Source organism: Oceanobacter sp. ABM4_470 (assembly GCF_056158645.1).
Map to the genome: position 1 here is coordinate 1074360 of NZ_JBSWTR010000001.1, position 57090 is coordinate 1131449.

At 54.8% G+C, this 57090-nt stretch carries 51 protein-coding genes and 1 pseudogene (2 of these 52 running past the window's edge); 23 read left to right on the top strand and 29 right to left on the bottom strand.

Features of this window, described 5'->3' with window-relative positions; translation table 11 throughout:
- Both ACXADJ_RS04675 and ACXADJ_RS04680 read left to right on the top strand, forming a co-directional pair.
- Positions 1-238 carry the 3' end of a Bax inhibitor-1/YccA family protein gene (locus tag ACXADJ_RS04675; protein ID WP_475063611.1) on the top strand. 476 nt of this gene lie to the left of the window's left edge, so only the last 238 of its 714 coding nucleotides appear in the window; the start codon falls outside the window, past its left edge; it ends in the stop codon at positions 236-238.
- A gap of 537 nt (positions 239-775) precedes the next feature.
- A complete protein-coding gene (locus ACXADJ_RS04680; RefSeq protein ID WP_475063613.1) occupies positions 776-1387 on the top strand; it encodes a DUF3833 domain-containing protein in 612 nt (203 codons plus the stop codon).
- Positions 1388-1780: 393 nt separating this feature from the next.
- Here the strand turns inward: ACXADJ_RS04680 and ACXADJ_RS04685 are convergent, their stop codons facing one another.
- From ACXADJ_RS04685 to ACXADJ_RS04700, 4 genes are all read right to left on the bottom strand, one after another.
- A complete protein-coding gene (locus tag ACXADJ_RS04685; RefSeq protein ID WP_475063615.1) occupies positions 1781-2293 on the bottom strand; it encodes a hypothetical protein in 513 nt (170 codons plus the stop codon).
- A gap of 136 nt (positions 2294-2429) precedes the next feature.
- Positions 2430-2684 carry a DUF2789 family protein gene (locus ACXADJ_RS04690; protein ID WP_028294169.1) on the bottom strand — a complete coding sequence of 85 codons (255 nt, stop codon included), beginning with the start codon at positions 2682-2684 and terminating at the stop codon, positions 2430-2432.
- 84 nt (positions 2685-2768) lie between these two features.
- Positions 2769-3671 (bottom strand): helix-turn-helix transcriptional regulator, encoded by a 903-nt coding sequence (locus ACXADJ_RS04695; protein WP_475063618.1) that lies wholly within the window; start codon positions 3669-3671, stop codon positions 2769-2771.
- A 5-nt stretch (positions 3672-3676) separates the two neighbouring features.
- Positions 3677-5476 carry a hypothetical protein gene (locus ACXADJ_RS04700; RefSeq protein ID WP_475063620.1) on the bottom strand — a complete coding sequence of 600 codons (1800 nt, stop codon included), beginning with the start codon at positions 5474-5476 and terminating at the stop codon, positions 3677-3679.
- A gap of 267 nt (positions 5477-5743) precedes the next feature.
- Between ACXADJ_RS04700 and ACXADJ_RS04705 the strand changes: the two genes are divergently transcribed.
- A complete protein-coding gene (locus ACXADJ_RS04705; RefSeq protein ID WP_475063622.1) occupies positions 5744-6376 on the top strand; it encodes an OmpW/AlkL family protein in 633 nt (210 codons plus the stop codon).
- Between the two features lie 151 nt (positions 6377-6527).
- Here the strand turns inward: ACXADJ_RS04705 and ACXADJ_RS04710 are convergent, their stop codons facing one another.
- From ACXADJ_RS04710 to ylqF, 6 genes are all read right to left on the bottom strand, one after another.
- Positions 6528-7163, bottom strand: coding sequence for a hypothetical protein (locus tag ACXADJ_RS04710; protein ID WP_475063624.1), 636 nt, complete (start codon positions 7161-7163; stop codon positions 6528-6530).
- A gap of 266 nt (positions 7164-7429) precedes the next feature.
- The gene (folE, locus tag ACXADJ_RS04715; protein ID WP_475063626.1) at positions 7430-7981 is read right to left on the bottom strand and encodes a GTP cyclohydrolase I FolE; all 552 of its coding nucleotides are present in this window, start codon (positions 7979-7981) and stop codon (positions 7430-7432) included.
- 130 nt (positions 7982-8111) lie between these two features.
- Positions 8112-8966, bottom strand: coding sequence for a glutamate racemase (gene murI / locus ACXADJ_RS04720; RefSeq protein WP_475068131.1), 855 nt, complete (start codon positions 8964-8966; stop codon positions 8112-8114).
- Between the two features lie 104 nt (positions 8967-9070).
- Entirely contained in the window at positions 9071-9643 is a 573-nt protein-coding gene (locus ACXADJ_RS04725) for a YceI family protein (RefSeq protein WP_475063628.1), read from the bottom strand.
- 9 nt (positions 9644-9652) lie between these two features.
- Complete coding sequence (locus tag ACXADJ_RS04730) at positions 9653-10129, bottom strand: DUF2489 domain-containing protein (protein WP_475063630.1); 477 nt, start codon at positions 10127-10129, stop codon at positions 9653-9655.
- Positions 10130-10691: 562 nt separating this feature from the next.
- Positions 10692-11600, bottom strand: a complete 909-nt coding sequence (ylqF, locus tag ACXADJ_RS04735; RefSeq protein ID WP_475063632.1) for a ribosome biogenesis GTPase YlqF — start codon at positions 11598-11600, stop codon at positions 10692-10694.
- A gap of 228 nt (positions 11601-11828) precedes the next feature.
- Here ylqF and ACXADJ_RS04740 point away from each other — a divergent pair, with 228 nt between their 5' ends.
- Positions 11829-12020, top strand: a complete 192-nt coding sequence (locus ACXADJ_RS04740; protein ID WP_028294160.1) for a hypothetical protein — start codon at positions 11829-11831, stop codon at positions 12018-12020.
- 141 nt (positions 12021-12161) lie between these two features.
- On the opposite strand, the gene ACXADJ_RS04745 is transcribed toward ACXADJ_RS04740, so the two are convergent.
- Positions 12162-12854, bottom strand: a complete 693-nt coding sequence (locus ACXADJ_RS04745) for a hypothetical protein (protein WP_475063634.1) — start codon at positions 12852-12854, stop codon at positions 12162-12164.
- A gap of 88 nt (positions 12855-12942) precedes the next feature.
- Here ACXADJ_RS04745 and ACXADJ_RS04750 point away from each other — a divergent pair, with 88 nt between their 5' ends.
- Both ACXADJ_RS04750 and ACXADJ_RS04755 read left to right on the top strand, forming a co-directional pair.
- Positions 12943-13245, top strand: coding sequence for a BolA family protein (locus tag ACXADJ_RS04750; RefSeq protein WP_475063636.1), 303 nt, complete (start codon positions 12943-12945; stop codon positions 13243-13245).
- 179 nt (positions 13246-13424) lie between these two features.
- On the top strand, positions 13425-14780 hold the full coding sequence (locus ACXADJ_RS04755; RefSeq protein ID WP_475063638.1) for a substrate-binding domain-containing protein: 1356 nt from the start codon (positions 13425-13427) through the stop codon (positions 14778-14780).
- A 124-nt stretch (positions 14781-14904) separates the two neighbouring features.
- Here the strand turns inward: ACXADJ_RS04755 and ACXADJ_RS04760 are convergent, their stop codons facing one another.
- Complete coding sequence (locus ACXADJ_RS04760; RefSeq protein ID WP_475063640.1) at positions 14905-15480, bottom strand: YecA/YgfB family protein; 576 nt, start codon at positions 15478-15480, stop codon at positions 14905-14907.
- Between the two features lie 38 nt (positions 15481-15518).
- Here ACXADJ_RS04760 and ACXADJ_RS04765 point away from each other — a divergent pair, with 38 nt between their 5' ends.
- Positions 15519-16223 carry a M48 family metallopeptidase gene (locus ACXADJ_RS04765; RefSeq protein WP_475063642.1) on the top strand — a complete coding sequence of 235 codons (705 nt, stop codon included), beginning with the start codon at positions 15519-15521 and terminating at the stop codon, positions 16221-16223.
- Here ACXADJ_RS04765 and ACXADJ_RS04770 read toward each other — a convergent pair.
- Genes ACXADJ_RS04770 through ACXADJ_RS04780 form a run of 3 tightly spaced genes read right to left on the bottom strand, consistent with a single transcriptional unit; the run spans position 16198 to position 18203 of the window.
- Entirely contained in the window at positions 16198-17235 is a 1038-nt protein-coding gene (locus ACXADJ_RS04770) for a polysaccharide deacetylase family protein (protein ID WP_475063644.1), read from the bottom strand. The two genes, ACXADJ_RS04765 and ACXADJ_RS04770, sit on opposite strands and share 26 nt — an antisense overlap.
- A gap of 46 nt (positions 17236-17281) precedes the next feature.
- Positions 17282-17890 (bottom strand): DNA-J related domain-containing protein, encoded by a 609-nt coding sequence (locus ACXADJ_RS04775; protein ID WP_475063646.1) that lies wholly within the window; start codon positions 17888-17890, stop codon positions 17282-17284.
- The gene (locus ACXADJ_RS04780; RefSeq protein WP_475063648.1) at positions 17838-18203 is read right to left on the bottom strand and encodes a PGPGW domain-containing protein; all 366 of its coding nucleotides are present in this window, start codon (positions 18201-18203) and stop codon (positions 17838-17840) included. Before ACXADJ_RS04780 ends, ACXADJ_RS04775 begins: the two co-directional genes overlap by 53 nt.
- Positions 18204-18350: 147 nt before the next feature.
- Between ACXADJ_RS04780 and greB the strand changes: the two genes are divergently transcribed.
- Both greB and ACXADJ_RS04790 read left to right on the top strand, forming a co-directional pair.
- Positions 18351-18914, top strand: coding sequence for a transcription elongation factor GreB (greB, locus tag ACXADJ_RS04785; protein ID WP_475063650.1), 564 nt, complete (start codon positions 18351-18353; stop codon positions 18912-18914).
- 214 nt (positions 18915-19128) lie between these two features.
- Positions 19129-19545, top strand: a complete 417-nt coding sequence (locus tag ACXADJ_RS04790) for a hypothetical protein (RefSeq protein ID WP_475063652.1) — start codon at positions 19129-19131, stop codon at positions 19543-19545.
- A gap of 13 nt (positions 19546-19558) precedes the next feature.
- Here the strand turns inward: ACXADJ_RS04790 and ttcA are convergent, their stop codons facing one another.
- Entirely contained in the window at positions 19559-20410 is an 852-nt protein-coding gene (gene ttcA, locus ACXADJ_RS04795) for a tRNA 2-thiocytidine(32) synthetase TtcA (protein WP_475063654.1), read from the bottom strand.
- Between the two features lie 537 nt (positions 20411-20947).
- On the opposite strand from ttcA, the gene ACXADJ_RS04800 reads away from it, so the two are divergent.
- The 3 genes from ACXADJ_RS04800 to ACXADJ_RS04810 all read left to right on the top strand — a co-directional run bounded on the left by ACXADJ_RS04800 (position 20948) and on the right by ACXADJ_RS04810 (position 26858).
- Complete coding sequence (locus tag ACXADJ_RS04800; protein WP_475063656.1) at positions 20948-23230, top strand: DUF3857 domain-containing transglutaminase family protein; 2283 nt, start codon at positions 20948-20950, stop codon at positions 23228-23230.
- A 1-nt stretch (position 23231) separates the two neighbouring features.
- The gene (locus ACXADJ_RS04805; protein ID WP_475063658.1) at positions 23232-24569 is read left to right on the top strand and encodes a tetratricopeptide repeat protein; all 1338 of its coding nucleotides are present in this window, start codon (positions 23232-23234) and stop codon (positions 24567-24569) included.
- Between the two features lie 267 nt (positions 24570-24836).
- Positions 24837-26858: a methyl-accepting chemotaxis protein gene (locus ACXADJ_RS04810; RefSeq protein ID WP_475063660.1), complete on the top strand. Its 2022-nt coding sequence runs from the start codon at positions 24837-24839 to the stop codon at positions 26856-26858.
- A gap of 66 nt (positions 26859-26924) precedes the next feature.
- Here ACXADJ_RS04810 and fnr read toward each other — a convergent pair whose 3' ends face one another.
- The 10 genes and pseudogenes from fnr to ccoN all read right to left on the bottom strand — a co-directional run bounded on the left by fnr (position 26925) and on the right by ccoN (position 36562).
- Positions 26925-27683, bottom strand: coding sequence for a fumarate/nitrate reduction transcriptional regulator Fnr (gene fnr / locus ACXADJ_RS04815; RefSeq protein ID WP_475063664.1), 759 nt, complete (start codon positions 27681-27683; stop codon positions 26925-26927).
- Between the two features lie 92 nt (positions 27684-27775).
- Complete coding sequence (locus tag ACXADJ_RS04820; RefSeq protein WP_475063666.1) at positions 27776-28432, bottom strand: sulfite exporter TauE/SafE family protein; 657 nt, start codon at positions 28430-28432, stop codon at positions 27776-27778.
- Entirely contained in the window at positions 28429-28641 is a 213-nt protein-coding gene (gene ccoS / locus ACXADJ_RS04825) for a cbb3-type cytochrome oxidase assembly protein CcoS (protein WP_475063668.1), read from the bottom strand. The genes ACXADJ_RS04820 and ccoS overlap by 4 nt, the downstream gene beginning before the upstream one ends.
- A 47-nt stretch (positions 28642-28688) precedes the next feature.
- A complete protein-coding gene (locus ACXADJ_RS04830) occupies positions 28689-31205 on the bottom strand; it encodes a heavy metal translocating P-type ATPase (RefSeq protein WP_475063671.1) in 2517 nt (838 codons plus the stop codon).
- On the bottom strand, positions 31202-31705 hold the full coding sequence (locus tag ACXADJ_RS04835) for a FixH family protein (protein ID WP_084645070.1): 504 nt from the start codon (positions 31703-31705) through the stop codon (positions 31202-31204). The genes ACXADJ_RS04830 and ACXADJ_RS04835 overlap by 4 nt, the downstream gene beginning before the upstream one ends.
- A gap of 102 nt (positions 31706-31807) precedes the next feature.
- A complete protein-coding gene (ccoG, locus tag ACXADJ_RS04840; protein WP_475063674.1) occupies positions 31808-33211 on the bottom strand; it encodes a cytochrome c oxidase accessory protein CcoG in 1404 nt (467 codons plus the stop codon).
- A 193-nt stretch (positions 33212-33404) separates the two neighbouring features.
- Positions 33405-34325 carry a cytochrome-c oxidase, cbb3-type subunit III gene (ccoP, locus tag ACXADJ_RS04845; RefSeq protein WP_475063676.1) on the bottom strand — a complete coding sequence of 307 codons (921 nt, stop codon included), beginning with the start codon at positions 34323-34325 and terminating at the stop codon, positions 33405-33407.
- Between the two features lie 2 nt (positions 34326-34327).
- The gene (locus ACXADJ_RS04850; protein WP_028294139.1) at positions 34328-34504 is read right to left on the bottom strand and encodes a CcoQ/FixQ family Cbb3-type cytochrome c oxidase assembly chaperone; all 177 of its coding nucleotides are present in this window, start codon (positions 34502-34504) and stop codon (positions 34328-34330) included.
- A 4-nt stretch (positions 34505-34508) separates the two neighbouring features.
- Positions 34509-35114 carry a cytochrome-c oxidase, cbb3-type subunit II gene (gene ccoO, locus ACXADJ_RS04855; protein WP_028294138.1) on the bottom strand — a complete coding sequence of 202 codons (606 nt, stop codon included), beginning with the start codon at positions 35112-35114 and terminating at the stop codon, positions 34509-34511.
- Positions 35115-35129: 15 nt separating this feature from the next.
- Positions 35130-36562: pseudogene (ccoN, locus tag ACXADJ_RS04860) on the bottom strand (cytochrome-c oxidase, cbb3-type subunit I).
- Between the two features lie 403 nt (positions 36563-36965).
- Here ccoN and ACXADJ_RS04865 point away from each other — a divergent pair.
- Positions 36966-37580, top strand: a complete 615-nt coding sequence (locus tag ACXADJ_RS04865) for an alpha/beta family hydrolase (protein ID WP_475063679.1) — start codon at positions 36966-36968, stop codon at positions 37578-37580.
- A 54-nt stretch (positions 37581-37634) separates the two neighbouring features.
- Here the strand turns inward: ACXADJ_RS04865 and ACXADJ_RS04870 are convergent, their stop codons facing one another.
- Positions 37635-37916: an antibiotic biosynthesis monooxygenase family protein gene (locus ACXADJ_RS04870; RefSeq protein ID WP_028294135.1), complete on the bottom strand. Its 282-nt coding sequence runs from the start codon at positions 37914-37916 to the stop codon at positions 37635-37637.
- A gap of 482 nt (positions 37917-38398) precedes the next feature.
- Positions 38399-40093, bottom strand: coding sequence for a beta-ketoacyl synthase (locus ACXADJ_RS04875; protein ID WP_475063682.1), 1695 nt, complete (start codon positions 40091-40093; stop codon positions 38399-38401).
- 117 nt (positions 40094-40210) lie between these two features.
- Here ACXADJ_RS04875 and ACXADJ_RS04880 point away from each other — a divergent pair, with 117 nt between their 5' ends.
- The 5 genes from ACXADJ_RS04880 (at position 40211) to ACXADJ_RS04900 (ending at position 49303) form a co-directional block, all read left to right on the top strand.
- Positions 40211-41200 (top strand): GlxA family transcriptional regulator, encoded by a 990-nt coding sequence (locus ACXADJ_RS04880; RefSeq protein WP_475063684.1) that lies wholly within the window; start codon positions 40211-40213, stop codon positions 41198-41200.
- Between the two features lie 430 nt (positions 41201-41630).
- The gene (gene aceE / locus ACXADJ_RS04885; RefSeq protein WP_475063686.1) at positions 41631-44282 is read left to right on the top strand and encodes a pyruvate dehydrogenase (acetyl-transferring), homodimeric type; all 2652 of its coding nucleotides are present in this window, start codon (positions 41631-41633) and stop codon (positions 44280-44282) included.
- 14 nt (positions 44283-44296) lie between these two features.
- The gene (gene aceF, locus ACXADJ_RS04890; RefSeq protein ID WP_475063688.1) at positions 44297-46282 is read left to right on the top strand and encodes a pyruvate dehydrogenase complex dihydrolipoyllysine-residue acetyltransferase; all 1986 of its coding nucleotides are present in this window, start codon (positions 44297-44299) and stop codon (positions 46280-46282) included.
- Between the two features lie 343 nt (positions 46283-46625).
- A complete protein-coding gene (locus ACXADJ_RS04895) occupies positions 46626-46928 on the top strand; it encodes an EF-hand domain-containing protein (RefSeq protein WP_475063690.1) in 303 nt (100 codons plus the stop codon).
- Positions 46929-47149: 221 nt separating this feature from the next.
- Positions 47150-49303, top strand: coding sequence for an ATP-binding protein (locus ACXADJ_RS04900; RefSeq protein ID WP_475063694.1), 2154 nt, complete (start codon positions 47150-47152; stop codon positions 49301-49303).
- A gap of 31 nt (positions 49304-49334) precedes the next feature.
- On the opposite strand, the gene ACXADJ_RS04905 is transcribed toward ACXADJ_RS04900, so the two are convergent.
- Positions 49335-50099, bottom strand: a complete 765-nt coding sequence (locus ACXADJ_RS04905; RefSeq protein ID WP_028294129.1) for a GntR family transcriptional regulator — start codon at positions 50097-50099, stop codon at positions 49335-49337.
- A 243-nt stretch (positions 50100-50342) separates the two neighbouring features.
- On the opposite strand from ACXADJ_RS04905, the gene ACXADJ_RS04910 reads away from it, so the two are divergent.
- The 5 genes from ACXADJ_RS04910 to ACXADJ_RS04930 form a co-directional block, all read left to right on the top strand.
- A complete protein-coding gene (locus tag ACXADJ_RS04910) occupies positions 50343-51242 on the top strand; it encodes a (Fe-S)-binding protein (RefSeq protein WP_475063701.1) in 900 nt (299 codons plus the stop codon).
- Positions 51239-52825 carry a LutB/LldF family L-lactate oxidation iron-sulfur protein gene (locus tag ACXADJ_RS04915; protein WP_475063703.1) on the top strand — a complete coding sequence of 529 codons (1587 nt, stop codon included), beginning with the start codon at positions 51239-51241 and terminating at the stop codon, positions 52823-52825. The genes ACXADJ_RS04910 and ACXADJ_RS04915 overlap by 4 nt, the downstream gene beginning before the upstream one ends.
- A complete protein-coding gene (locus tag ACXADJ_RS04920; RefSeq protein ID WP_475063707.1) occupies positions 52822-53523 on the top strand; it encodes a LutC/YkgG family protein in 702 nt (233 codons plus the stop codon). The genes ACXADJ_RS04915 and ACXADJ_RS04920 overlap by 4 nt, the downstream gene beginning before the upstream one ends.
- On the top strand, positions 53520-56402 hold the full coding sequence (locus tag ACXADJ_RS04925; protein WP_475063711.1) for an FAD-binding and (Fe-S)-binding domain-containing protein: 2883 nt from the start codon (positions 53520-53522) through the stop codon (positions 56400-56402). The genes ACXADJ_RS04920 and ACXADJ_RS04925 overlap by 4 nt, the downstream gene beginning before the upstream one ends.
- Positions 56403-56667: 265 nt before the next feature.
- A protein-coding gene (locus tag ACXADJ_RS04930; RefSeq protein WP_475063715.1) for a PAS domain S-box protein crosses the window boundary here: on the top strand, positions 56668-57090 show its start. The gene runs 1410 nt beyond the window's last position; only the first 423 of its 1833 coding nucleotides appear in the window; it begins with the start codon at positions 56668-56670; its stop codon lies off the right edge, out of view.

The window sequence follows — 57090 nt, forward strand, 5'->3', positions numbered from 1 at the left end:
TATCACAGCCTTCGTACTGTCGCTGGGTGCTTTCTTCTTTGAAATCCCAGCGCTGGGCCTGGCAGTGTCTGCCCTGTTCGTGATCCTGATGAGTGGTTTGATCGCTTACGAAACCAGCAACATTCTGCATGGTGGCGAAACCAACTACATCATGGCGACCGTGTCGCTGTATGTGTCTCTGTACAACCTGTTCGTAAGCCTGCTGCAAATCTTTGGCGTGCTGGGTAGCGACGAGTAATCGCGTTCTGTTTCTTCTGTGCTCAAGAAGAGATCGCCCCGATGGCCTCGTGTCATCGGGGCTTTTTTATTCTAGGATCTGAAAAGGTGTTATTTCGGGGGCGTACAATGGGCAAACTGTCGGGCGTGTGTGCTGTGCTGCTATTGTTGCTGGGGTCTGTGTCGGCCGTGGCAGAGTGCCGTGACCGTGATGCCAAGGCCGCCGGGGATACTTTGGCAAAAAGTTATTTCCGAGGTAGCCCGACGATTTTTTATCCGGCCAAGGTGTTCAAGCGACATTGGCCCAGCTTGCATAAGGAAGTTGCCAGTTACGTCCAGATTGGCGATTACAAATACAGTATATTTTCGCTGGTGGATCTTGAGTGCAAGGCCCGATTTATCAAGCGAACCCGGCAAAATGACTAATTCGGTCATTCAGGGGCTTTGCTCGGCAACAGTCTCTTTCCACACTACGCCATGTGGCTTTTCTTTCTGCATATGTTTTGTACAAGTGTTATCCGATACACTATGCACATACAAGCCAGTTTCAGGGTGAATTATGAAACGTGTTATCAAATCCGCTGTGTTGGGCGGTGTGCTTCTGGCTTTGACGGGCTGTAGCTCGACCAGTGTTCAGTATTATTCGGACATGACTCCGGTGCTGGACCCGAAGCAATTTTTTGATGGTCGTCTGTGTGCGGACGGCATCGTCAAGGATTATCGTGGCCGCGTCAGCCGCCACTTCTCGGCCCGTATCAATGCCAGCTGGGACAGTGCTGGCGTCGGTACACTGGATGAGGTGTTCCAGTTCAATGATCGTGTTGAAGGCGATTACGAAAAGCGTATCTGGACTCTGGTACCGGACGGCACGGGCAGTTATCTGGCTCGGGCCAACGATGTGCCGGAAGCCACCCGGATGCAGTTTGCAGGCAACAGTCTGAACATGGAATACGTTCTGCACTACCAGACGGGAGAGGGCGATACCGTCAAGCTGAACATGGATGACTGGATGTTTCAGGTAAACAACCGCACCATCGTCAACGAAACCCGCATGAGCAAGTTTGGTTTTACGGTTGGTCGGGTGATTTTGACGATTCGTAAGGCGGGCCATTCCGATATGTGCTTACCGGGTGGGCTGCAGCCTTCCAATATCGAGCGTGTGTCGATGTGAGCGCACAGCGTGTGATCCACCCAGATCTGATTCAACATGCTGCCTGCGGGCAGCATGTTTGTATGTAGAGCTTGCTAAGACGTTCGCTCGTAAAGGGGACATCTATTTAATCCTGCACGGCTCTGCGCGAGTGTTGCCGTTGTTCAGTGCAAGGCGACGAACGCAGTGGAATGACGTACCTCTCCGGCCGAGTCTTTCCAAGTTCGTCAACACAGTACTGGGCAGCGGCAACCCGCGCCCTGCGGGGGCTGCCGGATGATCTCGACTCAGTGTCGCCGACTTTTGACTTGACCCGTCAGGCCTGCAAGTCGGCTTCGAGATTCGAAACCACCCGGTAGCCCAGAGTGAGCACCGGATTAAATAGATGTCCCCTAAAGGATAGCGTTGTTGGGGTTAGCTATCGGATTCTTCGTCCGATTCTTCTTCGTCAAACACCACACTTTCGCCGTGTTCTCGGGCCCAGGTTTGCAGCATCACCAGCACTCGGTCATCGCAGGCCAGCTGCTGGTGGAAAAGAGCGTCAGTGGCTTCGCTGACGGCTTCACGGTCTGAAATCTCTTCCGAGTAGTCGCCCACTTCCAGGCTCAGTTCGCGGTTGCAGGCCTCGTAGATTTTGCCCAGTAGCATTTCTGTGCGCTCTTCTTCCTCGGTCATCAGGTAGGTCTGATCGAGGTCGTTTTCCAGCTCCCGAACGATCGCCCAGGTGGTTTCGCCACGCTGATAAAGCGTGTCTTGCGAGATGCCATGAATGTCTTCCAGTGCGTAGTCCCAGTCTTCCCAGCCATCGTCCGGTTGAATCAGCGTGGTTTTGATTCGGCCATCGGCCAGTGACCAGGCGATGGCAATCGGATGCGCTTCCTCTTCGTAGGAGCTTGAATCAATAGCGATGAAATGTGGGTAGGCCACAGCGAACCTCGTATCTGTGTAGAAGAGTCGCGACTGTAAGCGTCCTGCGGCTTGCTTTCAAGCTGTTCAGGTACGGGCAGGATGTGGCTTCAGGGCGAACGGCCGCACCTTGTTGTTATGGGATGCGGCCAGACGGTCAGGAAGGACGAATGTCGGCAGGTTGATGCAGCAGGGCATCCAGTGTGTCGACCGCTTCTGCCCAGTCTGAGTCTTCGATCAGGGATTCGAGCAAGAACGACTTCTGCGCCCGTGAGAAGCAATCCAGGTCGGTTACCCGGGTCGTGCTGGCCAAGGGCTTTTGGCTTTCAATGAAATGTTCGATGGAGTAATCGTCGCTGGGCAGGCCGAGTTGTTGAAACAGCTGTCCAAGATCGTGGTGTTGGGTTTGCATAACTGCCTCCTGATCAAAGTCTAACGGGAAATCAGATACGCAAACCGGGACATTGTTCCATGCTCTGTCGATAACTGCTTATGGCTACCAGCGCAATTCTTGTTGCAAGGGCGGATTGAGCATTTCTTTCAGAACCTTGGGCGACTGGCCAAACCAGCGACGGCAGGCGCGGCCAAAGTTGGCCTGGTTATCGTAGCCCAAATCCTCGGCAATTTGCCAGATGGGTCGTTCCTGATCTTGCAGGCCTTGCAAGGCGCGGAAGCTGCGATGTTGCTCTTGCAGACCGTTGTAGCGGATACCAATCATCGCCAGTTTGCGATTCAGGGTACGGGCGCTGGTTTTGAACGCTTCGGCACAGTCGTCGATGCAAGGCACCAACGTTTGTTTCTCGATCCAGTTGGAAATGGCTACGCCGAGGTCGTGTTCGCTACCGGGCAACAACGCCAGTGCTTTGTGGCATTGCTGGCGCGCACGCACGGCAGGAATGGAGCCTTTGCGTTCCGGGTTGCCCGGCAGCGGGTAGCGATTCTCGCTGCTGGCACTGACACGGCGATTGGTATCCAGAAAACCCAGCTCCATGAGTCCATGAGCCAGACGGCTTTCGGTGTATGCCACCAGATACTGGTTCAGAGGGCGGGCAAGGGCATCAGGCAGGCCGCCCAGCTGATCGCAGTGGATGGATACGCAGGCATCCTTTTTTTCGATGTGCAGGCGCACGTCGATGCCCGGCATTGTCAGTCGGGCGAAGCGTCCCCACCACGACAACAAATCCGCATCGGTCAGGCTGGCCTGCAAAATCAGGTGCAGGTTTTCCTTGTCGGTGTGGCTGAGTTGGCTACCGTGCATGCCACCCATAGCGGCGGCATCAATGGCTGCCAGCTGTTGCTGCAGCGAGTGGCACAGCAGTGCGGCACGTGGTTCGGTCGGCCCGGTTTGCATAACCAGGTGAATAAGTCGGTGAATTTCCCTTGGGTCGCGGGAATGCATGTTGTTCAGCCATCCAGATCAATCGTAATAACAGCGGAAAGCAGGCCGTTGGCCTCCTCAAACTGTAAATTACCGCGAAGCTCCATTTCTGACAAATCGGCGCACAGTTCCCGTGATGGGAATGGGAACAGGGTATCAAGATGATGGCCGTTGTCCTGCCAGGCTATCCGCATGATCAGCAGCTGATCCTGTAGCTCCAGCCTCAGGGATAATTGCTCGGCCTTGAGGCCAAACTGCTGGGCTGGGTACGCCACCAATTGGTCGAGAATGTAGTCGATGACAGCGGCGTTGCTGGTGATGATCAGGGTTCTTGGGAACTGGCTTCTTACTTTTACCAACTCATTGCCTAACGCTAGCTCAAGCTGTTTGCGAATGTGCAGCACGAGATCGAATGGTTGTGGGTCGGCCGAAGCGATCAACGCCAGAGCCCGATGGGCGAGCGTCAGTTGATGGGCCTGATTCTGGCTATTGTTATCGCACTGACGACATTGGATAACGGCTTCCGAGGCACTGTTCAACAAGGCTTCCAGCGTCTCGAAAATACGCCGGTGTTGTAGCGAGGCCAGCCGTTGGCTGACCCGCGCCTGTTCGCGTTCAACCCTGTTCAGTTTGTTGGTTTTTTCCAGCAGTTCGTGCTGGAAATCCTCACGCTGGCTGCGCAACGAGGCCTCCATTCGTGCACTCAGTTCTTGCAGTTGAATGCGGCCGTTCATTTCCGAGGTGCGGTCGGAACAGCAAATAATCACTTCTTCGGGCTGGTTGTTGTGAAAACTGAAGGCGTGGAAGCTGATTTCCAGATAGCCATCCTGACCGTTGAACTTGAGTACGCGGAAGTCGCCTCTGACACGCCGAACACGGCCTTGCAGCAGCTGATAGATACGTTCCCGTTGGGTTTCTGCCTGATCACCCTGTATGCGTTCGAGAATGCGGTGCAGCGGGTTTTCCAGCTGGTCCAGCTCGCTCTGGGTGATTCGCAGTTGTTGGCAGAAGTTGCGGTTTATCTCCAGTTTGCCTTCTTTAACGCGGTATTTGCCGTAACCCAGCTCGGTGTTTTCAATCGCCATGTTGAGCTGCTCGTGGGTGTAGCTCAGCGCCTGGGTAGCGATTTCCTGCTGTGTGGTATCGCTGACGATGGTTTGTTGCATCCACTCAAAGGCTTCCACCAGGGTATCGAGTTCGTCCCTGCGGGCCTTGCGCCGGTTACGCCGTAAATACGGCTTGTTATCTGGCCGGGCAATGGAGAACGACCTGGCCCAGTTGCCCAGGTGTTGCAGGTGGCGGGTGATGTGCAAATGAATCAACAGCATCAGTACGATGGCAATGACCAGGGTGGTGATCAGTTGCACCGCCGCCAGCTGCAGCCCGTGTTTCAGGACGGTTTGGCGGACGTGGGCAAAACTGCCCTGAATCTCAATTTTGCCCAGATGAATCGATTGGCTGGCGTTGCTGTGAATGAGGTCAAACTGATAGTCGAAGTCGGGCTCCTTCAGGGGTGTACCGGACTCCAGGTCGCCAAAGTCCTTGCTACGAAGCACCACGTATTCAATGCCTTCAAAATTCAGAAAGCCCTGCATTTGGGCCATCAGTTGTTGTTCATCAAAGTTCCAGAGGCTGATGGCCAAGCTGGAACGGTAACTTTCTTCGAGCCGTGACAGGTTGTTGGTGACGTTGGTTTTCCCCTGGTTGTAGTCAAGCGCCAGTATCCACGCCAGCGTCGTCATGGTGATCGTCAGACTGGCGATCAGCAAAGACAGCAGCAGGCGTTGGCCGACTCGGGTACTGAAGGCGGATGTCAGTAACTTCACTGGCAGGGCATTCCTTTTCTGGTGACAACAAGTTGCAAATCAGTAACAAGTCTAGTGGAAGGGCCGAAACATGCGAGGTTGAGCAAGAAAATTTCATGCCAGCGCAGGGGTAAAGATTTGTCCGCTTTGTTCCAACTTGACCTGCCACAAGTTTGGCAGCAGATGCGCGATGGTGCCGGGACGGCGTTTGATTTGGGTCAAAGAGGGGCCGGGTGCAGACTTTAATCTGGCCACATCTGACAAGCGCACGGTATCTAGGAGTGCATTATGAAAATGTTGAAAACCCTGTTGGCTTCTGCTGTTGTTTTTTCTGCCATGCCAGCACTGGCGTATGAAGGCGGCGATATCATTGTTAAAGCCGGTGTGATTACGGTTGCTCCAAAGGATGGGAATGCTGACAGCAGCGCACTGGTGCCAGGCAGTGAGCTGGATGCACAGAACGACACTCAGCTTGGTCTGACTGCAATTTACATGGTGTCTCCAAACTTCGGCGTGGAGTTACTGGCCGCCACGCCGTTTGAACACGAAGTAGAAGGTGATGGTGGTGCTATCGATGGTGCAACCATTGCGACCTCCAAGCAGCTGCCACCCACTGTATCGGCTCAATATTACCCAATGGGTGAAGGCTCCAAATTGCAGCCATATGTTGGCTTGGGCCTGAACTACACCTTCTTCTTTGATGAAAAAGACGACGGGAATCTGGGGACCAACGGTCTGGAGCCAAGCTGGGGGCTGGCATACTCCGCCGGCATTGATTACCAGCTGGATGAACATTGGCTGGTGAACGCATCCGTTTGGAAGATGGATATCGACACCAAGATCAAAGGTGGCGCCGCTGACGGACTGGATGTAGAAATCGACCCGCTGGTCTACTTCGTTAGTGCTGGCTACAAGTTCTGATTGCGATTACCCCTCGAATCGCTCTCTACGCTCAAAAAGAAGTATCTGACTGCAGTACCTGAAAACAGAAAAGACGGCTCCGGCCGTCTTTTCTGTTTTTCGGAGCTGTTTTTTTGGTAGCTGTTTCTTAGCCCGGTTTGTTGCTGCGAGACTAAAGCGAAACCTTGGCAATGCCTGATTCCGGTGTTTTCAGGTTGGTTTTTAGCAGTGATTGCTGTGGTCTGGACGGCTCTGGTGCAGACAGGTTGGAAATGGAGGGTGTTGCCATGGTGAGCGGACTTGCTGTGCTGGAGGCAATGGCGTCGAATAAATCCTGCCCCAATAGAATTCCCATAAACTCCCCTTGTACCTGAATCTCTGAGCCGCGCCCTTCGGTGTACTCAATGATGATGTGATCGCCTTTCACCAGTCGACGGTCGAGCATTTTCACCAGACTGTTCATGCGGTCTTCAAGCTCCAGTACGGTTTCCCAGTTTTCGTTGATGACGATCTGTTCCAGCAGGTTCATGCCAATGGTTCGGCCACTGAGCACGTCGCTGTGAACGGTGAGATTAAGCTGACGTACACCGTGCGTGCGGTCGGACGCTTCAAAATATTGCCCGGTATAGGCCTGTGGCAGGTAGCCAATATCGCGGCTGTGGGTGCTGAGTAGTGTGAGTGGTTGGCCGCTAAAGGCCACGTGGGCGTGCTTGTTTGGTTGGGTGTGGGTGTTGAGTGGTTGAGCTGCCATGGCAGCATTGGAGAACGCTGAGCAAGTCAGCCAGAATGCCAGAGTTACACGCTTCATGTGCTATCCCCCCGAAAGGTATGATCCAGCAGAAATCCATCCTGTCTTTAAACAGTAGTCTGGATGAAATATCGCTGCAACATGCTTTTTCGATAGGCCGGTTCCTGGCCTGAAATCATCAGTACATGGGTGGGGATAATGGAGGTGTTACTGAGAGCGAGATGGAGAAGTGTGAGATGGAGGAGTGTGGAGCGAGAACCCAAACGCAATATGGCAGCCGAGGGCTGCCATATTAATTCAATCCACCGATATTGGTCGGCAGGTTGTTACAGGCCTACCAGACGCATGAATTCACTGCGGGTTGCCTGATTCTGGCGGAAGTCGCCTTGCATAACGGACGTGCGCATCATCGAGTTCTGCTTTTGTACACCGCGCATCATCATGCACATATGCTTGGCTTCAATGATCACACCAACACCGCGGCAACCGGTCACTTCGGACACGGCGTCGGCGATTTGTTTGGTCATGTTTTCCTGGATTTGCAGACGGCGTGCAAACAGGTCAACGATGCGAGCAAACTTGGACAAGCCCAGTACCTTGCCGTTTGGCAGGTAGCCAATGTGGCACTTGCCGATGAACGGCAGCATGTGGTGTTCGCACAAGGAGTAGAACTCAATGCCTTCCACAACCACCATTTCATCATTGTCGCTGCTGAAAATGGCACCGTTGGTCACCTCTTCCAGATTGCCCTGATAACCGCTGGTCAGGAATTGCATGGCCTTGGCAGCGCGTTTTGGGGTGTCCAGCAGGCCTTCACGTTGGGTGTTTTCACCAAGTTCGGTCAGCACCTTGCTGTATAGGGATTCGAGTTCAGACATGTTGTTTCCGAAGTTTTTCGATACCTGAGCACTATACTCAATTAATAAATAGTTATACAAGAACTGTATCTTGTATAAGTGTGTTTTGTTTATCAGCCGGTAAAATCGGCTAACGCGGCTGTTCCGGTTGTCAGCTGTTGTTGCTGATCTCGGGCTCAACCCATGGGCTGGATGGCGGATCAATCATGATCTCGTCGCCATCCGGCCAGATTTCTGACAGGTTCAGCTGCCATGTTCTTGCTTGCGCTCCGGCACCTGTGTGGTGAACCCGGAGGCCGCCAGTGGTCGGCTTTTCCGCCCCTGCCAACAAATCGGTGACCCGGTTAGCCACGGCCATACCGGAATCAACCCAGCCAATGTCTGGCCACAAGGCACTTAAATCGGCTTTCAGCAGCGGGAAGTGCGTACACCCCAAGACCACCTGATCGGGCTGATGCTGCACCAGCCACTCGCCCAGCAGTTGCTGTAGCTGCTTTTGTAGCTGATGCCGCCGTTGTTGTAGTGGCACAGCCGCGTGGCTTGCAGAACGGGCATCGGCCAGCACCATGTCTTCCGCCAGTGTCACCAGTTCACTGCTACCCAGTCGGGCGACGTGGCAATGGCTGGCATGCTGCTCGATCAGGTCATCCGTGTAGGGACGCCGTACCGTCGCTGCGGTCGCCAATAAGCCGATGCGGCCACTGACAGTGTAGCGGGCAGCGGTCTTGATGGCAGGAACGACACCGACAACCGGTATATCCAGAACCGACCGCAACTGCTCCAACGCCAGGGTGCTGGCGGTATTGCAGGCTATCACCAAGAGTTTTGCATCGATTTTTGCACACGCCTGACGACACACCGACACAATACGGCGCCGCAAGGCGTCGTCCTCGCGGATACCGTAAGGAAAAAAAGCAGTGTCCATCAGATAGTGAATCTGGCGGGCAGGCTGTTGTTGGCGTATTTCCCGAGCAACGCTCAGGCCACCAACGCCTGAGTCAAACACAAGAATCAACGAGGCTTCCGGCAGGCTTGCGATTTCAGGGGCGGGATACTAGCAGAAAAGGACAGGCTAGGGGCCGCCAGTCGGCTGGCGGCCCCAAATTTTTATCAAGGATTCAGGACCAGCGTGAAATTGACGGGCACTGTGGTGGAAATGGCATTCAGGCCAGCTACCTGACGCAGGGATTCGATACCACTGGTCAGGCTGAAATCAGAGGCGCTCAGTATAATAGGGGTCAGGGTTGAAACGACCAGCTTGCCATCTTGCGCTGGCGTTGCGATGACGTCGGTACTGAGACTCTTGCGTTCACCGTGCAGCGACAGGCTGCCGGACAGCTTGAAGGTTTCCGAGTGGCCTTCTTCCAGCTTCGCTAGCGTGCCCTTGGGCAGCATGGCCTGGAAGTTGGCGGTGGTGAAAGTGCCTGTATTGAACAGCATGGTTTTCATTCGCTGATCGCGGATCTCGATGCCAGAATCGATGCTGCTGAGGTCAATGCTGACCATGGCTGCACCGGAGTCGGTTACGCTGCCGGACACCTTCTTGAAACGGTGAGTTTCGGTGATGTTGGTGTTTTTGGAGGTTTGGAAAGTAACGACCGATTCTGGCGCCACGCTCCAATCTGCGAAAGCGGGCAGGCTGGCGAAGGCAAGGGAAGCTAACAAGCTGGTACGAACAATCATGAGAAATCCTTAATGGATTAAAAACACGTTAGGAAATGTGTGGTTTCGCAACCACTCCAGTTCGCGCTCTATGTCGTCCTTGTGGCGTTCTTCGAGTTTGTGCCGGCGCTTATCCAATTCGAACTGTTGTTTGGGTTTTAGTTTCTTGTATGCCTCCAAAATGGGCATGTCGGAAACCTGACTGTAAAAGTCGCGCATTGTCGTCAAGTTATCGTCGTTCCAGGCCTCTGGGTCAAGTCCTGTCACCAAATATTGCAGTCGCATGACCCCTTCTGTCATTTCACACTGCTCTGTGAGCACGGAAGTACAGAGAAATTGAATATCTTGTAAAAGGCTTTTTTGTTGGTCACGCAGGGCTTGCTCTGCCTGACGTTGTTCTTCCAGTTGGCGGGCTTCCATGTCTTTTACCTGACGTGTCAGGTTCCAGGCGTAATACGCCAGTCCAGCGACGACAACCAGTGCCGCAAGCATCAGAAAAGTAGTCATTTGGCTGTTGCTCCAATGAGTCCCGAAAAATGTTGACCGCACATAATACCGGTTTTGCCAGCGGTTTTTCAGCTAGGGACCCTCTGAATAACTCTGCACAGCTCTGCGCGAGTCCTGCAGGTTGTCAGAACAAGGCGGCGAATGCAGTGGAATGACTGGTCCTTTCCAAATTCGCCAACGCAGTTATGGCGGCCTGCAGGCCGCGCCCTACTGGGATGGCAGGGCATTGCTGACTCTGTGTCGCTGATTTTTGACTTGACCCGTCAGGCCTGCAAATCAGCTTCGTGATGCAGCGTCGCCCTGTCATCCAGAGCGGGCACTGAGTTATTCAGAGGGTCCCCGGCTTCCATTCGGAGTCGCTGGAAAGCTACAAGATTGACGTGGTGTAAACGTACTGCTGTGTGGTTTGCAGGCCTGTATGGCCAAAGGGCGTGTTTTGAGGGCGGGTTGAGTGAATGACTGGTAAGAGAAAGTGTTTGGAAAGCGTGTGGTGAGAGGCGTTGGCTGTTGGCGGGCTACTACGGTGAAAGGCGCGGGAGAAGACCCGCGCCAGTTATAGGGTTTAACCCTTGTCCTGATTTTCTTCCGCTTCTGCCAGGGCGGCAAGGCGAGCCGCTTCAATGGCGGCCAGTTCTTCCTGAACCAGCTCCGGGGTTTCCAGAGAGACACGGCCCAGCTTGCCAGAGCGCATTTCATGCAGCACCAGCTCGGATGCCTTGTGCAGGTCAATGATGCCGCCGGGGCGCAAGCAACCGCGTTTGCGGCCAATCTCTTCCAATGCTTGCTGGGCGGTTTCTGGTAATACTTTCAGCTTGTAACGGGTTTGCAGCAGGTTGGGATACGCCACCAGCAAATGGCCAAGGGCGTAGGTCGCAATGTCCTGATATTCAATGGCGGTATCTTTTACCGCGCCACTGGCTGCCAGACGATAGCCGCTGTTTTCGTTTTCAAACTTTGGCCACAGAATTCCCGGTGTGTCGGACAGAACGATGCCGTTTTTAAGGTCGATCAGCTGGTTGGACTTGGTCACTGCCGGTTCATTGCCGGTGCGGGCAATGTAGCGACCCGCCAGACCGTTGATCAGGGTCGATTTTCCAACATTGGGAATCCCCATCACCATGGTGCGGATGGATTGCTTTTTATCGGTCTTGTTGCTGCCCAGTTTTTTCATCAAGGCGGTCAGGCGCTTCAGATGGCTTTTGTCTTCGGCGATCAACGGCAAGGCATGTGTGTTGTCTTGCTGGTTGAAGTAGTCGGCCCACAGCCTGGTGGTTTTGGGGTCGGCCAGATCTTCCTTGTTCAGTACCTTGATCACTGGCTTGTTGCGGCGCAGTTCTCCGACCAGCGGGTTGGTGCTGGAGAACGGCAATCGGGCATCGAGCACCTCAATTACCAGATCAATTTCGGGCATTGCCTCGCTGATTTTTTTGCGGGCTTTGTTCATATGCCCGGGGAACCATTGAACTGCCATTGTGTGTAATCTCGTTGACCTGAAAAAATTTGGGCGGCACATTGTATAGATCGGTCTGGTAAGGGCAACCGTCCGATGGCGATTATGACACCCCGATTGCGTCCATCAAGCGCATGAATGGCCCGTTAAAGACCGACTTTGTGGGTTTTCAGGGGTTTACAGGACTGTCATATTTGCCGGATAACCTGACCGTGATCGTGTGGAATTGGTCGAGTTGGAGACAAGTGTATGGATGTCTTGCAAGAAGATTTCGCTCGTAGTGCCAAGCGTCAGGGCCGTCAGGCGTCAGCCACTGTTTCAGGGCGTCGTCGAGCCGGTTTTCTGGTAGGGAACAAGTTCGTCTTTGCAGATCAGGGCGAACTGCTTTGGATGGAAGCGGGTCCCGGCGAGTTTCGGGAGCTGCGCCTCTGGCGTAAATAGCATCACCAGGAGCGAGTTGTTAAGCCTGTTTCAGGCTAATGGCTGTACCACGATGGACTAACAGGCTGTTGGATTGCGCCAACAGCCCGATGAAAGTGTCATCCCTGCCGCGTTAAAAGAGCAGGCAAGGACGCTTCATCTTCAAAATACCGATGCTGGCTTGTCAGCGTCGGAGGAGTCTTCTTCGCTGTCAATTTCAGCAGCGCTGGCTTCGGTAGCTTCTGCATCCGATGCCTCAGATTCTGGTGTTTCTGAAACCGGGGCAGTGTCCTGCTCGAATGGCACGCTGTTGTCATCGCTTTGTGTTTCATCTTCAGAGGTTGCAACCTCTTGCTCGGCTGCACTGGACGCCTGTTCAGCTTCTTTCTTGCGCGCTTCTTCCTGCTCCATTTGATGAACCAGCTGCTTGGCTTTTTCGATCAGGGCGTGTTGTTGCTCCTGTTCTTTTTGCAGCTTTTTCTCGGCTTTCAGCAATTGCTTCTCGATGTTGGCCCAGTGGGACTGAGGAACATCGAGGTCCATGATGCCGTTTTCTTCGGCGATTTCACGTCCCAGCTGACGGGTGTTTTCGTCGGCGTCGCGGGCCAGCAGTTTGCGTTCGCCAGCTTCCATACGAGCAAACAGATCAACCAGCGCGCTGGAGAGCACGTCACGGATCAGCTCTTCGCGGTTTTTCTGGAAGCGCTTGGCAATCATGTTGATCATGGCCAGATCGGTAGGCTCTGCTTTCACCAGAATGTCGGCCTGGGTCTTTTCCTTCAAACGACGGTCCTGTTCTTCCTGATAATATTTGTCGATCAGGCTCTGGGTGCTGGTTTGATCTGGGCCTTTCATGGGTGCCTCCGTAGTCTGTCTGGCTTGAGTTATTGGCGAGGGCGGCGGATTATACGCATCGAATTCACCAGAGGTAACCGACTTCATCATGAATGTTGAAGCTTATATTGAAGAAAAGATCGCAGACTTGTCACCCGTTTATGTGAATTTGCTGAATGAGAGCCACATGCACGCAGGGCCTGCCACGGACTCCCATTTCAAGCTGACTCTGGTTTCGGCACAGTTTGAAGGTAAACGGGCCGTGGCACGTCACCAAATGGTGTACGGTTTGCTTCGTGAGGCCCTGTCTGGTCCAGTGCACGCGTTGGCGCTGCACTTGTATACCCCGCAAGAGTGGGCCGAAGTGGCTGAGGTTCCTGCGTCGCCGGAATGCGCCGGCAAAAATCATTGATTCAACTCTGAATCCGGCCTGAAAAGCCAGGCAGTCGAGGATGGCTGCCTGGCTTATTCAGGCTACTTCTCTCTATGCGATATGAAAGCTTTCTGGCTGTGACCTGTGTCACGGTAATGTCATGCAGGCTTCATAGAATCGCGCCCGTTTCCAAAACACCAAGTAAGGCGATACTCCTAATGCGCGTAATAGTCACGATTGCTTTGGCTTTCATCACGGCGATGAGCCACGCGGCGCTGGCACCATTCAGCGACTTGCCCAAGGACGGTGAAGTCCGATTGTTTACGATCCACGGTTCCAACACCATTGGTGCGGAACTGGGTCCGAAATTGATCAAGGAATATCTGGCCCAGAAGGGCGCAACGGATATTGTGATCACCGATACCAATGTTGAAAACGAACAGGTTATTTCTGGTGTGGTGGCTGAAACCGGCACCCGGGTGTTTGTTGATGTGGCTGCCCACGGCTCTGGTACAGGCTTCAAGGGCCTGCTGAGCGGAGACTCCCAGATTGCGGCGGCTTCTCGTCCCATCAAGGCGAAAGAGGCGGCGATGCTGTCGAACATGGCGGAGATGACCAGTCGCGCCGCCGAGCATATCGTTGGCATTGATGGTCTGGCGGTGATTGTGAACGGCGATAACCCGATTGACGAGTTGAGTGTCGATGAAATTGCCGAGATTTTTTCCGGCGGCTACACCGACTGGTCGCAAGTGGGTGGTCGTCCTGGCCCAATCAATGTGTACGCCCGTGATGAGAATTCCGGTACCTGGGATAGCTTCAAGGGCATGGTGCTGGGCAAAAGCCCATTGAAGGCGGGCACCCAGCGCTTCGAGTCCAACAATGCTCTGTCTGATACCGTTGCGGCTGACCAGAACGGCATTGGTTTTGTTGGCCTGTCGTCTGTGCGTGATTCCAAACTGCTGGCCGTATCGGATGGCAGTGCCAAGGCGATGAAGCCAAACAAACTGACCGTTGCTACCGAAGACTATGCCTTGTCCCGTCGCCTGTATATGTATACCGACGACGATAACCTGTCGCCATACGTGGCTGAGTTCATGGGTTTTGTACAACACAATGAAGGCCAGCGCGTGGTGGCTGAGGTGGGTTTTATTTCTCAGGAACTGAAAGCCGTTGTGCCAGAGACCTATGCCGAGCTGCCAGAAGATTTCCGCAAGATCACCAATGATTCCAAACGTTTGACCATCAATTTCCGTTTCCGCGAGGGCAGTGCCCAGCTGGACAACAAGGCGATGAAGGACATCGAGCGCCTGGTTTCATACTTGCAAGCCCATGATTCCCGTGGAAAGGATGTGGTGTTGATCGGCTTTGGTGACAAGAAGAAGACTGAAAAACGCTCTCAGTTGTTATCCAAGTTGCGTGCTATGGCCGTTCGTCGTGAGTTGGTTCGTGCCGGTATCTATCCGAAGCAGTCCGTGGGCTACGGAGACTATTTGCCAGTGGCGTCCGCCGACCGAGAAGAAGGCCGTCTCAAAAACCGCCGGGTTGAGGTTTGGGTCAACGAAGACAATAGTTAATTGTTTCAAAACACAAAAAACCGCCGGAAATGGCGGCTTTTTATATCTGCCGTTTATGCTGTTTGGCCTCGGGGACTGGCAGAGGTAAGCAGTTCCCGGGCCTGACAGTGGCACCGTCGAGTGATCAGCCCTGGCTGTGGAAGTGCAGGTACAGATCAACCACGGTCAGAGGAATACCGCCACACACCTGATTGGACAGGTTAACGTCATCGTCGATGTCGGCCATTTCAGCTTCATCAGCAAACAGACCGGAAGCGTACATGATCGGGAACAGGCACTCGGCAACGCTTTCTTCATTGCTGGCGTACCACTGATCTTCATGCATCATTACGCCAGTCATAAAACCGATGGCCCAGCTTTCCAGTGGTGGCTCTTCTTCTTCATCGATCAGGCTCAGCTCAGCCGGAACCGGGAAGTCCTGGCCAGAGTCCAGCCATGCCTGAATTTCCTTAACCAGCTTGTCCAACAGTTCGGACACAGTGGCCTTTTCGGTTTTTGAAAAGCCCAGCTGTTCATCGAAGGCACAATCCCATACGGTTTGTGGCTGGTATTCTGCCGGGCCGCACAGCAATGCGGTGATCAGACCGTGGACGGCGAAAAAATCGAAGCTGTCCTGGCGCTCAGCTTCGTCTTCCAGCAAAACGCCGAGGGTTTCCAGTTCGTTCTCGGACAGGGCTGGGATACTATTCAAATCGTTCATTTACAGGCTCCTCAAGTGGCGCCAATCGTATCAGGCTTATGAAAGCGTACAAGCAGCAATTCGTTACTCAACTGGGTGAAGAAGAGATCACCGTCGTGATTCAGGCCAGCCGGCGCAAAAGCATGCGTCTGGCGTGGTCTCCTGCAGGTCAGGTTGACCTGAGAATTCCGGTCGGTGTGCCGCGTTCCGATGTGCTGACCTTTCTGAAAAAGCACGAATCCTGGTTGTTGCAACGCAGGCATGACTGGTTGCAGGCGCGGGATGCCAGCCGCGGCTCGATGCAGCTGGTGGGCGAAACGGTTCAGTTGGTGCCCTGGCAAGGGCGGGGCATCAAGTTGGAAGAAGGGCGTTTACTGGTACCAGAAGGCTCCGAGCAGCAGCAAACCGATGCCATCGACCGTTGGTTACGACAACAGGCAAAGGAGCTGTATCAGGGCTTAATAGACGACTGGTGGCCGCAGTTTAAGCAGTACGCGGCGGCCAAACCGGTGTTGCGCATCAAGCGTATGCGCACTCGTTGGGGCAGTTTGTCGACGAGAGGATACATCAATTTAAATCTGGCGCTGATGCACCAGCCACTCGATCTTATCGAACTGGTGGTGGTGCATGAGCTGTGTCATTTGGCCCATTTCGATCATGGGCCGGGCTTCAAGGCATTGATGAGACAGCATTTGCCAGATGTTCGTGCTCGTGAGCAGCGGCTGGACAAGGTACGCCTTAACGGTTTTCAACCGACGTGTTGATCCACAGTTGCGAGTGCCAGTAAAAATAGCCTGGCTGACTTTTGCTGGGGGCGGTGCAGTTGTAGCGGCCACGGCCAGCGCTAATGGCCTTGGTAGCCTGGGTTTCCAGTGTGGCTGTGCCTGATTGGTGATCAAGGGTGTGTTCTATGGGGCCTTCGCCGCTGGCGTAGCATTGCAGGGCGTCGAGTTTGACGTCGTCGGCCTGAAAGCTCAGCTGGTAGCGCGGCGGGTTCTGGCGACCCAGTGCGGTTTCTTCTGATGCCGCGTTGCCAGTATTAAACGCCAGAGTTTTCAGCTTGCCCTTGAGAGTATCTATGTTGGCGTACTGCCCGGCCGCCGGGAACCGTGGGATTGATTGCCACCAGCTGTCGATGCCTGCAGGGCCGCTTTGTTGACCAAAGGCGGTGTAATCATGCTGGGCCAGCCAATCGGCAATTTCCAGTGAATATTCACCATACGGGTAGGCCAGAAAGCGGTAGCTGGTGCCCATTTCGGCCTGAATGCGTTCGTCGGCCTGAACCACTTCCTGCTGCATCCACTGCTCCAATGACATGCCTTGTGGCCGTTCAATCAGATAAGGGTGCTCCATGGTGTGGTTGGCAATGGTAGCGCCTGAGGCCTGCATTTCTCGCAATTGATCCCAGCTGATGATGTCGGGCAAGCCACGGTCTACCGGTCCTGGATTCACAAAAATGGTGAAGGGCCAGTTGCGTTTTGCCAGCATCGGAAAGGCGTTTTTGTAAATCGAGCCGTAGGCGTCGTCGAAGGTAATGGCGACTGACCGTGGTGGCAGTTGCTGGCCGTTTTTCAGCGCAGCAATGGCATCGGGTAAGGACACCACTTGCATGCCTTCGTCCTCCAGCAGTTGCAGGTGCTTGCGAAATTGCGCCGGGCTGATGCTGGTGACTGCCGGTGTGTCGTCGGCTACGTGGTGATATTGCAGGATAATCAGGTCTGCGAGGGCGTAGTGGGCAAACAACGCCATAAAACCGGTTAACAAGAACTTGTACATCTGAATCGCGTCCTTAACGGCAGGGTAGTTGGATTTTCGTATACCGTCATACAGACAGACGTTGATAAGCCGCCAGCAGTTCCTGAAAAAGTTCGATATCGCCGCCGCGGTCGGGGTGATGCTTCATGGCCAGGCGTCGATACTGGCGTCGAATATCGGTTTCGTTGGCGCTGGCATCGAGCTCCAATAGCGCCAGATCCTGTTTGCGCTGGTCGGCGCTGGGGGCTTGTTTCCAGATTCCTCGCAGCATCTGTTCGACGGTGTCGCGGTCGGTGCTGAGGTTGCTTAAATCCAGATAATATTGTGCCAGCGGGTCCGCCTGTGCGAGCTGTTCGGCATCGCTGCTGAAGCCGGTGTTCCAGTCAAAAAGCCGTACACCGAGTGGGTCGATCTTCAGAATGCCCGCTCGTTCGACCAGCAGTTGATTGCGTAGCCGATAAAGGCAGTGCATGACCAGAAAATGGCAGCGGAACAGGCTCAGGGAATCGCCCAGAGCGTCGCTTTGAAATACGCCGGGACTGGGTTGTTTAAGCCAGGAAATCAGCTGATATTCGGTATGACTTTCGCCGTCCAGCAGGCGGCTGGCCAACAGTTCTTGCAGGCTATCGAGGGTTTCGTCGGGAGGGTCGATGCGTTCGCGATTGAGATTCAGCATCCGGGCAGGGTATCACATGTTGGCCGTCATTCTGGCTGTCATTCGTTTGCCGGGGTTCCGGGTCGGTGTCTTCAATCAGTCTGCGGGCGAAGCCCGGCAGTTTGTGTTTGATGGCGTTCAGGTGGCCGGAGGTTTCGCGGTAATGTGTTCTCCGGCGCTTAAGCCAATCGCGGATTTGTGGCACTGTGGTGACCAATAGTGACATGCCGATGATGATCATGACAATGCCGAACGGGATGGGCAGAGGGGTGACGATGATGCCTGCAATCACCAGCAGGCATCCTGTCAGGATTTTGAAACTGCGCTTCAACATAGGGAGTATCTGTTCAATCCTCTGCAAGCCTTGCCATAGGCCGACAATGGCTTCAGCAAAAGCCTCATCATCAGCTTCAGGAACCAGGCGGAAAAGATCATCAGATTCCCACGTCTATGTTGCGGAATCGTTAACGTGTGAGACCTTATGACGGATAAAGAGACCCCACCCGGCAAGGCACCTTTGCCAAAACGCAGTTTGCTGATTACGCCCCAGGGCGAACAGGGATTGCGGGAGGAATACGATTTTTTGTGGCGCGTCGAGCGTCCCCGCGTTACCCAGGAAGTGTCGGATGCCGCCAAGCTGGGTGACCGTTCGGAAAACGCCGAGTACATCTATGGTAAACGTCGTTTGCGCCAGATCGACAGTCGGGTACGGTTTCTGGTCAAGCGGCTGGAAGCTCTGACGGTGGTTGACCGCAAGCCCGCGGACCCCAACAAAATCTACTTTGGTGCCTGGGTTGAACTGGAAGACGATGATGAACAAATTTATCGCTATCGGCTGGTCGGAGAAGACGAGATCGATCTGAGACACGGCTACATCAGTATCGACGCGCCACTGGCCCGAGGGCTGGCAGGCAAGTCGGTCGACGATGAGGTTGAAGTGGCGTTACCCAAAGGCGACTGTAATTTCTGCATTTTGGCGGTTCACTATGATCGGCCAGACTGGGACAACAAGCCTGCGGAACACACTCACCGTTGGCAGACCTGATGGCCGCGCTGAAATAGCTGCTAGTCTGAATGTCAGGGTCTGCACGGGGAGGGAGGCCGTTATGACATTCCGGGGTATCCGATTGAACAGAGCGGTGACGCTTGACACAACACCGATAGCAGCCGCTGCCAAATACATCTACATCGGTGCCAGATTCATAGGTGCGGTGCTGATTCTGGGAGCGCTGTGCAGTACTGCCAGGGCTGAGTCACTCATGGCTGATAGCAGCGAACAGCTAGGCGACGAGCAGTTTCAGCAGGTGTATCAGCTGCCGGTCTGGATTGATTCGGTTGTCAGCACCTGCAATTGGAAAACCGACGGTGGTAGCGGTTTTGTACGGGTGATCAGAACCAGCGAGAGCTTTGGGCACGGACTGTACTTGCAATGGGTTCGTTATGGCATTGCAGGTGGCGATGCCAAGGCCGTGTCGACCGTGGTAGTTGAGGAGCTTTGGCAAGACCTGTCGGTCAGATTTGAAATGCCATCAGCGGAATTTGGCAAGGGCTTCTGTCAGCTAAACAGCATGGCGGAGTCGACCAGCAGTGAACTCCGCTATGAGTTGATTCTGAAAGTCGGGGCGCCGGGCAAGTACCAGCTGGACGTTGTCCGGCACCTCAAGAGTGGTTATTAATCACTGCTGGTCATCAATCAATAGTGACCATATCCAGTCGGGTCGCCAGGTGCGACTTGTCCTGTTTCTTTTGCAGGTTCACAAAGTCGAACAGGTTCACATCGCCCAGCTGTGACGGCGCAACGTTACAGATGGCCGAGAAGATTTGCTCGCTGCGGCCCGGTTGTTCTTTTTCCCACTGCAACAGCATGTTCTTGATGTTCTGACGTTGCAGGTTTTCCTGCGAGCCGCACAGGTTACACGGGATGATCGGGAATTCCCGTGCCGTGGCAAAGGCTTCGATGTCCTTTTCCTTGCAGTAAGCCAACGGGCGAATCAGCACGTGTTTGCTGTCGTCGCTCAGCAGCTTGGGCGGCATGGCTTTCAGCTTGCCGCCAAAGAACATGTTCAGGAACAGGGTTTCAATGATGTCGTCGCGGTGGTGGCCCAAGGCAATCTTGTTGGCGCCAATTTGCTCGGCGAAACCGTACAGGGTGCCACGACGCAAGCGTGAACACAGACCACAGGTGGTTTTGCCTTCAGGAATGATTTCCTTCACCACACTGTAGGTGTCTTTCTCGACAATGTGATAAGGGACACCGAGTTGCTCCAGATATTCTGGCAGTATGTGCGCAGGAAAACCGGGTTGCTTCTGGTCCATATTGACGGCCACCAGCTCAAAATTGACGGGCGCGCTCTTTTGCAGACTCATCAGAATATCAAGCATGGTGTAGGAATCCTTGCCGCCGGACAGGCACACCATGATCTTGTCGCCTTCTTCAATCATGCAGTAATCTTCGATGGCCTTGCCGACGTTGCGGCGCAAGCGCTTCTGCAGTTTGTTGAATTCGGTTTTCGATTTACGGTCGTAGCTTTCGTCGGTCATAGGGCTCTGCCATGATGCCGGTGCGGAAATCAGTTTGTCTGACCTGGTCAGGCGTTGTTAATGGCCCGTGTTACAGTGCTGCTGTCACAATGTGCCAGTCGTGCGACTATTCGGGTCGATTTCTGGATTGTTTCCGGCCGGATATTGGGTAACTTGAAAAGGCGCGTATAGTATCCAAATCGATACGGGCCGTCAGTAGTTATCATCGCTTTCACAGTGATGAACAAATCACAAAAGCGAAAATGACAGGTTCAACCCGTCGCTAACGTCAGGGATAATTGAGGGACCCTCGTAGTAACTCAGTGCTTGCTCTGGATGACAGGGCGACGCTGAGTCACGAAGCTAATTTGCAGGCCTGATGGGTCAAGTCAAAAATTAGCGACACAGAGTCAGCAATGCCGGGTCATCCCCTTCGGGCGCGGCCTGCAAGCCGCCAGAGTGGGTTTGGCGAATTTGGAAAGGACCCGCAGGACTCGCGCAGCGCTGTGCTGAGTTATTCTGAGGGTCCCAGGGTGTCTTGCGGATCAAGACATCGACATGGATACAACTACAGGAGATACGGTTTTGTTGTTTAAGCCGTCTGCATGGATCGCCGGGCTGATGCTGATGTCAGCCTCCGCGCTAGGAAGCGTAGAATTGTCAGGTGCCGCCAGTATTGCCATGCCGCTGACTGAGCAGGCCCTGAGTGAAGTGAATTCCGTCACCGGAGCAGAGACCCTGAGGGTCAAGGAGGTTGCCGAACTCGGCGATGACAACCTCTGGCGCACGGTTTCCTACTATTCCTTCCGTATCAATGACAAGGTCGCAGCGCGGGACTATTCCAGCTTCCGCATCGGCTTTAACGACTTCTATTCCGACCTGTCTCTGGATTTTGCCCGCACCCTGACTGCCGAAGGCCGTGAATACAACGTGTCTAACGATGCCGTGCAGCAGCGCTCCATGGGAGGCGGGGACGACTTTTACACCGAAAGCAGTGAGTTGGTGTTCTCACTGCCGAAACTGGCACCGGGCAGCCTGGTTGAATTCCAGTTCACCCGACAGCAAGTGGCTTCCCGTGTGCCAGGGCTTGTTACTCGAGTCAGCACCCCCGTTTGGTATCAGCCGCAGGTTGCCAATGATGGCTACCGCACCGACCCAGTGGGTTACTACCACTATGAAATCCGGGTGCCGGACGACATCAAACTGAACAACCACACAACGGTTTCCGGTTTGCCAAAGCCCAGCGAAAAGAAAGCCGACGGCATCCGCAGTTATCAGTGGGAATGGCACAACCCGACAACGGTGCGACTGGAAGAGGGTATGCCAGCCGCTTTCAAACTGATGCCTTATATCTATTCATCCAACCAGACGCGTTGGACCGAGTTTCAGCAGTGGGCCGCCGAACTCTACATTCCCACGGAAGACATGATTGCGTCAGTCGCCGATCTGGTCGCTGGCCTCGAGTTGCCGGAGCAACCGACCGACGAAGACAAGGTCAAGGCGGTGTATGCCTGGGTAGAAAATAACATCCGCTACGTATACGCTCACCTTGGCCGTGGTGGTTATACCCCGCATTCACCAACAGAAACCCTCGCTAATGGCTATGGCGACTGCAAGGATCAGGCGCTGCTGGTGCAGTCGATGTTGGCCGCGCTGGGCGTGAAATCCAATCCGGTATTGATTCAAACCCGTTCCGCCGGAGAAACCTACACCGGCCAGGTCAGTAATATCTTCAATCACATCTTTGTGATGGTGCCGGGCAACAAGCAGCACGACACCATATGGCTGGACACCACTGGAGACAACAGCCTGTACCCGGGGGCATCCGCTGGTTTTGAAGGTCAGCCTGCGTTGATTGTTGCCAAGGGTGAGTCCTTGCAGGAACTGTCGCTGGGGATGGATAACCATGCCAGCCTGGCGCTGCATTATGCACTCAACGAGCAGCGCAAACTGACGCTGGATGTGAAGGTGACCTACCAGGGCATGGCGGAGCAGAGCATGCGCTCCTGGTACCAATACACCAGCCCGAAAAATCGCCTCGAAGGGCTGAAAAGCTATTTCGAAACACTCTACATGGACAACGGCCAGTACCGCATCGATGTGGATGTTGAAAATGCCGATTCGCTGTTCGAACCCTTTGCAACCAAGGCAACCTTCCACTTCAAACAAGCCATCGCCAAGGGTGAAAACATCACCATTGTGGGTAACACCCGTCAGCTGATGGCCATGTTCGGCCTGTATAACTCGCTGCCCGACCCAACCGATCGTTTGCTGCCATTTCAGGGCAACCTGGACCTGAGTGCTGATATGACGGTGTCGGTAGAAGTGCCCGACGGTTATCGGCCATTGGTGGTCAAGGAATGGGAATCTGCCAACACCAACCTGTTTGAGATGACCACCCACGTTGCCGATGATTTTGGCGGCTTGAGCGTTGAAGCCAGCTTCCAACCGATGGAGCTGAGCAGCACGGATTACCAGACGTTCTACCAGCAAATTGAAGATCTGATGAATCAGAACGGATTTTTACTGACATTGTTCAACGAAAGCGCTTTCCCACAAGCGCCGATGGTTGTCGATAGCAAAGCACTGCAGGAAGCCGGTGGCCACACGGTACAGCAAGTTAGGGAACTGCTGGACCAGGGCGACTTTGGCAATGCGCTGATGGTGGCGGAAAGCATGCTGGACGAGACCGACGACAGCGATCGATCGATCGCCAACCGCAGCAACGGTGAGCTTTGGTACCTGTTAGGTACCGCCGCGGGTATGGAAGGTGACTTTGATCGTTCTGATGCCGCCTATCTGCGCGCCAGCGAACTCGGCTATCAGTATCAGGAGCGTTAAGATGAAGTTGCTGATGATGATCCTGGCCGCTGTGCTGGTTGGCGGCTGTATGAAAAGTACAGGCCTGAAACCCACAGAAGATTTGGCCTTTCACACCGACTCTACGTTGCCGGGTTCCGTGAACCTGAGCATGGCGCAGGCCCTTGTGGCGCAACTGGAGGCCGCAGAATCCCCACAGGAAACCCGCGATATTGCCACTCGTGCGCTGGAGCACTTTACCGTAGCACGTCAGTATCTGCCGCACAGTACGGCGGTTCTGGATGGCCAATACCGCATGCAATTCGTTCTGGATAGCATGAACTTGCAGGCCTCGGAGCAGCTGGAGCAGTACTATTTGGCGCTACCGGAGTTCGCCCGTTTGGACTACACGCCACCGGAGTACATTGATGCCATGCAACTGCTCCTGAACGGTGCGGACAATCCGGCGGTGATGCAGCTATTGCAGAAGACTATTCGGGAAGGGCGCGGCGCAGAGCGCATCTGGGTATTTCTGGCCAACTTGCTGACCATGGATAAACACTCGAACCTGGCGCTGTTCTCTTTCAAGCAGATCAAGAATCTGGATGGCGATCCAAACCTGCAGGCGCGTAAGGCAATGGCGCTGGATGATCTGGCTTGGCAGGGAAGTTGTGGCTATGAAAACAAGGATTACCTGCTGAAAGCCGCGACCTTGTATTCGAAAGCCGCTGCGGCCTCTGACAACGCCGAATACTATCTCGACGCTGCCAGACTGTACCGCGACAGCGGCCGTTACAAGCTGGCTCGTCACGCCGCCAATAAAGCCAACTCGCTCGAAGAAACCGTCGACAGTCTGGTGTTCTTGCAGGAACTGGCGGTGGCCAGCAACGACTATGGCGCTGCCGCGCGTTGGCTGGATCGCCTGGAAGAAGGCTACCCGGGTGCGGTTGACCCGCTGTATGCCGCCATGTCGATGATGGCTGATGAGCACGATTCTCGCGCGATGAAATACCTTGAGAACTATCCGGGCGAACTGGAAGGTAAACCCTTCTTACTGGGGCTGGCGGTTAAACAGTGGCTGGTTGCGATTATGAGCGGTAAGAAGAACTTTGCGCCGCTGGTAGAAAACAGTGGCTACGCTAACGACTGGCAGTTACTGATTGGACAGTATCTGGATGCCAACGAAGCCAACACCGACTTGATCGATATGGCATCGAACGGCTGTGAGAAAACCGAAGCCTATTTTTATACGGCGTATCAGTACTGGAAAAAAGGCAAACGAAGCAGTGCCCGCAAGTACCTGAAAGCGGTGTCCAAACAGCCAGCGGTAACCTACATCGAGTGGGAGCTGGTGGATCTGTTGCTGCCACGCATTCGCTAAACGTCTGTCCCTCTATGACGTGATCTTTTTTGGAGCGAGCCCGGCGCTTGCTCGCCTTTCATTCTAACGTCTGATTCTAACCCCAGGTTTGGGCTTTTGATTGGCCCAAGACTTTCCGCACCTTAATTTGCGCCAGATCAATCCCTGTTGTGCAGATAGCGCATGTGTTTACTAGAGTTAATAGAATCCTGATGAATCCGAACGGTATCGGCCAAAACGCGATAGCACGGATTATCAGATGGCTCCCGTTAGCATGAGAATCCGTTTATGTCGTGGTTTGGTTTTGGCGCATCCGCAGAAAAAAAGCAGTCCCAGCAGGCTGGTGAGCAAGATGTTCGGGTCTACCAGTGCAGTAGCTCTCAGATAGATGCCGGGGTACTGGCCAACCAGCTGGCGTTTCGGCAGGGCAATAGCAAGCTGGTGATTGCCTATGTGTCGCCACACCTTGATCTTGAAACCACCCTCGGCAGGCTCAAACAGGCAATGCCGTTTGCCGAGCGGGTGGTGGGTATCATGACCGCTGGTGAGCTAAGCAGTTGTGGCGGTAGCCTGTATCACGACGCTGACGGCAGTTGGGACAACATAGTGCTGCAGAGCTTTAGTCCCACCGTGTTCAGCGACGTGTCCATCCAGTTGGTACCATTGCACTGTGAAGACATGCAGTCCGGCGCTATTCGCTACGACCGTGATCAGCGGGTAGCGATGATCCGCTCTGAAATCGACAAGCTGTCGGTTCCTTTCGCCATCAACGCCCAAGACAGTCTGGCGCTGACCTTCTTTGATGGCCTGACCGCCTCGGAAAGTTTCTTTATGCAGGCCCTGTATGCCAGTGGTCGCTTCCCTTGCTACTTTGTGGGCGGCTCGGCAGGGGGCAAGCTGGATTTTCAGAGTGCGCTGATTTACGACGGCGACCGTATTGCTCGTAACGCTGCCATGGTGATTTTCGTCAAGCTGGCGGCGGACGTACGGTATGGCATCGTCAAATCCCATAATTTTGAAGCAACGGCGACGTCTTTTGTAATCGCCGAGGCCGATGTTCATACGCGCACAGTCCATTCGGTACTGCGGGAAACCGACCATGCGATTATTCCGTTTGTCGACGCTCTGTGCGAACAACTGCATTGCACACGGGATGGGCTTGAAGCGGCGCTGGGCAAACAGTCGTTTGCGGTGAAGATAGGCGGTGAGCTGTTTATTCGTTCCATCGCCGCCATTGATCTGGAATCAGGCTCGGTCAGCTTTTTCTGCGATCTCGATTTCGGTGATGAGCTAATGCTGGTCAGGCCGATGGACTTTGCGGGCACCACCCATAGTGCGTTTAACCGCATGATGAGTGGCAAACCCGGACGACCGATTGCCATGCTGGCCAATGATTGCATCCTGCGGCGTTTGAACAACGCCGACAATCTGTCTCGGGTTACCGAGTTCAAGGACATTCCGGTGGCCGGATTTTCCACCTTCGGTGAATTGCTGGGTGTGCATATGAACCAGACACTGACTGCGCTGTGTCTGTTTCGGGTGCCACAGGGTGCCAAATTCAGTGATGAATATGCCGACAACTTCGCGCTTCATTATGCCCAATTCCGTGAGTATTACCTGCAAATGCAGATTAACAGCTTGCAGCGCATCAATAGTTTACAGAATACGCTAGTAGAATATCTTGGTGAGTATCGTTCGCTGTTGCATACCATTGTTGCCAGCTTTGACAAGGTGTCAGACTACGCAGAGCAAACGGGCACCATCCTGACCGATGTGCAGCAGAAGTTTCTGGGTTTTTCCAATGACATTGAACAGCAAAGTGCCGAGCGTGAGCAGCTTCATTCCACCGTGGGCACGCTGCGCAGCAACTCTGAGGAAGTGCTGAAAATCCTGTCGGCCATCTCGGGAATTGCTGATCAAACCAACCTGTTGGCGCTTAACGCGGCGATTGAAGCAGCTCGGGCAGGGGAGGCAGGGCGTGGGTTTGCTGTTGTAGCCGATGAAGTGCGTCAGCTCTCGCATACAACCCAGGATAGCCTCAATAAAACCGGCGATACCATCAACGCCGTTACCGGTTCCATTGGCTCCATTCAGGAAGCCATTGCTCATACGGAAGAGTTTCTTGGGCGTATCTCAGGCGGCAGCCAGATGCTCAGTGGCGAGCTGGCCAGTTTGGTGAGTTCGTCGTTGGAAGCCGGCAAGCAGGTTAGCGACTCGACCGGATATATCAACAGCATGATGGAAAACATGTCGCGCATTGATCAGGACGTAGAAGCTATTCAGACCCTGCGTTCCTTACAGCGAAAGTAGCGGTCGAAATGAAAAAGGCAGTGCCCAGGGAGGGGCACTGCCTTTTCAATAGCATCACACGAAGGGTTATTCCGTTTCGCACTCGGAATTGTCAACCAGACCGGCCATTTCCAGCAGCTGATCCATATCGGCGATGATGATTTCCTTACCTTGGGTTTCGATCAGGCCATTCTTCTGAAAGCGCGTGAATACGCGGCTGATGGTTTCCACGGCCAGACCCAGATAGTTACTGATATCAACACGGGACATCGGCAAGCGGTAGTGGGTGGCACTGAAGCCTCGGCGGGCGTAGCGGTTGGAAATATCCATCAGGAAAGATGCAACGCGCTCTTCTGCATTTTTCTTGCTCAGTAGCAGCATCATGTTCTGGTCGTGACGAATCTCGCTGCCCATGGTACGCATCAGCTGCTTGCGCAAGTCTGGCAGTTCATCGGTCAGGGTTTCAAGCTGGTGTACCGGAATCTCACAGACAGTGGTAGTTTCCAGCGCCTTGGCCGTCAGCGGGTAGTTGCCGCCATCGTAGCCTGCCAGGCCAATCAATTCACTGGCCAGATGGAAGCCGGTAATTTGCTCTTCGCCATTGCTGGCGAGGGTGTAGGTTTTCAGCGCGCCAGTACGAACGGCAAACACAGACTGAAACTCATCGCCTTGCTGGAACAACAGCTGGCCTTTCTGAATTGGGCGGCCGCGGCGAATGATATCGTCCAGACGTTCCATATCGCTGTCGCTGAGCGACAGAGGCAAGCACAAGGCATTAAGGGAGCAGGTTTGGCAGTGAGGCTGATTGCCACGCAGCGGTGGGTGAGCAATAGAGTTCGTTTTCATAGTGAGTACCGTTACTGGCCTAAGCGCCAGATCCATCTGACTTGAACCGCATATGGTCTTGTCGGACAGTCCGACTGTCAAGTTGGATATTGTCAGTGCCAAATCGCCCAGAGGGTCCAGAGGCCATATCCAACCAGCAGTGCGCCAGCCAGTTGCTTTATAGATTTCAGATTCAAAAACGTGCTGATGGATCGGGCCGCCAGCGAGCTGGCAAATAGCGCAGGCAGGGTACCCAATCCAAAAAATAACATGCTCAACATGCCCATGACGGGATCACCGTTGGCGGCGACCCAGCTCAAGGTGCTGTAGATCAAGCCGCAGGGCAGTAAGCCCCAGAGCATTCCCAGCAGTAATCGGCTGGGGGTATCTTGTTTGGTTAACAGCGCACCGGTGGCAGGTTGGATTCGTTTCCACAGGTGTTGACCGGCTTGTTCAAAATGGGTGAGCCACATCAGCCAACGGCCAACATACAAGCCCATCAGAACCAATAACACCCCGGCCAGACTGCGCATCACCAGCATCATTTCGGTCTGCAGCTGTTGCAGCCACAAACCTACCACCGAAACAACACCGCCAAAAATGATATAGGTCGTGATTCGGCCCAGATTAAAGGCGAAAACATTCAAAAATGGCGATTTTCCCGGCTGGCTGCCAATCGCAGCGCCAATACCACCACACATGACCAGGCAGTGCGACGAACCAAACAGACCGAGCAGCAGTGCCGTGAGTAACGATAGCGGTTCGGTCATGGCTTGGGGCCGGAGTCCGGATTGTCCGATGCAGGTCCTTTCGAAGAGTCGCGGTAGGGCGTTTGCGGTTCGTCGTCATCGAACAGGATCTTGTGAGCGGGGGATTCCAGGTCGTCAAACTGACCGGCTTTGACCGCCCAGAAAAAAATACTGACGGCGATGCCGAGCAGCACAATCGAGAGCGGAACCAGAATGTAGATAATATCCATCGCAGTTATCCGAAGAGAAACTCGTATTTATGTTGGGCTGCCGTTGCTCAGGCAGTGCCAGATTTTGTTGTTGATTTCGTTGCTGATTTTATGGGTGATTCCATCGCTGTCACAGCTGCTGGAGCCTGTTTTGACGGTATTCGCCCCAATCGCAGGGCATTGCCAACCACCAGTAGTGAGCTGAACGACATACCAATGGCAGCGGCCCATGGCGGTACATAGCCCATGGCGGCAACCGGTAGGGCAATCAGGTTGTAGCCCAGTGCCCAGCCAATATTTTGTTTGATGATAGCGCGGGTGCGGCGAGCAGTCTCAATGGCACTGACCAGCACGTCCAGTTGGCCGCCTGTCAGTAATGCGTCGGCGTTGGTCTTGGCCAGATCGGTTGCTTCGCTGACGGCAATGGCAATGTTGGCGGCCGCCAGTACCGGTACGTCGTTAATGCCGTCGCCAACCATCAGGACGGTTTCGCCACGGGATTGCCACTCTTTGACTTGCACCAGCTTTTGCTCCGGGCTCAGCCCGGTAGCTACAGCATCCATCTTCAAGGCTGTCGCCATGTCGGTGCCTGAAGTGCTGGGATCACCGGTTAGCAGGGCGGTTTTGATGCCATGCTGCTGCAAACCGTTGATCAACGTTGCGGCCGATTTACGCAAACTGTCGCCCAAGCAAATCCAGCCCAGTGGCTGTTGTTCGCAGGACAGCAGCAGCCATTGTCCATGGGGGTGGCTACTGGGCATAGCCGGAGGCTGTTGGCAGGCGAAGTCAGCACGGCCAAGGCGGACGGTTTTCTGTTGGCCATCGGTGTGCCAAATTCCCTGTATGCCAAAGCCGGTGGTCTGCTCAATATCGGTAACCTGAGCGGCCTGGCGTTTGCGGAAGGCCCGCGCAATTGGGTGGCTGCTGGCTTGTTCAAGCCCGGCGGCAATGGCCAGAACCTGTTCGCGAGATAATTCAACCAGCGGCTCCACCGCTTCGATGCTGAGCTTGCCATGAGTCAGTGTGCCGGTTTTGTCGAACACCACCCGGTCGATGCCGGGCAGGGCCTCCAGTACGTGGCCACGGCTGATCAACAGACCTTGTTCGCGCAGGGCGGCGGTGGCCGCGGTCAGGGCAGTAGGCGTTGCCAGCGACAAGGCGCACGGGCAGGTGACCACCAGCAGAGACAGGGCAATAAAGAAAGCGTGATCGTTGCCTTGCCACCACCAGAATGCAAACACACTGCTGGTGATAACAAGCACGGCGGCCACAAAGTAACTGGATACGCGGTCGGCAATCAACGCGGCTTTGGGTTTCTCTTGCTGGGCCCGGTCCATCAGTCGAACGATGGTCGACAGCTGCGCTTCGGCACCGGTGGCGGTTACTTTCATCACCAATGGTGATTCGACGTTGACCGTGCCGCCAATCAGCCGATCACCGATCTTCTTGTTGATGGGCAGGTACTCGCCAGTCAGCGCGGCTTCGTCCACCGGGCTTTGGCCGTGAACCACCATGCCATCGGCAGGAATCGATGCGCCGGGTTTGATCAGCAGCAGATCGTCCAGCTGGATATCTTCTGCGGCAATGACGGTTTGCTGTTCAAGCTGGGTGGCGGATTCAACCTTGAGTGCCACGTTCGGCAGCAGCGTCAGCAGGTTGTTGCCGGATTTGCCCATTTTGTGGCGCGCCCGCATTTCCAGAAATCGCCCCAACAACAGCAGGAAGGTAAACATGCACACGGAGTCAAAATAGACCTCCTTGCCCTGATTGAAGGTGCTCCAGATGCTGGCGCAGAAAGCCAGGAAGATGGCCAGCGATACCGGCACGTCCATGGTCAGATGGCGGGTTTTGAGGTCGCGGATGGCGGCTGCAAAAAATGGCCGTGCCGAATAAAGCACTACTGGTAAGCTCAGTACCATGGAGGCCATTCGCATGAACACTTCGTATTGCGGCGCCATGCCAGCATAGAGCGGTACCGCCAGCATCATTACTTGCATCATGCCGATACCGGCAACGGCCAGTCGTCGAATGGCGCGCTTGCTTTCTGCCGCGCGGCTGGCTTCTTCGGAGGTGGCTGAAAATGGCGAGGCCCGATAGCCCAGTCGATAGATCAGTTCCATCAGGCTGGAGACCGGTAAGGCATCAAGTGACCAGCTCACGACAAGGCGGTGGTTGGACAGATTCAGGGTGGCACTGGCGATGGCGTCGTGGGCTTGCAACCGGTGTTCAATCAGCCAGCCACAGGCGGCGCAGCTGATGCCGTCGATCACCAGTGTGGCCTCGACGTTGCCATCGGGTAGGTGCGCCAGAAAGCGACGCTGCATGGCCTCGCTGTCATAGAGGGTGAGCGTGTCGCGGGCGGCCAGATCGTCGTGTTCAACGTCGGCAGGCGACAGCTCCGGCAGTTCGGTGCGATGGCGGTAGTAGTCTTTCAGACCGCTGGCAACGATGGTTTCTGCCACGGCCTTGCAGCCGGGGCAGCACATCAGTTGGCGCTGGCCATCAATCTCGGTGGCCCAGCGTTCGCCTTCCTGCTTGCTGGTGGCTTCACCGCAATGGAAACAGGAGTAAGTAGACTGGTTCATTTTGCGATCAGGGTGATGACCTGGCCGTCGCTGAGGTTTTCAGTGGCACGTACTCGCCAGCCCTGATCCGGGCTTTGCAGCCAGATATGGCGACGGGAAGGCAAATCCACTTCGGCTGCACCCACATACAGGCCGTCGGCTATGCGTTGCAGTAGTACATCGGCATCGCGGTCCTGAAGGGTCGGGTGAATCAGTCGCAGTAACAGCATATTGGGTTCTTCATCGAAATAGCCTTGCAGGTTCAGACGCGCTTCGTGGTCACTGATCACCAGATTAGCGCGCACTTGCAGGCGTCCTGCCTTGTGGTCAATCTCGGTGTTTTCGGTGTAGGACATGCCGTCCTTGTAATAGCTGTCGCTGACCAGAGAGTCTTTCGAGCTGAGCGCCAGTGTCAGCATGACCATGCCCCAACAAACGGTCACCAGCGGTACGCCGACCACCAGCCACATTATGGGTTCCTTGTACCAGGGACGGGTTTGTTCAGAGGCTTGCTGTTTCATAGGACTCCCATGGAATACTGCTGCGGAGTGTAGTTAACCGCACAAATAGCAGGCCCAAGTTTAACCACTTGGGCCTGCGCGTGCGACCAGATAAAGGGGGTTTTACCCACGTGGCGCAATAAACCGGCTTTCAACCCGGGCGACTTCTTCGCCGCTGTTTTTGTCGACCACGACGAACTCGATGTTGGTCTTGCTGGACGGCAGTTTGGCAATGCTGGGGTCCAGCTCCAGATCGAGAGCGATTTCGCGCATTTCATTGGTGTTGAGGGTGTATTCGGAATCGGCTTCCATCTCGGCCGCTGGCAGCCCGTCGACACTCAGAATGTAAGTGTTGGCCTGTTGTGACATGTTCATCATCTTCAAAGTGAAGCTGTTGATGACGGTGTCGTTGGGCGTCAGCTGGTACAGACGGCCACGGTCGCGCTCAATGTCCAGCTCGAACGGAGTGCGTGTGCCCAGGGCATACACCAGCGCGCCGACCATCAGCGTCAGTACTGCGGCGTAGCCGAACAATCGCGGCCGCATGATGTGGGTTTTTTTGCCTTCCAGTTCGTTTTCGGTGGTGTAGCGAATCAGGCCCTTGGGCTTGTCAAGTTTCGCCATGATGGAGTCGCAGGCGTCGATGCAGAGGGCGCAACCAATGCACTGGTATTGCAGACCATCACGAATATCGATACCGGTTGGGCATACCTGCACACAGAGCGAGCAATCGACACAGTCGCCGAGCTGGGCTTGTTGTGACGGGTCCTTTTTCTTGCTGCGGTGGCCGCGGGGTTCGCCGCGATTGAAATCGTAGGATACGGCGAGGGTGTCCTCGTCGTACATCACTGACTGGAAGCGGGCGTAAGGGCACATATAAATGCAGACCTGTTCACGCATCCAGCCGGCATTGATGTAGGTGGCGGCGGTGAAAAAGGCAATCCAGAACAGCTCCCAGCCGTTCAGGTTAAAAACAAGGATGTCGGGGATCAATTCACGAATAGGCGAGAAATAGCCCACAAAAGTGACGCCGGTCATCAAGGAGATAAACAACCAGGCACTGTGTTTGAGTCCTTTCTTGCGCGCTTTGGTCAGGCTCATCGGCTCCTTGTCGAGCTTGATGCGTTGGTTGCGGGTGCCTTCGGTGCGTTCTTCCACCCACATGAATAAAAAGGACCATGCTGATTGCGGACAGGTGTAACCGCACCAAAGTCGTCCGGCCAAATTGGTGACGGTAAACAAGCCAAATGCGGCGATGATCAGCAACGCCGACAGCAAGATGAAATCCTGTGGCCAGAAGGTGGCGCCAAACACGTGAAACTGTCGCGCGGGCAGGTCGAAGTACACCGCCTGGCGGCCGTCCCAGTTAAGCCATACCACACCGTAGTAGGCCAGCATCAGCGCCCAGAGGGTGTAGGTTCGGGCTTTCTGAAACACACCGATGATCTCGCGGACGTAGATCTTCTCGCGTTTCTGGTACATGGATTGTTGTTTTGGGGTCACATCTTTGACGGGAATATTACTCATACAGCGTGTCACCTGGTTGCATATTGGTGCTGGCGTTGAGCGGGGGTGTCCCTGGCGTCAGCTTATCTATATAACGTTTTGATTATATAGTTTTTGATATTTCACAGCTGAAAAAAAAGCGGCTTGGAGGCCGCTTTTTCGGGGTTTCTTGTTTCAGCTCAAGCCTGCAGGAATGAGCTGAAACAAACGCGGCTCACTTGTTGGTCAAGGAGTACACGTAGGTCACCAACAGGTGGATCTTGGCGTCTGCGTTGGCGCCAAGGATTTCCTTGTGCGCTGGCATTTTGCCCATACGACCGTGACGCAGGGTCATCTCGATCTGCTTGGTGGAACCACCGTACAGCCAGATATCGTCGGTCAGGTTTGGTGCACCCATCATGATGTTGCCTTTGCCGTCAGCGCCGTGACAGATGGCACAGTTGCGCATGAACAGTGGTGCCGCGGTCGCAGCACCGGCTTCATCGTGCTTCAGACCAGACAGGCTGCGAACATAGGCGGTCATGTCATCAATGCCCTGGTCGCCCAGAATGGCTTCCCATGCTGGCATTGCACCCTGGCGGCCGTTAGTAATGGTCATGGTCAGCTGTTGTGGGTTACCACCGTACAGCCAGTCGTTGTCGGTCAGGTTCGGGAAGCCCAGTGCTCCTTTGGCGTTGGAGCCGTGGCATACCGCACAGTTGGACTTGAACAGACGCTGGCCGGTTTGCAGCGCTTCGTCGTTTTTGGCCAGCTCCTCAACCGGAGTTGCAGAGTATTTGGCGTACAGCGGAGCGATGTCCTTGTCGAATGCCTGAACCTCGGCTTTCCACTGGTTAGCGGAACTCCAGGCCACTTCTTCACCGTCAACGGTCACGGTGACCAGACCTTTGAAGTTACCCAGACCGTACATGCCCAGGTAGCCCAGGCCGAATACGATGGTGGCCCAAAACATGAACACCCACCAGCGTGGCAGCGGGTTATCAATTTCTTCGATACCGTCGTAGGCGTGACCTGTGGTCTCGTCGGTTTCTTCTTTGCGCATCCCCTTGCTGGTATACATGATGAGGATGCCGCAGCCTATGATGGAACCCACCACAATGGCGGTAACCCATACTTGCCAGAAAGTACTTAACATTTTTACTTACTCCGATCTTTATCGTCGTACACGGACCCGTCGTCATCGTCCAGGAACGGAATTTCAGCATCTTCGTCAAAGCGTTGCTTGCGACTGGAGCCGTAGGCCCACCAGAAAATGCCGAGCATGGCGGCCAGTGCAAAGACCGACCCGAGACCGCGTACGTCGTTAATATCCATAGGGTTACCGTTTAGTGATCACTGTGCCAAGTTGCTGCAGGTAGGCGACCAGAGCTTCAATCTCAGGTTTGCCATCCACGGCGGCTTTGGCATTTTCGATGTCTTCATCTGTGTATGGCACGCCGACCATACGCAGGGCTTCCATCTTCTTCGGTGTGTCACGACCATCTACCTTGTATTCGAACAGCCAAGGGTAGGACGGCATAATGGACTCAGGTACTACGTCACGTGGGTTGTACATGTGAGCGCGGTGCCATTCGTCGGAATAACGACCACCAACACGTGCCAGGTCAGGACCGGTACGCTTGGAACCCCACAGGAACGGATGCTCATACACGTGTTCGCCAGCGACGGAGTAAGGTCCGTAGCGCTCGGTTTCAGCACGGAATGGGCGAACCATCTGGGTGTGACATACGTGGCAGCCTTCGCGGATGTAGATGTCACGGCCTTCCAGTTCGAGGGCGCTCAGTGGCTTGAGGCCTTCAACCGGCTTGTTGGTGTCTTCATGGAAGAACAGTGGAACGATTTCCACCAGACCGCCCCAGCTCAGAGCAACGACGATCAGAACCACCATCAAGGGGAGGTTTTTTTCAATAGTTTCGTGTTTGATCATTTCCGGTACTCCTTACGCCTGTGCCAGAGCTGCGTCAGCTTGCTCTTTCTTGGCAACACGAACGGTCATGTAGACGTTGTACGCCATCACCAGCATGCCCAGCAGGAACAGGGCGCCACCGATGACACGGCCAACGTAACCCGGGTAAGAGGCTTCAACAGACTCCACGAAGCTGTAGGTCAGGGTGCCGTCGTCGTTTACTGCACGCCACATCAGACCTTGCATGATGCCGTTCACCCACATCGCCACGATGTAGAACACGGTACCGATGGTAGCCAGCCAGAAGTGAACGTTGATCAGGCCCTGGGAGTACATGTCAGATGCCTTGCGACCAAACATGATAGGAATCAGGTGGTACATAGCACCGATGGACACCATGGCAACCCAGCCCAGTGCGCCGGAGTGAACGTGACCGATGGTCCAGTCAGTGTTGTGAGAGAGGGCGTTAACGGTCTTGATAGACATCATTGGACCTTCGAAGGTGGACATGCCGTAGAAGGACAGGGAAACCACCAGGAAGCGCAGAACCGGGTCGGTACGCAGTTTGTGCCAGGCACCGGAGAGGGTCATCATGCCGTTGATCATACCGCCCAGGAAGGCGCCAGCAGAATCAGGGACATTACCATGCCGGAAGTCTGAGCCCAGTCAGGCAGGGCAGAGTAGTGCAGGTGGTGAGCACCGGCCCACACGTAGATGGAGATCAAGGCCCAGAAGTGAACGATGGACAGGCGGTAAGAGTAAACAGGACGACCAGCCTGCTTTGGTACGAAGTAGTACATGATGCCCAGGAAGCCCGCCGTCAGGAAGAAACCTACCGCGTTGTGACCCCACCACCACTGCACCATAGCGTCGATGGTGCCGGCGTAAATAGAGTAGGACTTGGTCAGGGAAACAGGCACTGCCAGGCTGTTACCAATGTACAGGATGGCAATCATGATCATAAAGGCAGCAAAGAACCAGTTGGCAACGTAGATGTGCTTTTCCTTACGGATCGCCAGAGTGCCCAGGAAGTTGATGACGTAAGCCACCCAAACCAACGCCACCAAGATATCGATTGGCCATTCCAGTTCAGCGTATTCCTTCGCGGAGGTGATACCCATTGGCAGAGTGATGGCTGCCAAAACGATCACCAGGTTCCAGCCCCAGAAGGTGAAGGACGCGAGGGTGTCAGAGAACAAGCGAGTGCGACAAGTGCGCTGAACGATGTAGTAGGAAGTCGCAAACAAGGCGCAGCCGCCAAAGGCGAAAATAACCGCGTTGGTGTGCAACGGTCGCAAGCGGCCGAAGGACAGCCATGGGGTATCGAAGTTCAGAGCGGGCCAAGCCAGCTGGGCAGCGATGAAGACACCGGCCGCCATGCCAACAATGCCCCAGACAACAGTCATGATGGCAAATTGTCTTACCACCTTGTAGTTGTATTCGGGATGGTCGATTGCTGTGCTCATGATTGGATTCCAATAACAGCGTTAGATTGAGGGTTATGATTTTTGGTGCCACATTATCGGGCGCTTATTTTTGCTTTGCAAATATACGTCAGACTAAGCGTCTGATTTTTCAGGGATATACATCACCTGTGTTATACCTCGGCCTTCTAATAAATAGGAATGAATATCATTAAGATATGGTGTCCTATTTGACGGTTTTGGCCCGCGTCCTGCGGAAAAACCCTGAATATTCGGGGCTTCTGGCATTGGTGACCATGATAAGCAGGCCTCTTGGCGTTATATTGATTTGAGACAAAAATAAGGCAGCTAGCGATATTGCTGTTTAAAAAGATTAGATGGTCCGGCACGAAAGTGGTAAGACCAAAAGACGAATTGAGTGATCTTGAAAAATCAGGAAGTAATGGTGGATAAACGACCTTTGATCATACTGCTGCACGGTGCTGGAGCATCCAATCAATCGACGTTTCTGGAGTACACCCGTGGCTGTTTTGAATCCCTCGGCTATCCGGTGCGTCCTTATGACTTTGGTTATATGCAGGAAGCTCAGGCAACGGGCAAACGACGGCCACCACCGAAGGTCGAAAAACTGGTCGAAGAGTTGCGCGGGTTGCTGTGTGGTTCCTTGAATGATTCGCTGAATGACTCGCAACCGTGTGTGTTGGTGGGCAAGTCGATGGGTGGACGGGTTGCGACCATGCTGGCAGCGACGAATTGCCCGGCATCGGTACAAGCGGTTGCTGTGTTGGGTTATCCGTTTATTGGTAATGGCAAGAACAAACAGCCACGCACAGGGCATTTTGAGGACATAAAGGTGCCTGTACTGATTCAGCAGGGAACCCGTGACGGATTTGGAAAGCCGGAGGATGTGGATGCGATGGAGTTGCCTGAGGACGGCATTAGCATCAACTGGTTGCCTTCCGGTGATCACGACTTCAAACCCTTACGGTCATCCGGTTTCGATCAGCAGCAGTTGATTGCGAAGGCGGTCATTCACATTGATAAATGGTTGAATGCTTGAAGGGATGAACAGCGAAATGGCCCAGGTCGTCTATGAATAACCCGGGCCTGCCAATCAGGCTGTCAGTACCGTAATACGCTCTTCACGCATCAGAATCGGCTGGATGGCCGCAATGACGTCGCGGCGGGACTCCGAAACAGACCAGCGTTCCCAGTCTTCAACGGACTGCCAGTTGGTGATGATAATGCGGTGGTGTGAGTCTTTCGCATCGACGTAAGAGGCGCCGGAGACATAGCCTGGCGCTTCCAGAATGGCTCGCAGGGTGTCCTTGATAGAGGCTTCGTAAGTGGACTCCATATCGTCGGCAATACGACGGTCGATGATTACCTTGATCATACTTATTCTTCCGTTGGTCGTTGTCTAAGGGCTGGGCAAATTATAGATGGTTTGGGGATTACCCATGGCCCACTTCGACCATAGTGCTGTGGGGCTGGCAAATCAACCATAAGCCGGTCGACTTTCGGCTGGAGTGGCTTTATTGCAGACAAACAAAAGCCGGCGATTGCCGGCTTTTGGGAGGTTCTGGTGTCAGGGTCCCTCTGAATAACTCTGCACAGCTCTGCGCGAGTCCTGCAGGGTGTCAGAACAAGGCGGCGAATGCAGCGGAATGGCTGGCCCTTTCCAAATTCGCCAACGCTGTTATGGCAGCATGCAGGCCGCGCCCAAAGGGGATGGCAGGGCATTGCTGACTCTGTGTCGCTGATTTTTGACTTGACCCGTCAGGCCTGCAAATCAGCTTCGTGACTCAGCTGCGCCCTGTCATCCAGAGCGGGCACCGAGTTATTCAGAGGGTCCCTAGGGTCCCTTGACTCAAGCAATCAGAGCACGACGGGCTTGTCCCAGCCTTTGATACGGATTTCAGTGTCAGTAATTTGCAGATCTTCCGGAGCCAGTACGTTTTCGCCGAACAGGTAGCGAGGCTCGATTTCACCGGCAACCATGCGGCTGTCGTAGGCACTGGCCTGACTCTGAATCGCCGTATTGGCCTGGCTCCAGGCAGCAATGGCGTCAGTGCCGTGCTTCTGGCTGATCAACTCGAGGGTCCTGGTGGGTGATACAACCGCCGCAGAGGCGTTGTTGCCTCCAAAGCCCTTGGCGTTAATAAAGGCAACATCCAGTTGCTCGCTATCGATCTGTTTGTCTTGCAGCACAAACTCCAGACCTTGCTGATGCACATCGTCAGCCACTTTTTCGGTGGTTTTGATGCCCGGAATCACACCGGTGGCCCAGGTGCCCAGAGCCGCAGTCAACTGGTCAGCAGACGCCGCTGCCAGTGAATGCCCAACGAAGGTCTTCACCGCAGTGATTGGCCAATTTTCAATGCCAAACGCACCGGCCAGTGCTTCGTAGATGTGGGATTCGGTGACCCGGTTTTGCGGCGTGCTACTGCCGTGAGCGTGCACAAAGCTGTTCTTCAATGATGCTTCACCCAGTTCCCGGCGGGTAGCGGCCATCACCTTGGCCATGGTCAGGTAGTTACCAATGCCCGGGTTGGAAATGGATTTCTTGTAGCCGTCGGCATTCACCTGCACATCACCGATGCTGCCCAGTACATTCAGGCCCAGCTCCAGCGCCAGCTGGTCGTCCGTCAGTACGAAGAACTGAGCCGATTCAGCAATGGTGAAGCCGCAGTTTTCACCGAACGGGCGTACGGCACGACGGAAGTCGGCTTCTTCGTTGTCGCCCTTGTTGTCCAGCTTTTTCAGGTTGGCTTCAGACGCCAACGCCGTCATGGCGTTGTAACCTTCGACAATTTCCGGCACCAGCGGCGCTTCAGCGTTGCCAACAATCACAATGCGACGGCGACCGGATTCAATATCGTCCTTGGCCAGTTGCAGGTTGTAGAGGAAGGTTGCGCAGGCGGCGGTCATGCTGCCGGTTTTGCCAACGTTGCCCAGCACATAGGCATTGATGAAGTCGGCAGGCATTTCGCTCAGGCCCATGGCGCATTGCTTGGAGCTGGTGCGCTTACCCATTAACGCAGACTGCATCATGCCGCCGTGGCCGTTACCGTCTTGCTGACCCATGGCGGAACCGGCATAGACGGCAATTTCATCAGGGCCAACGTGCTGGCAGAGGGTTTCCCATTCAATGCCCAGTGATCCCAATGCATCGGATGCGGCGTATACCGCCATTTGCAAACCACGAGGGTGGTGACGTGAGCGGTACAGCTTGGCCGGGTCAAAGCCCTTTGGCATCTGGCCAGCACTTTGTACCGGCAAGCGACGATGGGTCAGGCGCCAACATTGTGTGCCGTCCTCGTCTTTGAACGCTTCATGGAAAGGTACGGCCTTGGCGTCCCAGTCGACGTTATCCCATTCACGTACCAGCGAGCCTTCAAGAATGGCGTCGCGATCGTCGGTGCCCATCAGCGCGCCCAGTGCCGCCAATGTGGTTTGCTGGTCCTGCTCGGACAGAGAATCAAAAATCATGCGGCGGAAGGCGTGGTGGCCAGCGCTGCGGCCTGCAGCGTTGATGCCGCCGAAGCCAGTGATTACTGCCAGTTTTTTCATTAACCCGTTTCCAGAAGTGTTTTTTTTATCTTATTGGCAATACTGACTCTTTCAGTAGTACAAAAAAGACATAAAATAAAAAGATACAGACAATATGGGGCGATTGAGTTCAACGGTATGTTTCAGAGTGTCACTTTGCTGCTGGTGGAGCATATGCTGCTGTCCAGTATTGCCATTCCCATCGAGATGCTGGAAGCAACGCGCGCCCGGTTGAGGTTGCAGCGTCAGCGCAACGCCGACTTCCGCATTCAGATAGCTGCTGTGGATGCTGGTTCCTGCAATGGCCTTGGTGGTGTGCGCATTCAGCCGGATAGCCGCATCGAAGATATTGAACAAACCAACCTGGTGGTGGTGCCGGCCTTGTGGCGTGATCCGCAGCGTGTGATTCGCCAACATCCACAGGTAATCGAGTGGATTGCCAATCAGTACCGAAAGGGTGCCAGTGTGATTTCGGTTGGCACCGGGGTGTGTCTGGTGGCTGAAAGCGGCATTCTGGATGGCTTGCCCGCGACCACCCACTGGCACTATCAGGACCGTTTTGCCGAGCATTACCCAAACGTCAATTTGCAGCGCCAGCACCTTCTTACCCAATCACGGGGAATTTACTGTGCCGCCAGTGTGAATTCCGGCGCGGACATGGTGATTCACTTCATTGGCAAAACCTGGGGCAGGGACATGGCCTTGCAGGTGGAACAACAATTTTCACCGGAAGTCAGGAATCCGTTCGAGAACCGGGTCTACAGTCCTGAAGAGTCGATGGCGCACGCCGATGAAGAGATAGTGATGGCGCAGGCCTGGATGAAGCAGTACCTGCGAGAGCCGTTTTCATTGAAACAGCTGTCAGAGAGAGCGGGATTGAGCGAGCGACAGTTTACCCGTCGTTTCAAGCAAGCCACCGGGCAAACGCCGCTCTACTACTTTCAGACGATACGTTGTCAGGCCGCGCGCGAACTTTTGCAACAAAGCAACCTCACAGTGAGCGATGTGGCTCAAGCTGTAGGCTTTGGCGACAGCAGCTATTTCATCCGGGTGTTCCGGCGGCTTTCGGGCCAGTCTCCCGGCGAATTTCGTGACAAGGTTCGTGGTAAATTATTTACCGGCAATTGACCGATTCGTGACACGAAAAACGAAAATTGAATAGGCATCACAGAAAATTTCTCCATACATTGTAGTGATTCTGCCTATTTTTTTTGGTTATACTGCTGCCGCCATCGAAGCTGGTGCCACAGAACGGTCAGATTTCTAACGTCCGTCGCACAATTTTCGAACGTTGTAATTCCTGTAAAAAAACTACAGGGTCGTTGTGTTTGAAAACGGCAGGCGTCAGACTGGCACCGCGTTTGGTTCTGCTACCTGGGTAGTAAAGGTATGAGCAGAACGAATGATGGATATTTTCTTAGCCCATGAAGGGCTTAGGTATTGTCGCTTACCGGAAAGGGATGATAGGTAAGTCCAGAATTTCAGGGGTAACAGGCTCACAAGGCCTTCACCCGTGCCTTATCCGGGCGCAGATAAAAAAGAAGACTGGGAGTTCCGTATGACACAAGATGTCGATATCTACGAAACACAAGAATGGCTGGATTCACTCCACGCAACGATTCGCCATGCAGGCCCTGAGCGTGCAGCATTCTTGTTGAAAGCACTGTTTGATAATGCGATGGCAAAAGGCGTTGAACTGCCAGCTGCGATCACTACGCCATACCGCAACACCATTCCTGTGGAAAAAGAAAAGCGCATGCCGGGCGACCTGTTCATGGAACGCCGCATCCGCTCCCTGATCCGTTGGAATGCCCTGGCTATGGTTATGCGTGCCAACGATAACGACGAAGGTCTGGGCGGTCACATCGCTTCCTTCTCGTCTGCCGCGACTCTGTACGATGTAGGTTTCAACTACTTCTTCCGTGGTAACGACGATGGTCATCTGGGTGACCTGATCTACTTCCAGGGCCACTCTGCCCCTGGTATCTACGCGCGTTCCTACCTGGAAGGCCGTTTTGACGAAGAACAACTGGACAACTTCCGTCGCGAAGTCGATGGCAAGGGTCTGTCCTCTTACCCTCACCCTTGGTTGATGCCGGACTACTGGCAGTTCCCAACCGTATCCATGGGTCTGGGTCCAATCGGAGCCATCTATCAGGCGCACGTAATGCGTTACCTGTCTGCTCGTGACCTGGTTGCTCGTGGCGATCGTAAGGTTTGGGCATTCCTGGGCGACGGTGAGTGTGATGAGCCGGAAACTCTGGGTGCTATCTCCCTGGCAGGTCGTGAGCAGCTGGAAAACCTGGTGTTCGTGATCAACTGTAACCTGCAGCGTCTGGACGGTCCTGTTCGTGGTAACGGCAAGATCATGCAGGAACTGGAAGGCGTGTTCCGCGGTGCTGGCTGGAACGTGATCAAGGTTGTCTGGGGTCGTCATTGGGACGTACTGCTGGAGAAAGACAAGACCGGTCTGCTGCAGAAGCGCATGAACGAAGTTGTCGACGGCGAACTGCAGAACTACAAAGCCAACGGCGGTGCATACACCCGTGAGCACTTCTTCGGCAAATACCCAGAGCTGCTGGAACTGGTTAAGGACATGTCTGATGAAGACATCTACAACCTGAACCGTGGTGGCCACGACCCATTCAAAGTGTACGCTGCGTACGCTGAAGCAATGGAAAACAAGGGTTCCCCAACCGTTATTCTGGCGCAAACCGTTAAAGGTTACGGCCTGGGCGAAGCGGGCGAAGCATCCAACCCGACTCACTCTGTGAAGAAGCTGGATAAGGAATCCCTGAAGCAGTTCCGTGACCGCTTCGGTATCCCACTGTCTGATGAACAGCTGGAGACTGTACCTTACTACCGTCCAGCGCCAGACAGCCCTGAAATGAAGTACATGATGGAAACCCGCAAGAAGCTGAACGGTGTGGTTCCATCCCGTCGTGCCGACTTCGACGCTCTGGAAGTACCAGCACTGGACGCATTCAAGTCCCAGTTGACCGGTTCCGGCGACCGCGAGCAGTCCTCCACCATGGCATTCGTACGCGTACTGTCCCAGCTGGTGAAAGACAAGCAGGTTGGTAAGCGTATTGTTCCTATCGTTCCTGATGAAGCACGTACTTTCGGTATGGAAGGTATGTTCCGTCAGCTGGGCATCTACTCTTCCGCGGGTCAGAAATACACCCCGCATGATCACAACCAGATCATGTACTACAAGGAAGACAAGAAAGGCCAGATCATGGAAGAAGGCATCAACGAAGCGGGCGCTATGTCTGCATGGTTGGCGCTGGCGACTTCCTACAGCAACAACAACTGCGCTGTTGTGCCGTTCTACATCTTCTACTCCATGTTTGGCTTCCAGCGTATCGGTGACCTGGCATGGCTGGCGGGTGATATCCAGGCACGCGGCTTCCTGATTGGTGCAACCGCTGGTCGTACCACTCTAAACGGTGAAGGTCTGCAGCACCAGGATGGTCACAGCCACCTGATGGCTCACACCATTCCTAACTGTAAGTCCTACGATCCGACTTACAACTTCGAAATGGCTGTTATCGTCCAGGACGGTATGAAGCGCATGTACGAAGATAAGGAAAACTGCTTCTACTACATCACTGCCATGAACGAAAACTACGTTCACCCGGCAATGCCAGTAGGCGCTGAAGAAGGCATCATCAAAGGTATGTACATGCTGAAAGAAGGTAAAGCTTCTGATGCACCACGCGTACAGCTGATGGGTGCTGGCACCATTCTGCGTGAAGTTGAAGCCGCTGCTGACATCCTGCGTGATGAGTACGGCGTTGAGTCCGACGTATGGTCCGTTACTTCCGTTAACGAACTGGCCCGTGACGGTCAGAAGACCGAGCGTTGGAATCTGATCAACTCTGAGAAAGATGCCAAGGTTCCATATATCACTGAGCAACTGACTGGCAAAGAAGGTCCAGTGGTTCTGGCAACAGACTACATCAAGACCTACGGCGAACAGCTGCGTAACTTCGTACCAGGCAACTTCAAAGTGCTGGGTACCGACGGTTTCGGTCGCTCTGACACCCGTAAGAAACTGCGTCACTTCTTCGAAGTTGACCGTGGCTTTGTAGTACTGGCTGCTCTGTCCGAGCTGGCCAAAGAAGGCAAGTTCGACGCTGCTGAGCTGCCTAAAGTACGCGCCAAGATGGGTATCGATGCTGATAAAGCTGACCCAACCACGGTTTAACAGGAGACTGACACATGGCACAAGTGACTGTAGCAGTACCTGATATTGGTGGTGCTGAAGACGTAGATGTAATCGAGATCTCTGTTGCTGTTGGCGACATGATCGAAGTAGACCAGGACCTGATCGTCCTGGAGACCGACAAGGCCTCCATGGAAGTTCCATCCACTGCCGCTGGTAAAGTGGTAGAGATCCTGGTGAAAGAAGGCGACAAGGTAGCAGAAGGTTCTGCCATCCTGGTTGTTGAAACTGAAGGTGCTGGCTCTGAGCCTGCACCTGCCGCAGAAGCAGCACCAGCAGAAGCTCCGGCTCCTGCCGCTGAAGCTGCGCCTGCACCAGCAGCGGCTCCAGCCGCTGCCGGTGGCAGCAAGACCATCGAACTGACCATCCCTGATCTGGGTGGTGCAGACGAAGTGACCGTTATTGAACTGAGCGTTGAGCCAGGCGCTTCTGTGGATGCAGAAGAATCCCTGCTGGTGCTGGAATCGGACAAGGCGTCCATGGATGTACCTGCTCCGGAAGCTGGCAAGATCGTTGAGTTCAAGGTTGCCGTTGATGGCAAGGTTAAAGAAGGCGACGTATACGCGGTGATGGAAGTTGCCGGTGCAGCGGAAGCTGCTCCTGCACCAGCCGCTGAAGCCGCTGCTCCGGCACCGGTTGCTGAAGCGGCCCCTGCGCCAGCTGCAGCACCTGCTGCGCCAGCCGCTGAAATCGAACTGCCACTGCCGGATCTGGGCGGTGCCGATGAAGTGACTGTGATTGAGCTGTGCGTTGCGCCAGGTTCTGAAGTGAAAGCGGAAGAGTCCCTGATCGTACTGGAATCCGACAAGGCATCCATGGACGTACCAGCACCGGAAGACGGCGTACTGGTTAGCTTCAAGGTTGCTGAAGGTGACAAGGTTTCCGAAGGCAAAATCTACGCGGTATTCAAGCCAGCTGCTGCGGCCGCTGCGCCTGCACCTGTCGCTGCGCCTGCTCCGGCAGCTGCTGCACCAGCGCCTGCCGCTGCTGCTCCGGCTCCAGCCAAGCAGGAAGCCGCTCCAGCTGCCGCCAAGGGTGGTCTGAACGAGAAAGAAGCGAGCCCAGGTAGCGTATACGCTGGCCCAAGCTCCCGTCGTCTGGCTCGTCAGCTGGGTGTAGACCTGACCAAGGTTAAAGGTACTGGCGTTCGTGGCCGTATCACCAAGGACGACATCCGTGCCTACGTGAAAGACGCGCTGAAGCGTGTTGAACAAGCGCCGGCTGCGGGTGCTGTTACTGGTGGTTCCGGTATTCCGCCAATTCCTGCGGTTGATTTCAGCCAGTTCGGCGAAATCGAATTGATCAAGATGTCCAAGATCAAGAAGGTGACTGCGGCGAACATGTCTCGCAACTGGCTGAACGTGCCGGCTGTGACCCAGTTCGACGAAGCCGACATCACCGATCTGGAAGCTTTCCGTAAGTCCATGAAAGCGGAAGCGGAAGCGGCTGGCGTGAAACTGACGCCAATGCCATTCCTGATCAAGGCCGTGGCTATGGCCATGCGTGCGGAGCCTAGCTTCAACGTATCCATGCACCACGATGGCGAGCACATTGTTCAGAAGAACTACGTACACATCGGTATTGCTGCCGATACGCCAAACGGTCTGATGGTTCCTGTTCTGCGTGACGCAGACAAGAAGAGCATCTTCGAAATCGCCAAGGAAGCCAATGCGCTGATCAAGGCGGCTCGCGAAGGCAAGCTGAAGCCAAAAGACATGCAGGGTGGTTGTTTCACCATCTCCAGCCTGGGCGCCATCGGCGGTACCGGTTTCACCCCAATCGTGAATGCGCCTGAAGTGGCCATTCTGGGTGTTTCCAAAGCCGAGATGAAGCCTAAGTGGAATGGTAAGGAATTCGTTCCTCGCAACATGCTGCCACTGGCTGTTTCTTACGACCACCGTGCCATTAACGGCGCAGATTGCGGTCGTTTCTTCACCACTCTGGTGAACATGATCGGCGATATCCGTCGCATCCTGCTGTAACGATTTGCTCCTTCGGGAGCAATTGCAGGCCATCGAACGCTTCCCTGTTTGATGGCTTGTACCGGGGTCAACAATTTGGGGGTTGGCCCCTTCCTGTTCCAAGTGTGAGAACACTGTTGGTAACTGCTTTTTCCGGCCCTCGTGGCCGGTTTTTTGTTTCTGGCGTTTGCAAACGACGTATGTCTTCTATTGCTTCCTGTTTCTGTACCTGTCTCTCGATCTGTCTCTGCCACGCGTTCTGTCATTAAGCTGAACGAATCCGAACGTTACCTCCATTCCTTGACCCTCATTGACGGCAGCCTCCGGCACAATCGCGCTCCCATTTAATTGTAAAAGGTGCGTTATGCGTCGTGTGTTTTCTTCTCTGTTGTTTCCTGTGTTAGCGCCAGTGGCCTTGTACTCGGCCCAGGCCATGGCTGCGCCGTCTGATCAGGGTTTTTCCGGCGGTCGACCGCCAGAGCCGCCATCGTTTTCAGAGCTTGATAGCAACGGCGATGGACTGATTTCTCGCGATGAAGCGGCATCGATCCCTCCACTGGCTGAGCATTTTGATGATATCGACAGTGACTCCGACGGCTATCTGACCGAGCAGGAACTGCAAGCTGGCAAGCCTGGGCCAGGTGGCCAGCCACCACGTAGTGAATAACGGGCTATCCAGGGAATGGGCTGCCAGAGTGTGGTAATAAGGTTGGTCGAAAGAGAACGATTGGATAGGGTGATTATTGATAACCTTGCTCTTTATTGATCTGCTCAGGACAGATGAGTAATTCGCTACAAGAGTCACGCATTGGCCTCTGGTCTTGCACCCGCATCTCGTCTACTCTGAAGTTACTGTTCATGCCCTGAGGGATCTCGGCCACGCTCCTTATGCGCAAATTACTTCTGCCTACGCTGACCTTGGTCTCGATCTTTTTCGCCGTGATGTTGATCGACAAGTTGCTCGTTCAACAGGCGTATCTTGATCATCGGGATGCGGCTAAAAGTCGCTTGAGCGAACTCACCAGCCGACTGTCTTCGGTGGTCACCCAGCGTTTGCAGCTGACGCAAGGGTTGTCTGCCTTTGTACGTTCCCGATCCGACTTTACCCAAACCGAATTCGACCTGTTTGCCGGTTCTGCTGGTGAGCACGTGACCGGCATTCTGGCACTTCAGCTGGCCCCGGACGCGGTGGTTCGTTACACCACCGACATGGCCCGCAACGCCTCAACCGTTGGCCATGACCTGCTGGCCGATCCCAAACGTCGGCCGGCGGTACAGCGTTCAATTGCGACTCGTCAGATGGTTATTTCAGGGCCGGTAAAGCTGATTCAGGGCGGTCGGGCTGTGATTGCCCGTAACCCGATTTTTGTTGAGCACGGCGACGATGAGCGCTTCTGGGGATTTGCCACGGTGCTGCTCGATGTTGGCCAGCTGTTTCTGGATGCCGGCCTGACCCGCAGTGATGACGACATTATGATTGCGGTGCGGGGGGCAGATGCCCGAGGGCCGCGCGGTGATGTGTTCTTTGGTGATTCCGACGTGTTTGAAATGGACCCTGTGGTTGCCAGTGTGCCTTTGCCTGGTGGTTCCTGGCAGGTCGGCGTGGCTCTGGTTGAACACAATCCATGGTCGCTACAGCGTTTGCTGTTGTGGTGTTTGTTTGCGTTTATTGCCCCGCTGGTGTTCTGGTCGCTGTATCGACTGGAGCGTGAGCCCGAAATTCTGAAAGATCGCATCAGTGAGGCCACGGTCGAACTGCAAAATGCCTACGGCCGAGCGGAGGCGGCCAGTAAGGCGAAATCTGATTTTCTGGCCAACATGAGCCATGAATTACGCACCCCATTAAACGCCATCATGGGCTTTAACAGCTTGATTGCCGATAACAGTAGTGATCCAGAGTCCCGTCACTATGCCGGGCAGGCGCTGGCGTCATCGCAGCATTTGCTGTCGTTGGTGAACGACATTCTTGATGTTACCCGCATTGAAGAGGTCGGAGTTGAGATTGATTCCAAACCTTTTGCTCTCAAGGGGCTGCTACAGGTGGTGGAAGCCAACCTGAAAGCCTTGATTGCCAATAAGCCCATCGACATCGTTCTGGAGACCGATAGCCGTATACCGGACAACCTGGAAGGCGACAGCTTACGCTTGACTCAGGTGCTGATGAACTTCGCCAGTAACGCTGCCAAGTTCACCGACAGCGGCCAGATTCGGCTGGTGTCGCGCTGTGTCAGTAACGACTGTGTTACTGTGCGGTTGCAGTTGCTGGTAGAGGATACCGGGCGCGGCATTCCGGCTGAAAAGCTCAAAACCGTATTTGATAAATTCCAGCAGGTCGACAGCTCGGATACCCGTGATCATGGTGGTACCGGTCTGGGGTTGAGCATTTGTCAGTCCCTGATCGAAGCGATGGATGGCAAGCTGATTGTGTCGTCGGAAGAGGGCAAGGGCAGTTGCTTTGGTCTGGAAGTCGGTTTGCCGGTCGCTTTGCGTGGTGAAACCGATCAGGCGATGGCAGAACTGGCCGTCGCCAGTGGCGGAAAGACTACTGACGGTGCTGCTGGAGAGCCTGCAGAAGCGTCTGCCGGAATAGTTGCCAGATCCCTGAGTCAGGCGACGCCGTCGCGGACTCTGCTGCCTGAGAATGATCGTGCGCCGTTGCCACTGCAAGGGATACATATTCTGGTGGTTGACGATAACGCGGTGAACCTGAAGGTGGCCTACGAAATCCTGATCCGTCAGGGGGCGGAGGTGTCGTGCGTCGAAAATGGCCAGAAAGCCGTCGATTTCCTGATCGTGGATCGGGAGTTTGTGGATGTGGTGCTCATGGATGTTCGTATGCCAGTCATGGGTGGCCTCGAGGCCACCACTGAACTACGCAAACACTACAACTACGAAGGTCCTATCATTGGGCTGTCAGCCAATACCTCAGAAGATGATGTGCGTGCCAGTCTGGATGTTGGCATGAACGATCACATCTGCAAACCCTTCAACCGGGAAGAGTTGGTCAGCGTTATTCGCAAGCAGCTGGGCTATTTGGCCTGACCGGTATCCTGCTATCGAATGCTGGAATAACTCAGCGAATCATTGAAATCCGTCGCAGGGAGCGCTGGGAATTGCTCTCAAAGCGACTGCTGTGTTGCAGGGTTTCTTCCACAAACGCCAGGTGGTTGTTGACCGCCTGACGTGACTTCTCGGTATCCCGCTGGATAACCGCATCTTTCATGGCTTCGTGTTGGCGGCGAATTTCGTCACGACGGGCTTCTTCGGTGTACAAATACGTCAGGTTGGTGGCAATGGTCTGCTTGAACAGGCTCAGCAAGGCGCGCATGGAGTGCAGTAGTACGGCGTTGTGTGATGCTTCGGCAATCGACAAATGAAAGCGCCAGTCCAGTTCAGCCTCCTGCTCAGCGCCCAGGCGGGCATTGTGACCGTCCAGCCATTCCTGATAGCGCCGCTCGATCAGCTCATGGTCCGACTCTGTGGCCCTGACCGCCGCGTAGTGGGCGGCAATCTCTTCCAGTGCGTGGCGGTATTCCAACAGGTCGTAATTGAATTCGGGGTGTGATTCCAGCAGTCCGAGCAGCGGGTCGGACATCGACATGCCAATGCTGTCTGCCACAAAGGTGCCGCCACCCTGGCGGCGGGTGACCAGTCCCTTGGCGTCGAGCTTGTTCAGTGCTTCTCGAATGGACGGCCGTGATACCTCAAATCGCTCCGCCAGCGCCCGCTCGGTGGGCATCTTCTGGCCGGGCTCCAGGCTTCCCTCAATGATCATGCTTTCCAATTGTTCGGCGATGATGTCAGAGATTTTCTGGCTGCGGATTTTCTGTTGAGGCATCTCAAACGACCTGTGAATTGCGAATCATAAAGTGGGATTTTCGGCCAATGCGTGATGCTCCGCATTGACCTGTGCATCAATCGGAGTTAATTTGCCTTTAAATAATCTGGGTAATTGGTATTACCAATTTAAATTTACCCGGTTAAAACAAGAAAAACAAGCGCCTTCAGCAGTCCATTCCATCCGCTGTCCCAATCGGGCGGTCTGGAAGCCTGAACAGCGCCTGCAACCGTGGAGCAAGTTATGGCCGCCTCCGGCAATACGCGCAAACAGCCGCGTTCGTATCCCGACGTTCCAAGCCGCATCTACCTGATGGGCACCTGCCTGGTCGACAGTTTCTATCCCGAAGCGGGGATGGACGCGATTGAGTTTTTCCGCCAGCAAGGCATTGAGGTGATTTTCCCGCAGGCGCAAACCTGCTGTGGCCAGCCTGCCTGGAACAGCGGTTTTGAAGACGAGGCCCGTGCTGTTGCGCTGACCCAGCTGGCAGCGTTTGAGGCCGATATTCCGGTGGTGGTCATGATGGGCTCATGCACCGGCATAATGGTGCACGAATACCCGGTGATGTTCGCCAACACGCCTCATCAGGCGCAGGCCAAAGCACTGGCCGAGCGGACATTTGAGTTCAGCGAGTTCCTGATTAACGTGTTGGATGTGCAGTTCGAGAATATTGGTCATACCAATTCTTCTGGTGCTGATGGCGATTCCGTACAAGATTCCGTACAGAAAGTGGCGCTGCACACCTCCTGTTCGACCCGTCGTGGCATGGGGTTGGCTGCGGAACACATGGCTTTGGCCGCGCGACTGCCAGACGTGCAGGTCGTGGAGCCCGAGCGCGTGACCGAGTGCTGTGGGTTCGGCGGTACCTTTGCGGTTAAGCAGGGCGATATTTCGGCGGCGATGGCCGACGACAAGGCCCGTGCCATGGCGGCGACCGGTGCAACGGTAATCACCAGTGCGGATTGCGGCTGCCTGATGAACATTGGCGGTACTCTCGACAAGCTGGCGGAACAGGGCGAATGCCAAGCGATTCCGGTGGCCCATTTGGCGAGTCTGGTGAAGAACGCCATGGACACCAGCAAAGTGGTTATAGGCCGCCATCGTTCGAGTTCCGAACAGCAAGGTGGGGAGGGTGCCCAATGAGTGAATCCAACATGACTCAGCCGAATTTCATTGAGCTGACGGAAGCGGTTAACCGCGAAGAACATGAATTTGCCGACATGGCCTCCCGCCATTTCAAGGTTCGCGCCCAAATGGCGCTGGAAAATGACACTCTGCGAGCCAGCTTCCGCGGTGCCAGTGATTTTCTGCAAGCCAAGCGCAAAAGCGTTTTCCCGGATCAGACGGAACTGGAAGACTTGCGTGATCGTGGTGAGGCGGCTCGGCAACGCAGCCTCGCTAATCTGCCCGAATTGCTGGAGCTGCTGGAAACCAACCTGACCGCCAACGGTGTGCAGGTGCATTGGGCGGAAACGGCAACCCAGGCCAATCAGATCATTCACGGCATCATGGCGGCCAACAACGCCAAAACCGTGGTCAAAGGCAAGTCGATGGTGAGCGAGGAAATCGAGCTCAACCATTACCTTGAAGCCCGAGGTATTGAATGCCTTGAAAGCGACATGGGCGAGTACCTGGTGCAGCTGGCCAAGGAAGCGCCTTCTCACATTGTGATGCCAGTCATCCACAAGAATAAGCAGCAGATTGCCCAGCTGATGCACACCCGCGCGACCACGCCCGACGGCGAGCCGGTGCCCTACAGTGAAGATGTTGACGACCTGATTGGTAACGCCCGGGCGATTTTGCGACAGAAGTTCGAGCAGGCCGATGTCGGCGTGTCCGGAGTTAACATGGCCATTGCCGAAACCGGTACCTTGTTGCTGGTCGAGAACGAAGGTAATGGCCGGATGAGCACCACGGTGCCGCCGATTCACATTGCCGTCACCGGTATTGAAAAAGTCGTGCGTTCGCTGACGGATGTGCCCGAACTACTGACCTTGTTACCGCGCTCTGCGACTGGCCAGCTGATCACCACCTACGTCAACATGATTTCTGGCCCGCGTAAGGCCGATGAATTGGACGGCCCGGAGCAAGTGCATCTGGTGTTACTGGATAACGGCCGTTCGAAGATGTTTAACCATCCGGACCTCAAACCCACCCTGCAATGCATTCGTTGCGGTGCCTGCATGAACCATTGCCCGGTGTATGCCCGCATTGGTGGTCATGCATATGGCTCGACCTATCCGGGCCCCATTGGTCAGGTAGTAACACCGCAGCTGGACAGCGCCGGTGGCCTCGGAGCCAATGGCGACATGATCAATGCCTGCTCACTCAATGGCGCTTGCGGTGAGGCCTGCCCGGTACGAATTCCGCTGCCGACCCTGATTCGCAAACTGCGTGCAGAGTCCGTGGCCCCTGTTGCGACCCAGCACGACGGCACCCTGCATGCCAACGGCGCTGGCCGCAACCGTCGTATGAAAGAAGCACTGATCTGGCAGGGCTGGAGCCAGATGCATCGCCATCCTGCGGTATATCGACTGGGTACCCGTGCCATGACCCTTGGCCGGGCGTTGATGCCGGGCAAATTGGCACCCTGGACCAACACCCGTTCGATGCCGAAGCCCGCAGCCAAAACCTTGCATCAGTTGGCCAGGGAAGCAGGTATTGCCAGTTCAGCAAGCAGCACCTTGACCGGAAAATCGACCAGCTCAGAGGAGGCGAAGCCATGAGCGCTCGTAACAATATTCTCGCCCGCCTGCGTGCTGGCCAAACCAATCAGGCCACTGCTTCCAGTCGTGATGAGCTACCACCGCTGGCGACCTTGCCAAAAGCACAGTGGCGCAGTCGTTTTATGGAATTGATGACGGCTAACCATGCGGACATCGTAGAGACTACTGCGCAATCCTGGCAGCAGACGCTGGCGGATGAACTTAACAAGCGCCAGGTGAGTTCTTTGTTGCTGGCAAATCGGGCCGAGACAGGTGCTTTGAAAGACACTCTGGCCGCTCAGGCTTCGTCTGTTGCTGTACAGGTGTTTGATAGCTCGGTAGAACATTGGCAAGGCAACCCCGACAGCATGCGCTCACAACTGTTTTCCAATACCGATGCCGGTTTGAGCTATGCCTCAGCGGTATTGGCAGAGACCGGATCTCTGGTGCTGGAAACCGGCCCGCAGGAGCCTCGCACCTTATCGCTGGTGCCTCCGCTCAGCATCATTGTTGCCCGTGAAAGCAACATGGTTTCTGGCCTGACTGACTATATGGCCGGGCGTGCCGGCAAGGCGATGCCAACCAACCTGCTGTTTGTGTCCGGCCCCAGCAAAACGGCGGATATTCAACAAACGCTGGCTTACGGTGCTCATGGTCCAAAATCCTTGCTGATTCTCTGGATCAATGACATGGATTCCAGCGAGGAGGTGTCGTCATGAACCAGCCAGACTACAAGGGGTTTTTGCAGGCGCTGGCGAAGATTGTCGACGCCGAGCGCATCGTCACCGACCCGCTACGTAAACTCGCCTTTGGCACTGACGCCAGCTTTTACCGACTGATTCCGACCGCCGTGGTGATGGTCGACAACGAAGCCGAAGTGGTTCAGCTACTGTTGCTGGCGCAACAGCACCGGGTGCATGTGACGTTTCGCGCTGCGGGCACCAGCCTGTCCGGCCAGGCAGTAACGGATGGCATTCTGGTGCGCTTGTCTAGCCAGTGGAACGGCATGGAAGTGCTGGAAGGAGGCAGTAAGCTCAAGGTTCAGCCGGGTGTGATTGGTGCGCATGCCAACCGCAAACTGGCACCGTTTGCCCGCAAGATCGGACCTGATCCGGCTTCCATCAATGCCTGTAAGATCGGCGGAATTGTCGCCAATAACGCTTCTGGCATGTGCTGCGGTACCGCCCAAAACACCTACCAAACCATTGATTCCATGCGGCTGGTATTGGCCGACGGCACGATGCTGGATACAGCCGATGCGGATTCCCGCTCGGCGTTTTTGCGGGCCCAGCCTGCATTGGTTGCGGCGCTTGAAGGTTTGCGTGACGAGGTGGCAAGCAACGATGAGCTGCGTAACCGCATCATCAAGAAATTTTCCATCAAGAACACCACCGGTTACAGCCTCAATGCGCTGGTCGATTATCAGGACCCGATTGATATTCTGATGCACCTGATGGTCGGTTCTGAAGGCACGCTGGGGTTTGTTTCCGAAGTTATCTATCGCACGGTAGAAGAGCACGCTCACAAGGCATCGGCGCTGCTGATCTTTGCTGACATCGAACAAACCAGCAAAGCGGTTACCGCGTTGTCGCACACCCCGGTCGCTGCGGTTGAGCTGATCGATCGTCCGGGGTTGCGCTCGGTGGAAAACAATCCGGGCATGCCAGAATACATGACGGGCCTGAGCGATGAGGCGGCCTGTTTGCTGGTGGAAGTACGCGGCGGTACCGACCACGAACTGAACCACAAGCTGGCGGATGTGCTGGCGGCGCTGGAACCGTTTGAATGTCTGCACGGCAAGGAATTCACCACCGACCCCGCGACCTGCGCGTTGTACTGGAACATCCGCAAAGGCATGTTTCCGGCGGTCGGCGCAGTGCGCGAAAAAGGCACGACCGTCATTATTGAAGATGTGGCGTTTCCGGTCGAATCCCTGGCTCCGGCAGTGCTGGAACTGCAAGCCTTGTTCAAAAAATACCGCTATGACGAAGCTATTATTTTCGGCCATGCCCTGGCCGGTAACTTGCACTTTGTTTTCACCCAGAACTTTACCGACCCGGCTGAAATTCAGCGTTACGCCGACTTTATGGACGATGTCTGTGTGCTGGTGGTGGGGCGTTACGACGGTTCACTGAAGGCCGAGCACGGCACCGGACGCAATATGGCGCCGTTTGTGGAGCTGGAATGGGGCAAGCAAGCCTATGAGCTGATGTGGAAGATCAAGCGGGCCTTCGACCCGAAAACCCTGTTGAACCCCGGGGTGATCCTGACCACCAATTTGCAGACCCATATCCAGAACCTGAAACCCATTCCCGAAGCCCATGACCTGGTCGACAAGTGCATTGAATGCGGCTTCTGTGAGCCGGTCTGCCCGTCGAAGAATCTCACCCTGACGCCGCGCCAGCGCATTGTGGTGATGCGTGAACTCAGCCGCCAACAGCGTGCCGGTACCACCGAATCCAACCCCGAATACCAGCAGATGCTGAAGGATTACCAGTATCAGGGGGTGGATACCTGTGCGGCGGATGGGCTTTGTAGCACCGCCTGCCCGGTGAAAATCAATACCGGCGACCTGTCACGGCATTTGCGCCACGAGCGCAACGGCAAGTATGAAGGTCGGGCAGACTGGGTCGCCAGCCACTTTGAAACCGTTGCCAATACCACCCACAGCGCCCTGAAACTGGTGGATGTCACCCGCTCGGTGGTGGGCGATACCGTACTGGCAGGTGCAAGCAAGCTGGCCAATATGGCGACCTTTGACAAGTTGCCTCTTTGGCACAACGCCATGCCACAGGCCAGCGAGACGGCACGGCCACTGGTTGGCTGTGACGCCAATGCCGATCTGGTGTACTTCCCGAGCTGCGCCAGCCGCAATATGGGGCCAGCCAAACAGGATGCTGACCAGCGCAGTTTGCAGCAGGTAACACTGGACCTGGCCACCAAGGCGGGGCTCAACGTCAGCCAGCTGGTCGACCAGCAAGCCCATTGCTGCGGTATGCCACTGGAAAGCAAAGGCATGTTTGAACAGGCCGATGCCATGGCCGAACAACTGAATCAGGCCTTGCTGGCGGCGACCGACAACGGCCGTTTGCCGGTGCTGATTGATACCAGCCCTTGTACCTTCCGCATGGCGGAACGACTCGACAAACGCATTGAGCTGCTGGACCCGATCCGGTTTGCCAACCGCTATCTGGTGCCACGTCTCGATATTGCGCCAACTGAAGAGCAGATTGCGGTGCACATCACCTGTTCGACGGTAAAGCAGGGGCTGGGTAACGAATTGGTGGCACTGGCAAACCAGTGTTCCAGCAACGTGGTGGTGCCGGAAGACATTACCTGCTGTGGTTTTGCGGGCGACAAAGGCTTTGTGCTGCCGCAATTGAACGACTCAGCGTTAGCCCCGCTGAAAGCGCAAGTGCAGGGCAGTACCGAAGGCATTTCGACCAGCAGAACCTGTGAGATTGGCCTTAGCAAAAACAGCGAAGTGCCGTACCACTCGGTGTTCTATTTGTTGGATCGGGTCAGTGTGCCAAAGCAACCGGTTCGTTCACGTATTACCGAGGCTGGCCCAGAACAAAAGGAGATCACGGAATCCTGACGTACTTGAGCTGGCTGGGCTTTTGGGTTAACAATTGACCAAAGGGACAGTATCTGTTGGGCATTGGTATTGGGGTTTCGGTGTGTTTCTGTATTGGCTGGCTTGGATGTTGGCGGAAATAGTCATACAGAATCCCCAGCTATCGTGATGCCCGGCCAGTTGGCCTCGGATATCTGGCCTAAGCTATAAAAACGGTCTCTGACGTGTTCGGAGATCCCTGCTCGTGCGTGGTTTCCAAATCCATTAAAACAGTCAGGTAGGTCAGATGGTCAAGGAAGTTGCCAGCAGTACCGAACAGCTCAAAGCCGCCGCCTTTGATGCCTTGATGGCCAACGACGACCTTGGTCTGGCCATCCTGGATCACGATTTTCGTTATATCAGCATCAACGATACCCTGGCGCGCTTCAACGGCGTGTCGGCTCAGCAGCATCTGGGTCAGCGGGTCAGTGATATATTGCCGGATCTTGCGCCTATTATTGAGCCAATGCTGCAACAAGTGCTGGATACCGGCATCGGCCACATCGACTTCGAGATTTCCGGAGAAACCCCCAGCCTTGCTGGTGAAGAATCGGTCTGGCAAGGCTCCTACATTCCTATTTTTCGCAACAGTGACCCCCATCAGCCGGTAGACGGCATTCTGGTGGTGGCTGAAAACCTCACGTTATTGAGTCAACTGTCGCAGGCCCGC

What these genes read in the sequence shown, in the direction of transcription:
- ACXADJ_RS04680 (WP_475063613.1), top strand. Translation starts at nt 776, where the DNA reads ATGAAACGTGTTATCAAATCCGCTGTGTTGGGCGGTGTGCTTCTGGCT.
- ACXADJ_RS04690 (WP_028294169.1), bottom strand. Translation starts at nt 2,684, where the DNA reads ATGCAAACCCAACACCACGATCTTGGACAGCTGTTTCAACAACTCGGC.
- ACXADJ_RS04695 (WP_475063618.1), bottom strand. Translation starts at nt 3,671, where the DNA reads ATGCATTCCCGCGACCCAAGGGAAATTCACCGACTTATTCACCTGGTT.
- ACXADJ_RS04705 (WP_475063622.1), top strand. Translation starts at nt 5,744, where the DNA reads ATGAAAATGTTGAAAACCCTGTTGGCTTCTGCTGTTGTTTTTTCTGCC.
- ACXADJ_RS04710 (WP_475063624.1), bottom strand. Translation starts at nt 7,163, where the DNA reads ATGAAGCGTGTAACTCTGGCATTCTGGCTGACTTGCTCAGCGTTCTCC.
- folE (WP_475063626.1), bottom strand. Translation starts at nt 7,981, where the DNA reads ATGTCTGAACTCGAATCCCTATACAGCAAGGTGCTGACCGAACTTGGT.
- ACXADJ_RS04725 (WP_475063628.1), bottom strand. Translation starts at nt 9,643, where the DNA reads ATGATTGTTCGTACCAGCTTGTTAGCTTCCCTTGCCTTCGCCAGCCTG.
- ACXADJ_RS04730 (WP_475063630.1), bottom strand. Translation starts at nt 10,129, where the DNA reads ATGACTACTTTTCTGATGCTTGCGGCACTGGTTGTCGTCGCTGGACTG.
- ylqF (WP_475063632.1), bottom strand. Translation starts at nt 11,600, where the DNA reads ATGGCAGTTCAATGGTTCCCCGGGCATATGAACAAAGCCCGCAAAAAA.
- ACXADJ_RS04740 (WP_028294160.1), top strand. Translation starts at nt 11,829, where the DNA reads ATGGATGTCTTGCAAGAAGATTTCGCTCGTAGTGCCAAGCGTCAGGGC.
- ACXADJ_RS04745 (WP_475063634.1), bottom strand. Translation starts at nt 12,854, where the DNA reads ATGAAAGGCCCAGATCAAACCAGCACCCAGAGCCTGATCGACAAATAT.
- ACXADJ_RS04750 (WP_475063636.1), top strand. Translation starts at nt 12,943, where the DNA reads ATGAATGTTGAAGCTTATATTGAAGAAAAGATCGCAGACTTGTCACCC.
- ACXADJ_RS04755 (WP_475063638.1), top strand. Translation starts at nt 13,425, where the DNA reads ATGCGCGTAATAGTCACGATTGCTTTGGCTTTCATCACGGCGATGAGC.
- ACXADJ_RS04760 (WP_475063640.1), bottom strand. Translation starts at nt 15,480, where the DNA reads ATGAACGATTTGAATAGTATCCCAGCCCTGTCCGAGAACGAACTGGAA.
- ACXADJ_RS04765 (WP_475063642.1), top strand. Translation starts at nt 15,519, where the DNA reads ATGAAAGCGTACAAGCAGCAATTCGTTACTCAACTGGGTGAAGAAGAG.
- ACXADJ_RS04770 (WP_475063644.1), bottom strand. Translation starts at nt 17,235, where the DNA reads ATGTACAAGTTCTTGTTAACCGGTTTTATGGCGTTGTTTGCCCACTAC.
- ACXADJ_RS04775 (WP_475063646.1), bottom strand. Translation starts at nt 17,890, where the DNA reads ATGCTGAATCTCAATCGCGAACGCATCGACCCTCCCGACGAAACCCTC.
- ACXADJ_RS04780 (WP_475063648.1), bottom strand. Translation starts at nt 18,203, where the DNA reads ATGTTGAAGCGCAGTTTCAAAATCCTGACAGGATGCCTGCTGGTGATT.
- greB (WP_475063650.1), top strand. Translation starts at nt 18,351, where the DNA reads ATGACGGATAAAGAGACCCCACCCGGCAAGGCACCTTTGCCAAAACGC.
- ACXADJ_RS04790 (WP_475063652.1), top strand. Translation starts at nt 19,129, where the DNA reads ATGGCTGATAGCAGCGAACAGCTAGGCGACGAGCAGTTTCAGCAGGTG.
- ttcA (WP_475063654.1), bottom strand. Translation starts at nt 20,410, where the DNA reads ATGACCGACGAAAGCTACGACCGTAAATCGAAAACCGAATTCAACAAA.
- ACXADJ_RS04800 (WP_475063656.1), top strand. Translation starts at nt 20,948, where the DNA reads ATGGATACAACTACAGGAGATACGGTTTTGTTGTTTAAGCCGTCTGCA.
- ACXADJ_RS04805 (WP_475063658.1), top strand. Translation starts at nt 23,232, where the DNA reads ATGAAGTTGCTGATGATGATCCTGGCCGCTGTGCTGGTTGGCGGCTGT.
- ACXADJ_RS04810 (WP_475063660.1), top strand. Translation starts at nt 24,837, where the DNA reads ATGTCGTGGTTTGGTTTTGGCGCATCCGCAGAAAAAAAGCAGTCCCAG.
- fnr (WP_475063664.1), bottom strand. Translation starts at nt 27,683, where the DNA reads ATGAAAACGAACTCTATTGCTCACCCACCGCTGCGTGGCAATCAGCCT.
- ACXADJ_RS04820 (WP_475063666.1), bottom strand. Translation starts at nt 28,432, where the DNA reads ATGACCGAACCGCTATCGTTACTCACGGCACTGCTGCTCGGTCTGTTT.
- ccoS (WP_475063668.1), bottom strand. Translation starts at nt 28,641, where the DNA reads ATGGATATTATCTACATTCTGGTTCCGCTCTCGATTGTGCTGCTCGGC.
- ACXADJ_RS04830 (WP_475063671.1), bottom strand. Translation starts at nt 31,205, where the DNA reads ATGAACCAGTCTACTTACTCCTGTTTCCATTGCGGTGAAGCCACCAGC.
- ACXADJ_RS04835 (WP_084645070.1), bottom strand. Translation starts at nt 31,705, where the DNA reads ATGAAACAGCAAGCCTCTGAACAAACCCGTCCCTGGTACAAGGAACCC.
- ccoG (WP_475063674.1), bottom strand. Translation starts at nt 33,211, where the DNA reads ATGAGTAATATTCCCGTCAAAGATGTGACCCCAAAACAACAATCCATG.
- ccoP (WP_475063676.1), bottom strand. Translation starts at nt 34,325, where the DNA reads ATGTTAAGTACTTTCTGGCAAGTATGGGTTACCGCCATTGTGGTGGGT.
- ACXADJ_RS04850 (WP_028294139.1), bottom strand. Translation starts at nt 34,504, where the DNA reads ATGGATATTAACGACGTACGCGGTCTCGGGTCGGTCTTTGCACTGGCC.
- ACXADJ_RS04870 (WP_028294135.1), bottom strand. Translation starts at nt 37,916, where the DNA reads ATGATCAAGGTAATCATCGACCGTCGTATTGCCGACGATATGGAGTCC.
- ACXADJ_RS04875 (WP_475063682.1), bottom strand. Translation starts at nt 40,093, where the DNA reads ATGAAAAAACTGGCAGTAATCACTGGCTTCGGCGGCATCAACGCTGCA.
- ACXADJ_RS04880 (WP_475063684.1), top strand. Translation starts at nt 40,211, where the DNA reads ATGTTTCAGAGTGTCACTTTGCTGCTGGTGGAGCATATGCTGCTGTCC.
- aceE (WP_475063686.1), top strand. Translation starts at nt 41,631, where the DNA reads ATGACACAAGATGTCGATATCTACGAAACACAAGAATGGCTGGATTCA.
- aceF (WP_475063688.1), top strand. Translation starts at nt 44,297, where the DNA reads ATGGCACAAGTGACTGTAGCAGTACCTGATATTGGTGGTGCTGAAGAC.
- ACXADJ_RS04895 (WP_475063690.1), top strand. Translation starts at nt 46,626, where the DNA reads ATGCGTCGTGTGTTTTCTTCTCTGTTGTTTCCTGTGTTAGCGCCAGTG.
- ACXADJ_RS04900 (WP_475063694.1), top strand. Translation starts at nt 47,150, where the DNA reads ATGCGCAAATTACTTCTGCCTACGCTGACCTTGGTCTCGATCTTTTTC.
- ACXADJ_RS04905 (WP_028294129.1), bottom strand. Translation starts at nt 50,099, where the DNA reads ATGCCTCAACAGAAAATCCGCAGCCAGAAAATCTCTGACATCATCGCC.
- ACXADJ_RS04910 (WP_475063701.1), top strand. Translation starts at nt 50,343, where the DNA reads ATGGCCGCCTCCGGCAATACGCGCAAACAGCCGCGTTCGTATCCCGAC.
- ACXADJ_RS04915 (WP_475063703.1), top strand. Translation starts at nt 51,239, where the DNA reads ATGAGTGAATCCAACATGACTCAGCCGAATTTCATTGAGCTGACGGAA.
- ACXADJ_RS04920 (WP_475063707.1), top strand. Translation starts at nt 52,822, where the DNA reads ATGAGCGCTCGTAACAATATTCTCGCCCGCCTGCGTGCTGGCCAAACC.
- ACXADJ_RS04925 (WP_475063711.1), top strand. Translation starts at nt 53,520, where the DNA reads ATGAACCAGCCAGACTACAAGGGGTTTTTGCAGGCGCTGGCGAAGATT.